Source organism: Pseudomonas sp. RIT-PI-q, assembly GCF_001297125.1.
Classification (GTDB): Bacteria; Pseudomonadota; Gammaproteobacteria; order Pseudomonadales; family Pseudomonadaceae; genus Aquipseudomonas.
On sequence record NZ_LHPC01000077.1, the window covers coordinates 57,116 to 114,624 of the forward strand.

Below are 57,509 nucleotides of genomic sequence, written 5' to 3' on the forward strand. Positions count from 1 at the left end.
TGCCACCGCGCAATCGGGCACGGGCGAATACACCCGTTCGATCTTCCAGGTGGTGACCATCGCGTTGCTGGCGTCGTGGGTGGCGGCGGTGGTGTTTGTGCCGTATCTGGGGGAAAAACTCCTGCCGGACCTGGCGAAAATTCATGCAGCCAAACACGGTACTGATCAGCCAGACCCTTACGCCACGCCTTTCTATCAGCGGGTTCGGCGTCTGGTGGAGTGGTGCGTGCGTCGGCGTAAGACGGTGATCACGGCCACGGTGATTTTGTTCATCGCCTCGGTAGTCCTGTTCCGTTTTGTGCCGCAGCAATTTTTCCCGGCATCGGGCCGACTGGAATTGATGGTCGCCCTGAGGCTGGCCGAGGGTGCGTCCCTGAGCAACACCGCCGATGAGGTCAAGCGCCTCGAAGCGCTGCTCAAGGATCACGCCGGCATCGACAATTACGTGGCCTACGTCGGCACCGGTTCGCCGCGCTTCTTCCTGCCGCTGGATCAGCAACTGCCTGCGGCGAGCTTCGCGCAGTTTGTCGTCCTGGCGAAAACCATTGAGGACCGCGAACCCCTGCGGACCTGGCTGATTGAAACCCTCAACGAACAATTCCCGGCCCTGCGCTCGCGGGTTACCCGTCTGGAAAACGGCCCGCCAGTGGGTTATCCGGTGCAGTTCCGGGTGACCGGTGAGCACATCGAGGAGGTCCGTGCGCTGGCGCGTAAAGTTGCGGCCAAGGTTCGTGAGAATCCGCATGTGGTCAACGTTCACCTGGACTGGGAAGAGCCGAGCAAAGTCGTCTACTTGAATGTCGATCAGGACCGCGCACGGGCGCTTGGCGTGAGCACGGCGAACCTGTCGAAGTTCCTGCAAAGCTCACTGACCGGTTCCAGTGTCAGCCAGTACCGCGAAGACAATGAGTTGATCGAGATTCTGTTGCGCGGCACGTTGCATGAGCGCACGGAGTTGTCGTTGCTGCCGAGTCTGGCGGTGCCGACTGACAACGGTCGCAGTGTGGCGCTGTCGCAGATTGCGACCCTCGAATATGGCTTTGAAGAGGGCATTATCTGGCACCGCAATCGCCTGCCGAACGTGACGGTTCGGGCCGACATCTACGGCAAGGAGCAGCCGGCGACGTTGGTGCAGCAGATCATGCCGACCCTCGATCCGATTCGCGCCGAGCTGCCGGATGGGTATTTGCTGGATGTCGGCGGTACGGTGGAGGACTCGGCTCGCGGGCAGAATTCGGTGAAGGCCGGTGTGCCGTTATTTATCGTGGTGGTGTTGACGTTGCTGATGCTGCAGTTGCGCAGTTTCTCGCGCACGGTGATGGTGTTTCTGACGGCACCGTTGGGGTTGATTGGGGTAACGCTGTTTTTGATGGTGTTTCGTCAGCCGTTCGGGTTTGTGGCCATGCTCGGGACGATCGCGTTGTCGGGGATGATTATGCGTAACTCGGTGATTCTGGTGGATCAGATCGAGCAGGATATTGCGGCTGGGCTTAAGCCTTGGCAGGCGATTATCGAGGCGACGGTGCGGCGCTTTCGGCCGATTGTGTTGACGGCGCTGGCGGCTGTTTTGGCGATGATTCCGTTGTCGCGCAGTGTGTTTTTCGGGCCGATGGCGGTGGCGATCATGGGCGGGCTGATTGTGGCTACGGCGTTGACGCTGCTGTTTTTGCCGGCGTTGTATGCGGCTTGGTTTCGTGTTCGCAAAGATACGGTTTGATGGTTGGTCTTGGCGGCCTTCGGGCCGGCCAGATTTTGCTTGGTTGTGTACATAGGCCTTCCATGCCGGGTTGCCCGTTGCGCAGAACCTGCGCTCGGCCTCACGAAGGGCGGTGCATCAACATCAAAAGCAGGCGAGCTAACGCTCGACCTGTAGGAGCTGGCTTGCCAGCGAAGGTCGTTAACGATGACGCGTTTTAACAGGATAAACGTTGCGCATTCGAGTCCTTCGCTGGCAAGCCAGCTCCTACAGGGGATTGGTGGGCGAGACAAACACGTGGTCACACATACGCTCAAGGTAGGAGCTGGCTTGCCAGCGAAGGCGTCTTCCGAGCCGACCCATCTTTGTCATATGTACACCACTCGACATTTTGATTTCGCTGGCCCAGTTATCCGTGCATCGCGAGCAAGCTTTGCTCCTACACCTATTTCAGACTCGTCTGATATTGAGACATGGAGGTCACAGTGTTGTACTCAAAACTCAATGTTATGAGTTTTTGAGGCAGTACCGATGAGAAAGCCGCCCATGCTGAAGGGGAGATCCGACCCGGTGTTCGATCGGCTTGGGCAGTCGCCGCACAAGGAACGCCTCTCGGATTACCTGGCATTGCTCAAGCCTCTGGACGATCAGGGGCGCTATCTCCCTTTCGATGAATTGCGTTTTCGCTGGGCGCCGGGTCTGGATGCGAATGTGTGCTGGGCATTGGTCAAGAAAGCCCGGAACGCCCAATATTCCAGTCTTCTACCCTTGGGTGAGCCCGTTCAGTGGGGGCGTTTCGTGTTGACGCCGCTGGCGCAAAAAACCATTTCCGCCGTGGACCGGCAAACGACGACGGCTGCGCTGGAATACATGACCGGTCAGATCGGTGAGCGTGCGCATTTCAGCTATTGGCTCAACGATCTGATCGAAGACGAAGCCATCAGCAGCAGTCAGCTGGAAGGTGCCGCCACGACCACTCGGGTGGCCAAGGACATGCTCAAGCGCAACCGCCTGCCACGTACGCCGGATGAACGGATGGTTATTGGCAATTACAAGATGATGAATTTTGCCTGGGAAAAGCGTTACGCCCCCTTGAGCACCGAGTTGATTGCGGCGATGCATCGCGTCGGCGTTGAGGGCATCAATGATCCGCAGTATTCGCCAGGGGCATTCAGGGTCAATGATGATGTGGTGGTGCAAGACGGCGAAGGTAATACGGTACACACACCGCCTTCCGCCGACGGACTCGTGTCACGTTTGCGGATGCTGTCAAAGTGGATCAACCAGTCCCACGACGACCCCGATCACTCGGGTTATCTTCATCCGCTGATCAAAGGCATCGCCCTGCACTTTGTGCTGGGTTATGAGCACCCGTTTCGCGATGGCAACGGTCGGGTCGCGAGGGCGTTGTTTTACTGGTTTATGTTCAAGCACGATTTTTCGGCATTTCGCTACATCGCGATCAGCATTTTGCTGCGCAACGCGCCGGTGAAGTACGGGCGCTCCTATCTGCACACAGAAGCCGACGATCTGGATTTGACTTATTTCATCGATTTCCAGTGCTCGGTCATCCTGCGCGCTGTCGGCCGTTTTACCGAGGCTTATCGGAAAAGTCTGGCAGTTGCCGAGAACTTTGATCGATGGCTGTTGGCGTCCGGTTTTTTCGACCGGCTCACCGAGAAGCAGCGCGCCGTCTACCACGTGGCCAAGAGCGGCATGGCCAAGGAATTTACGGCGGTCAATGTGAAAGAGAATCTGGAGTGTTCCTACAACACCGCAGCGGCCACGCTGAACGGGTTGGTCGAGTTGGAGGTATTCGAGAAAAGGAAGATGGGCCGCGAGTGGGTGTTTTTTCTGCGTCCAGCCTCCGCCACCTGAACCACTGTAGGAGCGAGCCTGCTCGCGATGGCGACGTATCAGCCGAAACTCATGTTGACTGACACGACCTCATCGCGAGCAGGCTCACTCCCACAGGTTTTTGCGCCAGGGCTTAGAGGGTGCCGAATACTTTCTTGGCCAGGCTGGTCGCCGCCGCAGCCGGGTTTTGGCGAATGGTTTCTTCCTGTTTACCAATCATCTCGAACAAACCGTTCAACGCTTGCTCGGTCACGTAGCTCTCGATGTTGGCATTTTTCGTGTCGATCACGCCCAGGGTCGCGGCTTGCCCGGCGAACGAGTTGTACTGCTTGGCCAGGCCGACCTGGTCGGTGGCTTGCTTGACGATGGGCAGGAACTTGACGCGGATCTGTTCGCGACTGGTTTTGCTCAGGTATTGGGTGGCGGAGTCTTTGCCGCCGCTGAGAATCCCTTTGGCGTCCTCCACGCTCATCTTTTTCACCGCATCCACGAGGATCGGCTGAGCCTGGGTCACGGCAGTTTCGGCTGCTTTGTTCATGCTGACTTCCAGCTGTTCAACCTGGTCGCCCATGCCGAACTGTTTCATTTTGCTGGCGGCTTTGCCCAGTTTGCCTGGCAGTTCGATTTTCACATCCGGGTTGTTGCTGAATCCGCCCGGCGTGCCGAGTTGCTTCACGGCGAGTTGTGCGCCTTGTGTCAGTGCGTCCTTGAGGCCACCGGTGGCGTCTTTTTGCGACAGGTCACTGAGCGACAACGCCAGGGCGCTGGCGGAGATCATCAAGCCTGCGCACAGGCCGGCGAAGCGAAGGGTAGGGCGGAGCATGGAAGTTTCCTTGTTTGAATGAGGAAATTAGCGGACGGCGTCGACGCGGATTTTCAGCGGCTGTGGATCCTTGCCGTCAAGTTGCACGGCGTGATGCTCGGTGTTGATGAACATCAGTTTACCGTCGACTTCGATGCGCGCGCTGATCGAATAACGATGGCCAGGTTTGACCTGCGCCGGATCGTAACTCAGATGAAACGGCAGCGGCACCTGGCCTTTGACCTGGCCTTTCTGTTCATCGAGCACCACAGCTGGCGCATCAGCCAGGGACACATCCTGCAGGCTGACGCTCAAGATGGCGGTTGGCGGCAGGGCAATTCGTTGCAGGTAGAAGACTTCGCCATCGAGGCTGGTTTTGGCGGCGGGTGGTATGGACTGGCAGGCTCCGAGCAACGCAATAAGCCCCAGAAGCGAAAGTTTTTTCATGAATTAAATCCTTGTTGACGCTGGATGAGGTGGGCAAGCATATCGCTTGGGTGGCGAACCCCATGTAGGGAAAGTCCTGCGTTGGGTAGCGAATTAATAACCAGCTGGATAAGAAGCTTCCTTGCTTCTATAAGACCCTGCATCGATGTCTCAGACCGGCGTGACCCACTCCGCCGCATCTTCACTGCGATGCAACGCCACCTGACGGATCGACAAGCGAATCTCCGCCGGCAATACCCGTTTCGCCGCGCCTTCGGCGAGTTCGCCCAGCAGTTCGTGGTAGCTCAGCTTGCCGGCTTCATCGCGCTTGAGTACGTCGAGGTCGAGCATCGTCTGGATGAAGTGACGGAACAGGCTCTTGTCGAAGAACTCCGGGGCGTTCAGGCCATGCAGGATCGACAGGCGCTGGGCCATGACGGTGCAGAGGTCTTCCAGTTCTTCGGCGCTGATGCTGTTCTGGCCGCTGTTGAGTAGCAGGGACACGGTCATGTAGAAGCGTTGCAGGGTCTGAGCGATGCTTTTCGACAGCAGCGTCAGCAGCACGAAATGCCGCGAGCTTGGCGCTGGACGCAGGTAGACGTCGTTCTCGAAACGCAGCAGGCCTTGTTCGACGAACGCCTCCAGCCATTGATCGATCACCGCATCCAGCTCGTCCAGCGACCAGCGAATGAACAGCTCCGCTTGCAGGTACGGGTACAGCGCGCGGGTGTAGCGCAGGATCTGTTCGCGGCTCATGCGCGACGCGCTCTGGAAGAAGCTCGCCAGCAATGCAGGCAGCGCGAAGATGTGCAGCACGTTGTTGCGGTAGTAGGTCATCAGGACGGCGTTCTGCTCGTCCAGGTACAGAATCTTGCCCAGCGCATCGCTCTGCTCGGACAGCAGGTCCATGTCCTTCACATGCTCGATCAGCGCCCGGCCATCACCTTCAGGCAGCGTGGTGTGCGGCGAATACGGGACCTTGCGCAGCAGCGCCAGGTACAGATCGAGCACCCGCGCCATGGCGCGATCATCGAGGGCCAGGCGACTGGTAGACAGCAACGCCAAAGCCACCAGGTTGACCGGGTTGATCGCCGCCGCTTCGTTCAAATGCTGTGCGACTTTTTCGCCGAGACGGTGGGTGGTTTCGTGGAGCCAGGCCGGTTTGTACTGCGGGCCGAGTTCCTGTTGACGCCAGTCTGGCTGTTCGCTGTCGAGGAACTCCGCCAGTTTGATCGGCTCGCCGAAGTTCACCGCGACCTGCCCGAAGCGCTGCTTGAGCGCGCCGATGACTTTGAAGATGTCGAAGATCGACTCTTTCTTCTTGGTCGCGCCGCGCAGTTCGCCGAGGTAGGTCCGGCCTTCCAGCACACGTTCGTAACCGATGTAGACCGGGATGAAGACGATCGGCATCCGCGAGGAACGCAGGAAGCTGCGCAAGGTAATCGCGAGCATCCCGGTTTTTGGTTGCAGCATGCGCCCGGTGCGCGAGCGGCCGCCTTCGACGAAATACTCCACCGGGAAACCTTTGGTGAACAAGGTGTGCAGGTATTCGTTGAACACCGAGGTGTAGAGCGGGTTGCCCTTGAACGTGCGGCGCATGAAGAACGCGCCGCCACGGCGCAGCAGGCTGCCGATGACCGGCATGTTGAGGTTGATCCCGGCGGCGATGTGCGGCGGGGTCAGGCCGTTGCGAAACAGCAGGTACGAAAGCAACAGGTAGTCGATGTGGCTGCGATGGCACGGCACATAGATCACTTCGTGACCCTGGGCGACGTTCTGCACGCCTTCGATGTGATTGACCTTGATGCCGTCGTAGATCTTGTTCCAGAACCAGCTCAGCACCACTTCCAAGAAACGGATCGCGGTGTAGGTGTAGTCCGAGGCGATCTCGTTGCCATAACGCAGGGCTTGGGCCTTGGCTTTCTCCGGGGAAATGTTCTCGCGCTCGGCTTCGTCGAGGATCGCTTGCTTGACCAGTGGCTGATTGAGCAGGCCTTTGACCAGGTTGCGGCGGTGGGAAATGTCCGGGCCGATGACGGCGGCTTTCAGGTTGCGAAAGTGCACCCGCAGAATCCGCTGGGCCATGCGTACAGTGCGTTCGTGGCCCTTGTTGTGGTCGATCAGCTCGCGCAGGTGGATCGGCGCGGAGAACTGCACGCGGGTCTTGCGGCCCAGCACAATGATGCTGAGCAAACGGCGCAGGCGCCCGGTGACCGCCCAACTGTCGGCGAAGAGCAATTTCCACGGGCTCGATTCGCTGTCCGGCGACTGACCCCAGAACACGCTGACCGGAATGATCTGTGCGTCTTCAACGGCGTTCTGGCTCAAGGCGCTGACCAGTCGGGTCAAGGTCGGCGGCGCGCCACGCTTGTCCTGGCGGCCGAGCCAATCGGGCTCTGGCGTCAGGTAAAAGAACGCGGCGGGTTCCTCCAGTGTTCCCACCGATACCGGCAACACCGGGCGGGGCAGGCCAGCCTTGCTGCATTCGGTGTCGACCACGGCGAGGTCAGTCAGCGAAGGGTTTTGCAGGACGTAGAACACCGGACGACTGCGGTCGAGGTTGAGGGTGAACGACGACTGGTTGATCGTCTCCGAGCGAACCCAGAGGTACAACAGTCGGCGCAGGGTGCCAAACACCAGACGGCGGAACGGGGAGCGGGTCATACGGCTTCTGCTTGAGTGAGTAAAACCGAGCGTTTGCTCGGGCGGTCGATAGTGTGCCGGATTCGTCGAAAATCGGCAAAAAAGCGCGTAAGTAAAGTGAGTTGAGAGTTTTGGCGCCTGTCATATACTCGACCGCTCAAAATAAAAACAAGGGGGTAACGAGACATGGCTACGCGCGAAACCGGCAATGTGAAGTGGTTCAACGATGCCAAGGGTTATGGCTTCATTCAGCGCGAGGATGGGGTGGACGTGTTCGTGCACTACCGCGCGATCCGTGGCGAAGGGCACCGTTCGCTGGCTGAAGGCCAGCAGGTTGAATACGCCGTGGTGACCGGCGAGAAAGGATTGCAGGCTGAGGATGTTGTAGGTCTGTAAGTCGCTCTTCGAATCACACATGACCTGTAGGAGCGAGGCTTGCCCGCGAAGCTTTTAGCGCCAGTGATGGCCCCTTCGCGGGCAAGCCTCGCTCCTACGGGTTTGTGCAGTGGCTGATTACGCGGTTTTCCAGGTGATTTCTTCTTCGCCATCAGCGCTGATGCGCATCCAGCGATCGGCCGTTTCTTCACCTTCTTCCTCGACCCAGCTACCCGGTGCGCAACGCACTTCGACGTTCAGCGCGGCGAACGCGGCGCGGGCGCAGGCGATGTCGTCTTCCCACGGCGTCTGGTCGCTTTCCAGGTACAGGCTGTTCCATTTTCCTACGGCTTTCGGCAGCCAGGTGACGGGCACGTTGCCGGCCTTGCACTTGTAGGTCTGGCCTTTCTGAACCCAGTCGGTGCACGGGCCCAATGCGGCGCCCAGCCAGGCGGCGACGGCTTTGTAATCGACGTCGGCGTCTTTCAGGTAAATCTCGATATCGGGTTGGCGCATGGATGTCCTCACTGCGGGTCTGAAAAATCCATTCGCGGATTTAGCCGGCCTCAAGCCATTGCTCGAGGCCAAAAAATAAAAATTTATTGAAGAACGAAATAATCGTAGCGCATCGAGACGGTGACCTCGAACGGCTCGACCTGCTCAATGACCGCCGCCCGACGTTCAGCGCTGGCGCGCCAGCCGTGAGGCGTCATGGCCAGCAGGTTCGCACGGTCCTGACCCTTTTCCAGCGTCAGTTTGAATTCCAGCGTTTCGCTGTGCTCCAGCGCCATGCCTTCCGGCACCAACGCCAAGTGCTTGTCGTCAGTGTATTCACGGACTTCGTCGTACAGCCGCTCACGCAATTCCATCAGATGGCCGCTGGTCGGCCCGACTTTCATCAAGCCGCCACCAGGGCTGAGCAGGCGTTTGGCTTCCTCCCAGTCCAGCGGGCTGAAGACACTGGCGAGGAACTGGCAGCTGCCAGAGGCCAACGGCACCCGCGCCATACTGGCGATCAACCAGGTCAGCTGCGGGTTGCGTTTGCAGGCGCGTTTGACCGCTTCCCGGGAGATGTCCAGCGCGTAACCGTCGGCATGGGGCAAGGCTTCGGCGATTTGCGCGGTGTAGTAACCCTCGCCACAGCCAATGTCGAGCCAGCGCTGCGGTGCGTACTGCGTCGCCAGTTCAGCCAGGCGCTTGGCCACCGGCGCGTAATGGCCGGCGTTCAAAAAGTCGCGTCGGGCCTCGACCATCGCCAGGTTATCCCCAGGGTCGCGGCTGTTCTTGTGCTGTACCGGCAACAGGTTCAGGTAACCCTGGCGCGCGCGGTCGAAACGATGCCCGGCGGGGCAGGCCACGCCGTTGTCGACCGCATTCAGCGGGTCGCTGCAGATTGGGCAGGCGAGCATCAGGCGAGCAACTTGATCAGGGTCTGGTAGTAGATTTCGGTCAGCACGTCGAGGTCGGCGGCCAATACCCGCTCGTTGACCTGATGGATCGTTGCGTTGACCGGGCCCAGTTCAACCACCTGAGTGCCCATGGTCGCGATGAAGCGCCCGTCGGAGGTGCCACCACTGGTGGAAGCTTTGGTGTCGCGACCGGTGATGTCCTTGATGCTTGATGCCACGGCATCCAGCAGTGCGCCCGGCTCGGTCAGGAATGGCAGGCCGGACAGCGCCCAGTCGATGTGCCAGTCCAGGCCGTGTTTGTCGAGGATGTCGGCGACGCGCTTTTGCAGGCCTTCAACGGTGGATTCGGTGGAGAAGCGGAAGTTGAACACCGCCACCAGGTCGCCCGGGATCACGTTGGTCGCGCCAGTGCCGGAATTCACATTGGAGATCTGGAAGCTGGTCGGCGGGAAGAAATCGTTGCCGTGGTCCCAATGCTCGGCGGCCAGTTCAGCCAGGGCCGGGGCGGCGAGGTGGATCGGGTTCTTCGCCAGGTGCGGATACGCCACGTGACCCTGCACGCCGCGCACGGTCAGCTTGGCGCCGAGCGAGCCGCGACGGCCGTTCTTGACCACGTCACCGACCAGCGTGGTGCTCGACGGTTCGCCGACGATGCACCAGTCCAGGCGTTCCTTGCGCGCGGCGAGGCGTTCGACCACAGCCTTGGTGCCGTGGTGCGCCGGGCCTTCTTCGTCGCTGGTGATCAGGAAGGCGACCTTGCCTTTGTGATCCGGGTAGTCGGCGACGAAACGCTCGGCGGCCACGGTCATCGAGGCGAGGCTGCCTTTCATGTCGGCCGCGCCACGGCCGCAGAGCATGCCGTGTTCGTCGATCAACGCGTTGAACGGCTCGATCTGCCACGCCGTCACCGGACCGGTCGGGACCACGTCGGTGTGACCGGCGAAGCACAGCACCGGACCGTCGTGTTTGCCGTGGGTGGCCCAGAAGTTATCCACATCTTCGATGCGCATCGGTTCCAGTGTGAAACCGGCATCGCCCAGGCGCTGCATCATCTGCTTCTGGCAATCGGCGTCGACCGGCGTCACGGACGGACGGCGGATCAGGTCGATGGCGAGTTGAAGGGTCGGCGAAAGGTCGGCGTGGGCCGTCATGGAAAACTCCAGAAGCTGTAAATATGTAGGAGCGAGGCTTGCCCGCGAAGAACGATGATGAGGTGTATCTGTTACACCGAGTCGCTTCATTCGCGGGCAAGCCTCGCTCCTACAGGATTGGTGCTGGGCGCGCAAAATGGCGGTTATCTTAAAGCAAAACGGCGGCCTTGGCCGCCGTTTAGGGCATCGGTGCTGAGTTAGACGGGGGGTGGAGGGTCGGCCTCGGCGGCCGGTTTCGGCAGCGAAGACAGGAACGCCATGACCAACGCCGCCAGGTACGGCAGCGACTGCACCAACAACATCGTCACCCAGAAGCGGATGTCGTTGCTCGGCAGGCCCTGCACCAGGAAGATCCCCAGCGCCGCGCCCCACAACAGCAGCATGATGAACACCTCTTCCCGCGCCTCCGAAATCGCCACCCAGAAGCCGTGGTTATCGGCGTTTTTCGGTGTACGGAAGAACGGAATGCTGCTGGTGAAGAAGCCGTACAGCACCGCTTTGGCGATGGTGTGCGACAACGCCAACCCGGCCAGTGCCGCGCAGAACGCATCCTTGAGGTTGACCCCGACCGCACGGCGGTAGAGGAAGATGATCTTGCCGACCTTGAACACGAACAGCGCCAACGGCGGGATCGCGAAAATCAGCAACGGTGGATCAACCCGCTGCGGCACGATGATCATCGCCGCCGACCACAACAGGGCGCCGACGGTGAAGAAGATGTTCATGCCGTCCGCCACCCACGGCAACCAGCCCGCGAGGAAGTGGTAACGCTGGCCACGGGTCAGCTCGGTGTCCTTGCCGCGCAACAGGCTGGCGGTGTGACGCTTGATGATCTGAATCGCGCCATAAGCCCAGCGGAAACGCTGTTTCTTGAAGTCGATAAAGGTATCCGGCATCAAGCCTTTGCCGTAGCTGGTGTGGTAATACGCCGCCGACAGGCCTTTTTCGAATACCCGCAAGCCCAACTCGGCGTCTTCACAGATGCACCAGTCGGCCCAGCCCAGTTCCTCGAGCACCGAACGTCGGGTCATGGTCATGGTGCCGTGCTGGATGATCGCGTCACGGTCGTTACGGGTGACCATACCGATGTGGAAGAAGCCTTTGTATTCCGCGTAGCAGAGCTTCTTGAAGGTGCTTTCGTTCTGGTCGCGATAATCCTGTGGCGACTGCACCACGGCGATTTTCGGATCGGCGAAGTGCGGCACCATGTGCTTGAGCCAGTTCGGATCGACGCAGTAATCCGAGTCGATGACGGCAATGACTTCGGCGTCCTTGGCGGTGTGCGGAATCAGGTAGTTCAGTGCACCACCCTTGAAACCGGCCAGCGGCGCGACGTGGAAGAACTTGAAGCGCGGGCCGAGGGTGGCGCAGTAGTCGCGCACCGGTTCCCAGACCGCCGGGTCCTTGGTGTTGTTGTCGATGAGCAGGACTTCGAAGTCCGGATAGTCGAGGTTGGCCAGGGCGTTGAGGGTCTGTTTGACCATCTCCGGCGGCTCGTTGTAGCAAGGAACGTGAATTGAGACTTTCGGCCGGTAGTCCGAATCGCCCACCACCGGCAGGAATTCACGCCGGCGCTTGTGGGTCCAGACCGCTTCGGCCAGTTCGTGGGCCTCGGTCAGCAGCACGATAAACACCCCGAGCGCACCGAGGGCGAGCAAGAAGCCCACCGTCAGGCTGAACCAGGTGCTGTATTGCTGGCTGTAGTCATAACCGATCCACACCAGAACCGAACCGCAGAGGAACGCGATAAACGTCAGGAAGGTGCGGCCACGTTGGCGCAGGGCCGAGCCGTCGATCATCAGCAAGGTTAGGGACAGCAAGGCCAGCACGGCCGAGCCGATGGCGAGCACGCGCCATTGCGGAATGGCGACGACCGGGCCTTCGAAGTTGAATTTCTGCTGGCGTGCGGCGTTGAACACGCCCCAATACGCACCCACCGAACCTTCGTCAGTGGCCTTCCACGGCTGGTCGAAGGCTTCGATCACGAAGTAGTTGAAGCCTTGGCGATTGAGCTTATTGACCAAGGTGCGCAGGTAGATCGCCTGGTCCGCCGGGCTCGAATCGGTGCCGCCACGCATGCGGCCGTTGCTCGGCCAGCCAACCTCCGAGAGCAGCAGCGGTTTTTTCGGGAACAGCTTTTTCAGGTCCCGGGCGCGATCGAGGACGAATTGACCGGCCTTGTCCACCGGGATGAATTCCCAGTAAGGCAGAACGTGCGCGGCGATCAGGTCGACGTGCTTGGCCAGCTCCGGATGTTCTTCCCAGACGTGCCACTGCTCGGACGTGGTCACCGGCACTTTGACGGCGGCGCGGACGCGATCGAGGATCACGCTCAGTTCCGCTGCGGTAATTTCCTTACGGAAAATCGCCTCGTTGCCTACAACTACGCGAACCACGCTGCGCGAGGTGTTGGCCAGTTCGATGGCGCGCAGGATCTCGCGTTCGTTGCGTTCCTGGTCCGGGCTGATCCAGATCCCCAGGGTCACCCGCAGGCCGAACTCTTCCGCCAGTTTGGGAATGTCCTCCAGCGTGCCGTCGACCGAGTAGGTACGGATGTTGTCCGTCAGCTTGCTCATGATCTCCAGGTCGCGACGCATTTCATCGTCGGTCGGGTACTGGTCTTTCTGTGGGTACTGGCCTTGTTGAAACGGCGAGTACGAAAAACCGGAGATCTGTTCAGGCCAGTTGGGGGCGGTGACCGGGCGATTGATCAGCGCCCAGAAGCCGGTAAACAAGGCAGCGATGGCAAGCACCACCACCAGGTTGAGTCCAAATTTACGCGATGACATAGCTTTTTCGGGTTCCAGAGGCTGTGGAACGAAGGAACGGTCGGCATACTGCCAAGGGGCGCGCATCCTACACCGGGCGTTCACTGACCGTACAGCGGACAGGGAAAAGCCGGACGTTGGGCAATCCAACTCGGTTTAAGTTCTTTGGACCTCGCAGGTTAAATCTTGGTTCTGTGAACCTGATTAAAACGGCCAGGACGCCCCATGACGCCCCTTGTAGCAGCTGCCGAAGGCTGCGTTCGGCGGCGAAGCCGTCGTAAACCCTGACTGCGCGGTACATCTGAGACACCTCAGGGCCTGGTTTTACGACTGCTGCGCAGCCGAACGCAGGCTTCGCCAGCTGCTACAAAGTAGGCGTTGTTGCACAGTGACAGGGATTAGCCAGCACGCCCGTTCATAGCGCAAAGATGCTCTTCGTCGCCGACGGCCCTATAATGCGCGCCGGTTTTTGGGGTAATGGTCATGAGCACAGAAGATCCGCGGTTTGCAGGCATCGCCCGTTTGTATGGCATTGAAGGCCTGGAGCGCTTGCGCGCGGCCCATGTGGCGATAGTCGGCGTCGGTGGCGTCGGTTCCTGGGCGGCGGAAGCCGTGGCCCGGTGTGGCGTGGGCGAGATTTCGCTGTTCGACCTCGACGACGTCTGCGTCAGCAACGCCAACCGTCAGTTGCATGCGCTGGACAGCACCGTCGGCAAACCCAAGGTCGAGGTGATGGCCGAGCGCCTGCGCGGGATCAACCCGGATTGCACGGTGCACGCGGTGGCGGATTTCGTCACCCGCGAGACCATGGCCGAGTACATCACGCCGAACATCGACTGCGTGATCGACTGCATCGACAGCGTCAACGCCAAGGCTGCGCTGATCGCCTGGTGCAAGCGCCGCAAGATCCAGATCATCACCACCGGTGGCGCGGGCGGGCAGATCGACCCGACGCTGATCCAGGTCTGCGACTTGAACCGTACCTTCAATGACCCGTTGGCCTCGAAAGTGCGCTCGACGTTGCGCCGCGACTACAACTTCTCCCGCACTGTGACCCGCCATTACAGCGTGCCGTGCGTGTTCTCCACCGAGCAGCTGCGTTATCCGAAACCGGATGGCAGCATTTGTTTGCAGAAGAGTTTTGTCGGTGATGGCGTGAAGCTCGACTGTGCCGGAGGTTTTGGCGCGGTAATGATGGTGACGGCGACGTTCGGCATGGTTGCGGCGACCAAGGCTGTGGATAAGATCGTGGCCGGGGTGCGACGGCCGGCGGACCGCATCAAGCCCGAGGCTTGACACCACCCCCTGTAGGAGCTGGCTTGCCAGCGAAGGCGATATACCTGACGCACCGCGGTGTCTGGATCGCCAGCAAGCCGGCTCCTACAGGGCTAACTCTCGCATTCGCTGGAGCACGGCATTCAAGCCATTACTGCGCGATGGCGATAATTGTCGCGACAACCCCAACTGATTGAACCAATCCGGCAAATCCACTTGCTGCAACTCAACCGCCGACAACCCATTGACCCGCGCCAGCAACAACGCCACCAACCCGCGAATCAACCGCGCATCGCTGCTCGCGGCGAACTGCCAGTGACCGTCCTGCAACGCGCCCACCAACCACACCTGGCTTTCACAGCCATGCACGCGGTTGGCTTCAACGCGATCCAAATCGCTCAACGCCGGCAGGCGATCGCCCCATTGCATCAGCAATCGCGCCCGTTGTTCCCAACTCCCGGCTTGTTCAAAGGCGTTCAGCGCCAGAGCCGCATCCGCAGGCAAACTCATCGCAACATCTCCAGCGCCTGATCCAGCGCTTCAAAGAAGCGTTCCAGATCCTCGGAGTCGTTGTACAGCGCCAACGAAACCCGAATCGCCCCAGCCAGTTCGAAGCTTTTAAGCAACGGCATGGCGCAGTGATGACCGGCGCGCACGGCGATCCCCTGTTCGGTCAGCAGGTGTGCCAGATCGGAGTTATGCACACCCTCGACGACAAAACTGGCCAGCGCCAGTTGCGGCTTGCCCAGCAACCGAATGCCGTTGCGCGCCTCAAGGCCTTTGAGCAGGTAGTCATGTAGCGCCGCTTCATGGGCAGACACGGCGTCCTGATCGAGCCCGGCGAGGTAATCCAGGGTCGCCCCCAGTCCAATCACCCCGGCAATCGGCGGCGTACCCGCCTCGAAACCCAGCGGTGCTGGGCGAAAACGAGCGCTTTGGTAATCAGCATCCAGCACCATTTCACCGCCGAACTGCCAGTGGCGCAGTTGTTTAAGCGCTTCGTTGCGCCCGAACAGCACGCCGAGGCCGTCGGGACCGTAGAGCTTATGGCTGGAAAACACATAAAAGTCGCAACCCAGCGCCTGCACGTCATGCCGGCCGTGGACCACGCCTTGGGCGCCATCGACCACGGTCAAGGCGTTGTGCGACTTGGCCAGCGTCAAAAGCTGCGGCAATGGCTGCCAGGCGCCGAGCACATTCGATAGCTGGCTGACCGCCAACAGACGAGTTCGCGGGCCGATCAACGACGCGGCGATGTCCAGATCAATCAAACCGTCCACATCCAGCGGCAGGATCACCAGTTTCAGATCGCGACGCTGGGCCAGTTGCTGCCACGGCAGCAGGTTGGCGTGATGTTCCAGGGCGCTGATGACAATTTCATCGCCCGGATTGAATAAGTGCTCCAGGCCATAAGCCAGGAGGTTCAGCGCGCTGGTGGCGCCGTGAGTAAAGATGATTTGCCCGCAATCGCCGGCATTGAGCCAGTGTGCGACTTTGCTGCGGCTGCTCTCGAACGCTTGGGTGGCGTGGGCGCCGGGCAAGTGTTGCGCCCGATGCACGTTGGCCGCGCCGTTGGCGTAGTAATGCGTCAGGGCATCCAGCAGGGCTTGAGGTTTTTGCGTAGTGGCGGCGTTGTCCAGATAGGTCTGGTCTTGCCGTTGCAGAGCGGCGATGGCCGGAAAATCGGCGCGCCAGGGAGAGGCAATCATCATGTCATTCGGCCCTAATGAACATGAGCGAGTGTACGCCTGACCTCCCTGACCCTGTAGGAGCGAGGCTTGCCCGCGAAGGCGTCATCACTGACGCCAAAAGCTTCGCGGGCAAGCCTCGCTCCTACAAGGGCAGGGTGCAGGTGATCGTTTGACGCTGTGCTTAGTTGTGTGCGTGCAGCGCTTCGTTCAGTTCGATCGCCGATTTATGGGTTTTGCATTCCACGGCACCGGTTTCCGAATTGCGGCGGAACAGCAGGTCAGGTTGACCGGCCAGTTCACGCGCCTTGACGACTTTGACCAGCTTGTTGTGCTCGTCCAGCAGCGCCACTTTGGTGCCGGCGGTGACGTACAGGCCCGATTCAACGGTGTTGCGGTCGCCCAACGGGATGCCGATACCGGCGTTCGCGCCGATCAGGCAGCCTTCACCGACCTTGATCACGATGTTGCCGCCGCCCGACAGGGTGCCCATGGTCGAGCAACCGCCGCCCAGGTCCGAGCCCTTGCCGACGAAGACGCCAGCCGACACGCGGCCTTCGATCATGCCCGGGCCTTCGGTGCCGGCATTGAAGTTGACGAAACCTTCGTGCATCACGGTGGTGCCTTCGCCCACGTAGGCGCCCAGGCGGATACGCGCGGCGTCAGCGATACGCACGCCGGCCGGCACCACGTAGTCGGTCATTTTCGGGAACTTGTCCACCGAGAACACTTCCAGCAGCTCGCCACGCAGACGGGCTTCCAGTTGATGCTCGGCCAGTTCGCTCAGGTCGATCGCGCCCTGGCTGGTCCAGGCCACGTTCGGCAGCAGCGGGAACACGCCGGCCAGGTTCAGGCCGTGCGGCTTGACCAGGCGATGGGACAGCAGGTGCAGCTTGAGGTAAGCCTCAGGCGTGGAGGTCAGTTGAGCGTCTTCGGCCAGAATGGTCGCGACCAGCGGCTTGTGGCTCTCGGCCAGACGGGTCAGCAATGCAGCCTGGGCAGCGTCGACGCTTTTCAGCGCTTCGGCCAGTTGCGAGGCCTGGGCGGTGCTGAACGCGATGGCCTGATTGCCTTCGGTGTAGCCCAGGACCGGCGCGATGGCAGCGACCAGTTCGGCCGATGGATTGAGCAGTGGCTGCGCGTAAAACACTTCCAGCCATGCGCCTTGACGGTTTTGAGTGCCGACACCAAAGGCCAGGCTGAACAGGGTAGTGGACATGTTGATACCTCTAACAAAAAGGAACGGGCTGCCTTACTTGAGCGCTGCCGCGTAGATATCTGGCTTGAAGCCAATCAGGGTTCGGTCTCCGAGATCGAGCACCGGGCGCTTGATCATCGAGGGTTGCGCGAGCATCAGTTCGATGGCTTTCGGCTGGTCGAGATCGGCTTTGCGTTCGTCGTCGAGCTTGCGAAAGGTCGTGCCTGCACGGTTCAACACCACTTGCCAGCCGTGCTCGTCGCACCATTGGGTCAGGTGTTCACGGTCGATGCCGACCGCCTTGTAATCATGAAAGTCATAGCTGACAGCGTGTTCATCGAGCCAGGTGCGCGCCTTTTTCATGGTGTCGCAGGCTTTGATGCCGAAAAGGTGCAACGTTTTACTTGAAACGGTCAAGGAATTGCCCCCTTTACAGGTGCTGGAAAAAAAAGGTGAAGGATTATGCCATGACCGAACGGTTTCGCGTCGGTCGAGGTCGATTTCCCGCCGCAAAACCTGTGGGAGCCAGCCTGCTGGCGATCGCGTCGGATCAGCCGCATCAGTGTCGAATGTGCAGCCGCCATCGCCAGCAGGCTGGCTCGCACAGGGATAGCTGCGACATTGGTACAACGGTCAGCCCGCAGTCTAAGCGGCTAATATGGCACTTCAATGCTATCGATTGCCTGGGAACCGCGCTTTTATGCAAACCGCCTACACCGTCCTGATCCTGTTGATGCTGGTTGGCGTTTCACGCCTGCTCGGACGGGTGATTCCGTTGCCGTTGCCACTGGTGCAAATCAGCGCCGGCGCGTTGCTGGCCTGGCCGACGCTTGGGCTGCATGTGGCGCTGGATCCCGAGCTGTTCCTCTTCCTATTCCTGCCGCCGCTGCTGTTTTCCGATGGCTGGCGCATGCCCAAGCGTGAGTTGTGGCGTCTGCGCGGGCCGATCCTGACGTTGGCGGTGGGGCTTGTGCTGTTCACCGTGGTCGGCGCCGGATACTTCATTCATTGGCTGATTCCGAGTATTCCGCTGCCGGTCGCCTTTGCCCTGGCGGCGGTGTTGTCGCCGACGGATGCCGTGGCGGTCTCGGCGATTTCCCAGAATCGTTTGCCGACGCCCTTGATGCACATGCTCCAGGGTGAGGCGTTGATGAACGACGCCTCGGGCCTGGTGACGTTCAAGTTTGCCTTGGTCGCGGCGGTCACCGGCGCGTTCTCGCTGGCCAACGCCAGCGTGACGTTCGTGTTGGTGGCGGTCGGCGGCCTGGCCGTCGGTGTGGCGCTGAGCTGGCTGGTCGGGCGCCTGCGGTCGTGGATGATTGCGCGTGGCTGGGATGACCCGGCCACTCACGTCGTCTTCATGTTGTTGCTGCCGTTTGCCGCCTATGTGCTGGCCGAGCGAGTGGGCGCGTCGGGCATTCTGTCGGCGGTGGCGGCGGGGATGATGCAGAGCTGGCTCGACCTGCTGCCGCGTCAGACCAACACCCGCTTGCTCAATCGCAGTGTCTGGTCGTTGCTGGAATTCGCCTTCAACGGCTTGATCTTCCTGCTGCTGGGCCTGCAGTTGCCGGACATCATCAAAGCCGTGGCCAGCCACGAAACCTCTTTGTGGCCGACGCTGCTCTATCGTTGCCTGGATGTGATCGCGATTTTCCTGGTGCTGCTGGTGTTGCGGTTTGTCTGGGTGCAGAGCACCTGGCGCCTTTCGATTCTGCTGCGGCGCTGGCGCGGCAAAGGCGAGATGACCCAAGTGCCCACAGCGCGTTCATGCTGGCTGCTGACCGTCGGTGGCGTGCGCGGCGCGGTGACGCTGGCGGGCGTACTGTCGGTGCCGCTGTTGATGGGTGGCGATGCATTTCCCGAGCGGGACTTGCTGATCTTCATCGCTGCCGGAGTCATCCTGCTGTCACTGATTGCGGCGTGCATTGCGTTGCCGATGTTGCTGCGGGGCATCGAGAAAAGCCCTGACGACAAACGTCGCAATGAAGTGCGCGACGCTTGGCGCAAGACGGCCGAGGCCGCCATTCATGCGCTCGAAACCGAGGAGGTCAACCCGCAGGACGCCGCCCAGGCTGCGCTGGCGGTAGAACTCAAGGCACGGATCATGTCCGAGTATCGGCATCAACTGGAAGTGTTCAACGATTCGGCGGAGGCCCAGGCGCTGGCGTTTCAGATGGACTTGCTGGAGCGGCGTCTGCGCTTGAAGGCGCTGCGGGCGCAGCGCCTGGAGTTGTACAGCCTCAGCCGTCATCACCAGATTGGCGATGACGTGTTGCGGGAAGTATTGGGTGAGCTGGATTTGAGTGAAGCTAACTTGGGGGCGGTTAAGTAAGCGAGCAGCGCAAACTTACCTGGCTATTAGTTGTTCATGAATAAAATATCCATGTGTGTTGTGTTCAAGGGGGCGGAGTTATGGATAAGCTTTTTTAATAAGCGCGATGTCACCTTCGCTGATGCTCCTGCTTGCAGTATGTTGCCAGTCGCCAATGGTGATTTCATCAGGCACGTCATAGTGCATGACTGAGTGTCTGTCGTAGGGTGTATAGGTTCGACTTGGAATACGTTCTAAGGGTAAGACGTTGGCGTCAACTTGCTGCCTGGAAAAACCTGCAGCCCTTGCATAATAGTCGTATGTTTTTTCTCGATCCCAGGGGATCTTGGCATCGGGATGTTGGTGCTCGTGTTGCAGGCCTAGCGCGTGGCCAAACTCATGGATGACCATCCCCTCGTAGTGCGGCGAGGAAAAGTAGGTGCCCAGATCCATTGAAGCGTCGTGAGGGTGGCCTGTGAGTGCATCTGTGCCGATTCTTGAGCTTCCGCCTTTGTTGAGCGATGGCTGAAAATTAACCCGGATATCGCCCAGGAATTCCTCTGAGTTATAAATATCCTCTTCGTCCATTTCCAGGAACTCGAAGTTTAGACTGATGTAAGGTAACCATTTTATCGCGCCATTTTTTACAGCCTCGAATGAATCCTCGTCGTATTTGAAGACCAGGATTTTCAGAGTTCTTCCAGGGGTCCAGAATTTGGTGTGATCACCGACGCCACGTTTTTTCCTGCCTCCGCTGGCAGGCGTGCCATTGCTGGGGCGCTCGCTGATTGCGGCGTTATAGGAGTCGAGAAGATTGGTGGGTGCAATGCTTTTGCAATAGGTAAGTGGGCTCACGTTTTATAAGTGTCCGGTGATTAAATGGACTTTGAAAGTATTTACAGGTCGTGAGGTTGTCCAGTTGTGTGGTTATTCAAGTTGTTGCGGTAGTTAGGTGTGATGGAGGTTTTAAGTTGGGTATCAAGTGCCCTGCACCGCGTTGCACGGTGCAGGTGCAATAACGACTATTTACTGCGAGTGACTATAAAATCGTGAATCCGCTTGGCGGCTTCAACACATTCCGCCAGCGGAGCCACAAGAGCCATACGCACGCGTCCGGCGCCCGGATTGAAACCGTCGACTTCACGTGACAGATAAGAACCCGGCACCACGGTCACATGTTCTTCAACGAACAGATCGCGACAGAACGCCTCGTCATCACCTTCAACATTCGGCCACAAGTAGAAACCACCGTCCGGGCGCTGCACATCCATGACCGGGCTGAGAATCTCCAGCACTGCGTCATACTTCTCGCGATACAGCGCACGGTTGGCGCGCACATGCACTTCGTCATTCCACGCGGCAACGCTGGCCAGTTGGGTTTGAACCGGCATCGCGCAGCCGTGGTAGGTGCGATAGAGCAGGAAGCCTTTGAGAATGTCCGCGTCACCGGCCACAAAACCCGAACGCAGGCCCGGCAAGTTGGAGCGCTTGGACAGGCTGTGGAACACCACGCAACGCTTGAAGTCCTTGCGGCCCAGTTCCACGCAGGCGCTGAGCAGGCCGGCTGGCGGGGTTTGTTCGTCGAAGTACAGTTCGCTGTAGCACTCGTCCGCGGCGATCACGAAGTCGTATTCGTCGGCCAGGGCGATCAGCTTTTTCAGGGTGTCGACCGGGATCAACGCACCGGTCGGGTTGCCTGGCGAGCACAGGAACAGGATCTGGCAGCGCTTCCAGATGTCTGGCGACACGGCATCGAAATCCGGGTTGAAGCCGTTTTCATCGAGGCACGGCAGGTAGTGCGGCTTGGCCCCGGCGAGGAACGCCGCGCCTTCGTAGATCTGATAGAACGGGTTCGGGCTGACCACCAGTGCATCGTCGCCACGGTTAACCACGGTCTGGGTAAACGCGAACAGTGCCTCGCGGGTGCCGTTGACCGGCAGCACATTGCGCGCCGGGTCGAGCCAGCCGTTCGGAACGTTGAAACGACGTTCGCACCACGCAGCGATGGCTTCACGCAGGGCCGGGATGCCGAGGGTGGTCGGGTACACGGCCATCTGATCCAGGTTGCTGGCCAGGGCTTCGGCGACGAAGCATGGCGAGCGGTGCTTGGGCTCGCCGATGGACAGCGCGATGGCGCGTTTGTCCGGGTTTGGCGTGACGCTGCCGAGCAGGGCGCGGAGCTTCTCGAACGGGTAGGGCTGCAACTGGTTCAGAGCGTTGTTCATCGATGGATCTCGTTCGGTGTGTGAGCGGCTCTAACCCCTGTGTAGGAGCGAGCTCGCTCGCGATGGACGTTAACGATAACGCGTGTTTGCTGGATAAACGCGTTGTGCTCAGGTCCATCGCGAGCAAGCTCGCTCCTACAGAAGGGCGGGCCGTTGTTAGTTCATATACTCAGTCGCGACAGCGCGATCCCGGGTTCCTGGCTGACGCTCAGCTGTTCGACGATCGCATCCTGCAAGCGGCTGCACAGCAGCGGGTCGGACAACGGCTGGTTGTTCGCGTCGGTGATGAAGAACACGTCTTCGACGCGCTCGCCGAGGGTCGCAATCTTGGCGTTCTGCAGCGACAGATCGAACTCGAGGAAGATCGTGCCGATGCGTGCCAGCAGGCCTGGGCGGTCGGGGGCGCTGAGTTCCAGCACCGTCACTGGCCGTTGCGCGTCGTTGTGAATCGTCACTTGCGGCGCAAACGCGAAATGCTTGAGCTGGCGCGGCACCCGCCGCTGAATGATTGTCGGGTAATCGTCCGGGTTGCGCAGCGCTTCAGTCAGGCCTTCGCGGATCTGTTTGACCCGTGCCGGGTTGTCGCCAATCGAGTCGCCATCCGTGTCGAGCACGATGTAGGTGTCGAGGGTGAACTGGCTGCTGGACGTGATGACCCGGGCGTCGTGAATGTTCAGGTTGAGCTGGTCCATCGCGGCCACGGTCACGGCGAAGAAGTCGTGCTGGTCTGGCGCATAGATGAAGATCTGCGTGCCGCCCTCGAATTCGCGCTGGGTGGTTTCCTTGATCAACACCAGCGGCCCGCCGTCGGCCGGCTGCTGGAGGATCGCGTCGCTGTGCCAGGCCACATCGCCGGCGGTGTGGCGCAGGAAATAGTCATCGCCCAATTGCGCCCACAACTGCTCGACGTCGTCTGGATCGGTGCCGCCGCGCACCAGAATGTCCAAGGCAGCGCTCTGGGTCTGGCGGATCTGCTCTTCGCGGTCCACCGGGTTCTCCAGGCCGCGCCGCAAGGCACGCTTGGTCTCGGTGTAGAGCTGGCGCAACAGGCTGGCGCGCCAGGAATTCCACAGGGTCGGGTTGGTGGCGTTGATGTCGGCGACGGTCAGCACGTACAGATAATCGAGGTGGGTGTCATCGCCGACGATCTGCGCGAAATCGTGGATCACCTGCGGATCGGACAAGTCCTTGCGCTGGGCGGTGGTCGACATCAGCAAATGGTTCTGCACCAGCCAGACGATCAGGCGGCTGTCCCACACCGGCAACTGATGGCGCTGGCAAAAGGCTTCGGCATCCACCGCGCCGATTTCCGAGTGATCGCCATGCCGGCCCTTGCCGATGTCGTGGTACAGCCCGGCGAGGTAGATCAGCTCGGGTTTGGGCAATTTGGCCATGAGCTTGCTGGCCAACGGGAATTTTTCCGACACTTGCGTGTACTGCAACTTACGCAGGTGTTTGATCAGGTTCAGGGTGTGGGCGTCGACCGTATAGATGTGAAACAGGTCGTGTTGCATCTGCCCGACAATGAAGCCGAACTCCGGCAGATAGCGCCCGAGAATGCCGTAGCGGTTCATTCGGCGCAGGTTGCGATGGATGCCGATCTTGCACTTGAACAGCTCGATGAACAGGCTGGTGTTGCGAATATCGTTGCGGAAGTCGTCGTCGATCAGGTGCCGGTGCTCACGCAGCAGACGAATGGTGTCGGCGCGCACGCCTTTGATTTCCGGCTGCTGGGCCATCAGCACGAAGATTTCGAGCATGGCGAACGGCGTGCGGCGGAACACGTTGTCGTTACGCGCCTCGATATAGCCGTCGTGCAGCTGGAACCGCGAGTTGATCGGCTGCGGCGGTACTTCGTCTGCCGGCGCGAGGATCAGCTCCTCAAAGTGCTGGATGATCAGGTCGCTGAGCTGGGCAATGCTCATGACCACCCGGTAATACTGCTGCATGAAGTTTTCGATGGCCTGCTTGGCATCGTCGCCCTTGAAGCCCAGCAGCCCGGCGATGGTGCGTTGGTGATCGAACAGCAGGCGGTCTTCGGAGCGGCCGGCGAGCATGTGCAGGGCGTAACGCACCTTCCACAGGAATTCCTGGGACGAGGCCAGCAGGGCGTTTTCGCTCTCGACCAAAAAGCCTTCGCCGGCCAGGGCCCGCAGGTTCAGGGTGCCGTACTCGCGACGGGCCACCCAGAGAATCGTCTGGATATCGCGCAGGCCGCCGGGCGAACCTTTGACGTTGGGTTCCAGGTTGTATTCGGTGTCGTTGTACTTGTGGTGACGGGCTTTTTGCTCGGCGCGCTTGGCCAGGAAGAAGTCCTTGCTCGGCCACATGTGCGCGGTGCTGGTGACGTCCAGCATGCGCTGGCGCAGGCGCTCGGGGCCGCAGATGGTGCGGCTTTCCATCAGGTTGGTGACAACCGTCAGGTCGGCGCGGGCCTCAACGGCGCATTCGTCCACCGAGCGAACGCTCTGGCCGACTTCCAGGCCGATGTCCCACAACAGCGTCAGGAAACGCTCGATGGAATCGCGGAAAATTTCGTGATCGGCGCTGTCCAGCAGGATCAGCAGATCGATATCGGAATAGGGGTGCAGCTCACCGCGACCGTAGCCGCCGACCGCGACCAGCGCGATGTCGGCGTCTTCACTCCAGTCGAACTGCTCCCAGGCCTTTTGCAGGATGTTATCGACGAACCAGGCCCGGTCCTCGATCAACCGGCGAATCTCGCGGCCACTGCGAAAGCGCCCGTCGAGCACCTCGCGGGCCTGGCGAATCGCCTTCTTGAAGGCCGCGATCGGGCTTGCCTTCAGGGCCAGTTCAGCCTGGAACTGGCCTCGATCGAAGAGTTCTGGATCCACCTGCGGCATCGATTGGCTTTCCTGTCTATAAAGGCTGGGTCGCGGCGCGGGTCGGATCAGGCCGAAACGCGTGGGATGGTGTCATCGGCGCGCAGGGTGAAGATCTCGTAACCGGTGTCGGTCACCAGCAGGGTGTGTTCCCACTGGGCAGAGAGCTTGCGGTCCTTGGTGATCGCGGTCCAGCCGTCGCCCAATACCTTGGTGTCGGCCTTGCCCTGGTTGATCATCGGCTCGATGGTGAAGGTCATGCCGGCTTTCAGTTCCATGCCGGTGCCTGCGCGGCCGTAGTGCAGGATTTGCGGCTCTTCGTGGAACACCTTGCCGATGCCGTGGCCGCAGAACTCGCGAACCACCGAAAAGCCGTTCTTTTCAGCGTGCTTCTGGATCACCTCGCCGATATCGCCCAGGCGGCAGCCGGGTTTGACGATCTCGATGGCCTTGTACATGCATTCCTGGGTCACTTGCGACAGGCGCTCGGCCCAGACCGGCACGGTGCCGACGTGGAACATGCGGCTGGTGTCGCCGTGGTAACCGTCCTTGATCACGGTGACGTCGATGTTCAGCGTGTCGCCATCCTTCAGCGCTTTCTCGTTCGGGATGCCGTGGCAGACCACGTGGTTGATCGAGGTGCAGATGGACTTCGGGAAACCTTTGTAGTTGAGCGGGGCAGGGATGGCTTTCTGCTCGTTGACGATATAGTCGTGGCAGATGCGGTCCAGCTCTTCGGTGGTGATGCCCGGCTTGACGTGTTCGGCAATCATTTCCAGCACATCGGCGGCCAGTTTGCCGGCGATCCGCATTTTTGCGATGTCCTCTGGGGTTTTGAGGGTGACGGTCATACAGGCTCTCTCTGCGCTCGATGGCGCTTTCTAAAACGAAATGGGCGTTGCGCGATCGATCTTCGCGGCCCTTAAAAACGCGATTCTACCAGACGATCAGGGCAAATCTGAGTCCCTGTGCGTCGCTTCTCTCTATAGAATGGTGCATTCTGGGCCGATTCCAAGGGCTGGCGCAAAAGCGCTCGCCAGGATTTCAGAATCCGGGTTCCGTTTTTTCCTGCCCTGTGATATAAAATGCGCCGCTTTCCGGGGATCCCCTGAAAAGCCTAAATCCACACACGTGTCGACACGATGACCTGGGTGCCTTCAGCTGATGCTGCTGGTTGGTCATTGGGATACGTGGAGGCCAAACCCGACTTATTAAGGAACTATCATGTCCCAAGTCAACATGCGCGATATGCTGAAGGCCGGTGTGCACTTCGGTCACCAAACCCGTTACTGGAACCCGAAAATGGGTAAATACATTTTCGGCGCGCGTAACAAGATCCACATCATCAACCTTGAAAAAACCCTGCCAATGTTCAACGAAGCTCTGACTTTCGTAGAGCGCCTGGCCCAGGGCAAAAACAAGATTCTGTTCGTCGGCACCAAGCGTTCCGCTGGCAAGATCGTTGCTGAAGAAGCAGCACGTTGCGGTTCGCCGTACGTCGATCACCGCTGGTTGGGCGGCATGCTGACCAACTTCAAAACCATCCGTGCTTCCATCAAGCGTCTGCGTGACCTTGAAGTGCAAGCCGAAGACGGTACTTTCGCCAAGCTGACCAAGAAAGAAGCGCTGATGCGCACTCGCGATCTTGAGAAGCTCGATCGTTCCCTGGGTGGTATCAAGGACATGGGCGGTCTGCCAGACGCTCTGTTCGTTATCGACGTTGATCACGAGCGCATCGCGATCACCGAAGCCAACAAGCTGGGCATCCCGGTTATCGGCGTAGTCGATACCAACAGCAGCCCGGAAGGCGTTGACTACATCATCCCAGGCAACGATGACGCAATCCGCGCTATCCAGCTGTACATGGGTTCGATGGCTGACGCAGTCATCCGCGGTCGCAACCACGTTGCTGGCGGCACCGAGCAGTTCGTTGAAGAAGCTCCGGTAGCAGCAGCTGAGTAATTGACGCCTTGGCGTTGACTCAGTAAGCAAAAAGGGGGCTTGGCCCCCTTTTTGCCACCTCGAAAACCATTAGTTGGCAGCGCAGCTACAGCCTTTGTAACGTGCAGCGGCTAACAAGGGTGGTTCGGGAAGAATTGAACGCCCGTTCGATCGGGTGGAATGGTTGATAACCTATCCAAGAGGATTTTTGAAATGGCAGAGATTACTGCAGCGTTGGTCAAAGAACTGCGCGAGCGTACCGGCGAAGGCATGATGGACTGCAAGAAAGCCTTGACCAAGGCTGGCGGCGACATCGAAAAAGCCATTGATGACATGCGTGCTTCGGGCGCCATCAAGGCTGCCAAGAAAGCAGGCAACGTTGCCGCTGAAGGCGCTATCGCTCTGAAAGAAGACGGCAAATCCGCCGTTTTGCTGGAAGTGAACTCGCAAACCGACTTCCTGGCTCTGCAGGACGACTTCAAGGCATTTGTTGCTGCAAGCGTTGAAAAAGCGTTCGCTGACAAGCTGACTGAAGTGGCTCCGCTGATCGAAGCTCAAGAAGCTGATCGCCTGGTACTGGTCGGCAAGGTTGGCGAAAACGTCAACATCCGTCGTCTGGCACGCGTTGAAGGTGACGTTGTTGGTGGTTACCTGCACGGCAACAAGATCGGTGTTGCAGTTGTCCTGAAAGGCGGCACTGTTGAATTGGCCAAGGACATCGCTATGCACGTAGCGGCGACCAACCCTGAATTCCTGCTGCCATCGGAAGTTTCCGCTGAAGCGGTTGAGCGTGAGAAGGGCGTATTCCTGACTCTCAACGCTGACAAGATCGCCGGCAAGCCGGAAAACATCGTTGAAAACATGGTCAAAGGCCGTATCAGCAAGTTCCTGGCCGAAGCCAGCCTGGTTGAGCAGGCGTTCGTCAAGAACCCTGAAATCAAGGTCGGCGAGCTGGCCAAGAAAGCCGGTGCTGAAATCGTTTCCTTCACCTACTTCAAAGTAGGCGAAGGCATCGAGAAGCCGGTCGACAACTTCGCTGAAGAAGTTGCTGCCCAGCTGGCTGCCGCCAAGCAATAAGACGGTTTTATAACTGTCGCCCTGAAGAGGCTGCCCGCTTACGCGCGCAGCCTCTTTTCAGATGGGATACCAACTTTTAATTGGTTTCCGTTTGGAACTGGCTTACAAAGCCATGTTCCGATGGCGCTGAAGCAGCGCCAAGCTAGAGTGAACGCCAGCTGTAAACAGCTCGCAAAGAATTTTTAAATACGCCGCAGGAGAGATTCGCAATGGCTCAGCAGGGCAGTGGTTATCAGGCTCGCTATAAACGCATTCTACTCAAGCTTAGCGGCGAGGCCCTGATGGGGTCTGAAGAGTTCGGGATCGATCCGAAGGTGCTGGATCGCATGGCGCTCGAAGTTGGCCAGCTGGTCGGCATTGGCGTCCAGGTCGGTCTGGTGATCGGCGGCGGCAACCTGTTCCGCGGTGCGGCGCTGAGTGCGGCCGGTATGGATCGGGTTACTGGCGACCACATGGGCATGCTGGCCACTGTGATGAACGCCTTGGCCATGCGCGACGCATTGGAACGTGCCAATATCTCGGCCATCGTGATGTCGGCCATTTCCATGGTTGGCGTGACCGATCACTATGATCGCCGCAAAGCCATGCGCCACCTGAACGCCAAGGAAGTCGTGATTTTCGCGGCCGGCACCGGCAATCCGTTCTTCACCACGGATTCGGCAGCCTGCCTGCGTGCAATCGAAATCGATGCCGATGTCGTGCTCAAGGCGACCAAGGTCGATGGCGTCTACACCGCTGACCCATTCAAAGACCCGCATGCCGAGAAGTTCGATCATCTGACTTACGATGAAGTGCTGGATCGCAAGCTGGGCGTGATGGATCTGACGGCCATTTGTCTGTGCCGCGACCACAAGATGCCGTTGCGCGTCTTTAACATGAACAAGCCCGGCGCCCTGCTGAATATCGTACATGGCGGCGCTGAAGGAACCCTGATCGAGGAAGGCCAACAATGATCAACGAAATCAAGAAAGACGCTCAAGAGCGCATGAAGAAATCCGTGGAATCGCTGGCGCACAACTTCGGCCGTATTCGTACCGGCCAGGCGCACCCAAGCATTCTCGAAGGCGTAATGGTGCCGTATTACGGTTCCGACACTCCGATCAAGCAGGTGGCGAACATCACCGTCAAAGACGCCCGTACCCTGCAAGTCGTTGCCTTTGAGCGCAACATGCTCGGTGCTGTCGACAAAGCCATCGGTAGCGCGGGTCTGAACCTCAACCCGACCAACCTGGGTGAGTTGCTGCTGATCTCCATGCCGGCCCTGACCGAAGAGACCCGCAAGGGCTTCACCAAGCAGGCTCGCGATGTCGCGGAAGATGCCCGTGTTGCGGTGCGCAACATCCGTCGTGATGCGAACAGCCAGCTCAAGGATCTGGTCAAGGAAAAAGAAATCAGCGAAGACGAAGAGCGTCGCGCGACTGGCGAAATTGACGATCTGACCAAAAAGTACGTGGCTGAAATCGACGCGAATTTGGCACAGAAAGAAAAAGACCTGATGGCCGTATAAGGGTCACGTTTTAATGGATAAGACTAAGCAGACTGCACCGTCCGCGGTGCCGCGCCATGTCGCGATCATCATGGATGGTAATAATCGCTGGGCGAAAAAACGCTTTATGCCGGGTGTCGCCGGGCATAAAGCGGGTGTGGATGCAGTTCGTGCGGTGATCGAGGTGTGTGCGGAGGCCAAGGTCGAAGTATTGACCCTGTTCGCCTTCTCCAGCGAGAACTGGCAGCGCCCGGCCGATGAGGTCAGTGCCTTGATGGATCTATTCTTCAAGGCATTGCGTCGCGAGGCCAAGCGCCTCAACGACAACAACATCAGTTTGCGTATCATTGGCGACCGTTCGCGCTTTCATCCAGAGCTTCAGGCCGCCATGCGCGAAGCCGAGGCAATGACCGTGGGCGCCAATCGCTTCATCCTGCAGATCGCCGCCAACTACGGCGGTCAGTGGGACATCGCGCAAGCCGCGCAGCGTCTGGCGCGGGAAGTTCAGGCCGGGCATTTGCGTCCGGAAGACATCACCCCGGAGCTGCTGCAAACCTGTCTGGCCACCGGCGATCTGCCGTTGCCGGACTTGTGCATCCGTACGGGTGGCGAACATCGCATCAGTAACTTCCTGCTGTGGCAACTGGCTTACGCCGAGTTGTACTTCTCCGACCTGTTCTGGCCGGACTTCAAACACGATGCCATGCGTAACGCGCTGGCCGATTTCGCTTCTCGCCAGCGCCGCTTCGGTAAAACGAGCGAGCAGGTCGAGGCTGGAGCCCGGGTTTAATGCTTAAACAACGAATCATCACCGCGCTGATCCTGCTGCCGATTGCCCTGTGCGGGTTTTTCCTGCTCGAAGGCTCCGGTTTTGCGCTGTTCATCGGGCTGGTCGTAACCCTCGGTGCCTGGGAATGGGCTCGTCTGGCGGGCTTCACCGAACAGCCGATCCGAGTTGCCTATGCGGCTGTGGTCGCGTTGATGCTGTTTGTCATGCATATCCTGCCGGGGCTTGCGCCTTGGGTGTTGGGGGCGTCGGTGCTCTGGTGGGGTGTTGCGACGTATCTGGTGCTGACCTACCCGCGCTCCAGCGAACATTGGGCCAGCGCCGCCTGCAAGCTGGTTATCGGTCTGCTGATTCTGTTGCCGGCCTGGCAAGGTCTGATCCAGATCAAGCAGGAGCCCTTGGGCAACTGGCTGATCATGGCGGTAATGGTGCTGGTCTGGGGCGCCGATATCGGCGCGTACTTTTCCGGACGGGCCTTTGGCAAGCGCAAGCTGGCGCCGCACGTCAGCCCGGGGAAGAGCTGGGAAGGCGTTTATGGCGGGGTGCTGCTGAGCCTGGTGATCACGGCGATCGTCGGTCTGGTGCGCGACTGGAGCTTTACCCAGGTGCTGATGGGCCTGGTTGGCGCAGCGGTCATCGTGTTCATCTCGGTCGTGGGTGATCTCACCGAAAGCATGTTCAAGCGTCAGTCCGGGATCAAGGACAGCAGTAATCTGCTGCCGGGTCACGGTGGCGTACTGGACCGTATCGACAGCCTGACCGCGGCGATTCCGGTGTTTGCCGTGCTGCTGTGGATGGCTGCACCGTGAGCCGCCCACAGCAGATTACCGTGCTGGGGGCGACGGGCTCGATCGGCCTGAGCACCCTGGATGTCATCGCTCGCCATCCCGATCGCTATCAGGTTTATGCCTTGAGCGGTTTCACTCGTCTGCGTGAGTTGTTGGCGCTGTGCGTGCGCCATACGCCGCAGTTTGCGGTCGTGCCTGAGGCCAGCGCGGCTCGGGGCTTGCAGGATGACTTGCGTGCCGCAGGTCTGTCGACGCGTGTGCTGGTGGGGGAGGAGGGCCTGTGTCAGGTAGCTTCCGACCCTGAGGTTGACGCGGTCATGGCGGCTATCGTCGGCGCGGCGGGCCTGCGTCCGACCCTGGCGGCGGTCGAAACCGGCAAGAAAATCCTCTTGGCCAATAAAGAAGCGCTGGTGATGTCCGGTGCGTTGTTCATGCAGGCCGTGCGTAAAAGCGGGTCGGTGTTGCTGCCGATCGACAGCGAACACAATGCGATCTTCCAGTGCATGCCGCAGGATTTCGCCCGGGGTCTGGGTGCGGTGGGTGTGCGTCGGATTTTACTCACAGCCTCTGGCGGTCCGTTCCGACAGACGCCGATGGCTGAGCTGGCGCATGTTACCCCTGACCAGGCGTGTGCTCATCCGAACTGGTCGATGGGTCGCAAGATTTCGGTCGATTCGGCCAGCATGATGAACAAAGGGCTGGAGTTGATCGAAGCCTGCTGGCTGTTCGATGCCAAGCCGTCCCAGGTTGAAGGGGTCATTCATCCGCAAAGCGTGATTCATTCGCTGGTCGACTATATCGATGGTTCGGTGCTGGCCCAGTTGGGTAACCCGGACATGCGCACACCGATCGCCAATGCCCTGGCCTGGCCAGAGCGCATCGATTCGGGCGTCCCGCCGCTGGACCTGTTTGCCATCGCGCGCCTGGATTTCCAGGCGCCCGATGAAGAGCGATTCCCTTGCCTGCGCCTCGCGCGTCAGGCCGCCGAGGCCGGCAATAGCGCGCCGGCCATGCTCAATGCGGCGAATGAAGTGGCGGTTGCTGCGTTTCTCGACGGGCGGGTTCGCTACCCCCAAATCGCGAGTATCATCGAAGAAGTGTTGAATCTCGAGCCTGTGGTTGCGGTGGATGATCTCGAGGCAGTGTTTACGGCCGACGCGAAAGCGCGAGAACTGGCCGGGCAATGGTTGAGTCGTCACGGTCGGTAAGTGCTGCAATACGTTGGCCCATGCAGCACCGGATAGGATTGCGGAGAAAGTAGATGAGCGCGCTCTATATGATTGTCGGCACCCTGGTGGCTTTGGGTGTGCTGGTTACCTTCCACGAATTCGGCCATTTCTGGGTCGCACGTCGCTGTGGGGTCAAAGTGCTGCGTTTCTCCGTGGGCTTCGGTATGCCGTTGCTGCGCTGGCACGACAAGCAAGGCACTGAATTCGTCGTCGCCGCCATCCCGTTGGGCGGCTACGTGAAAATGCTCGACGAGCGCGAAGGCGAAGTGCCGGCTGATCAGCTCGATCAATCGTTCAATCGCAAATCCGTCCGTCAGCGTATCGCTATCGTTGCCGCTGGCCCGATTGCCAACTTCTTGTTGGCGATGATTTTTTTCTGGGTGCTCGCGATGCTTGGCAGCGAGCAGGTGCGCCCGGTTATCGGCGCCGTCGAGTCCGGCAGTATTGCCGCCAAGGCAGGTTTGAGCGCAGGTCAGGAAATCATTGCCATCGATGGCGAACCGACTTCCGGCTGGGCGGCGGTGAATCTGCAACTGGTCCGTCGTCTCGGGGAGAGCGGTTCGCTGCAGTTGCTGGTCCGCGAGCAAGGCTCCACTGCTGATTCGCCCCGTGAGCTGGCGCTGGACAAATGGCTCAAGGGTGCCGATGAACCGGATCCGATTCGCTCGCTGGGTATCCGTCCTTGGCGCCCGGCGCTGCCACCGGTTCTGGCCGAGCTTGATCCAAAAGGCCCGGCCCAGGCTGCTGGCCTGAAGACCGGTGACCGGTTGTTGGCGCTTGATGGCCAGTCTCTGGATGACTGGCAGCAGGTCGTCGACACGGTCCGTATGCACCCTGATACCAAAATCATGCTGCGCGTCGAGCGTGATGGTGCTCAAATCGACGTCCCTGTGACGCTGGCCGCTCGCGGCGAGAAGAAGGCACCCAGTGGTTATCTGGGGGCTGGGGTGAAAGCAGTCGATTGGCCACCAGAGATGATTCGCGAGATCAGTTACGGTCCGGTCGCAGCGATTGGGGAGGGTGCCCGACGCACCTGGACCATGAGCGTACTGACCCTCGATTCACTCAAGAAAATGTTGTTCGGTGAGCTCTCGGTAAAAAACTTGAGTGGACCGATAACCATTGCTAAAGTGGCGGGCGCTTCTGCCCAGTCGGGTGTCGCTGATTTCCTGAATTTCCTTGCTTATCTGAGTATTAGCCTGGGGGTTCTGAATTTGTTGCCCATTCCTGTACTGGATGGGGGGCATTTGTTGTTTTATCTGATTGAGTGGGCGCGTGGTCGTCCCTTGTCGGATCGGGTGCAGGGTTGGGGGATACAGATCGGTATCAGTTTGGTGGTCGGGGTGATGTTGCTTGCTCTGGTCAATGATTTGGGCCGTCTGTAACACTTCGCTGATATTGCGAATCTGCCGCATTTTGCGGCAGTTTGTTTATTGCCAGTTGGAATAAGAAAGGACTTCATGAAACGTCTGCTGCTAACTGCGGTTCTCACCGTATTGATGATCGCCGAAGTTCACGCCGAGTCCTTCACTATCTCTGATATTCGCGTCAATGGCCTCCAGCGGGTCTCCGCGGGTAGCGTCTTTGGTGCTTTGCCGTTGAACGTCGGTGAACAGGCGGATGATCGTCGCCTGGTGGAATCCACTCGTGCGTTGTTCAAAACCGGTTTCTTTCAAGATATCCAGCTGGGCCGCGATGGCAACGTCCTGGTCATTACTGTAGTCGAGCGCCCGTCGGTCGCCAGTATCGAGATCGAGGGCAACAAGGCCATCTCCACTGAAGACCTGATGAAGGGTCTCAAACAATCCGGCCTGGCCGAAGGCGAGATCTTCCAGCGTGCCACCCTCGAAGGTGTGCGTAACGAGCTGCAGCGCCAATACGTCGCTCAGGGTCGCTACTCGGCCACCGTCGACACCGAAGTGGTGCCGCAGCCGCGTAACCGCGTAGGGCTGAAGGTCAACATCAACGAAGGCACCGTCGCGGCTATCCAGCACATCAACGTGGTGGGTAACACGGTCTTCCCTGACGAAGACCTGATCGACCTGTTCGAACTCAAGACCACCAACTGGTTGTCGTTCTTCAAGAACGATGACAAGTACGCCCGTGAAAAACTCTCCGGTGACCTGGAGCGTCTGCGTTCCTATTACCTGGACCGCGGCTATATCAACATGGATATCGCTTCGACCCAGGTGTCTATCACCCCGGACAAGAAGCACGTCTATATCACCGTCAACGTCAACGAAGGCGAGAAATACACCGTTCGTGACGTCAAGCTCAGTGGCGACCTGAAAGTCCCTGAAGACCAGGTCAAGTCCCTGCTGCTGGTTCAGAAAGGCCAGGTGTTCTCGCGCAAGCTGATGACCACCACGTCCGAACTGATCACCCGCCGCCTGGGTAACGAGGGCTACACCTTCGCCAACGTCAACGGCGTGCCTCAGCCACACGATGAAGACCACACGGTAGACATCACTTTCGCCGTCGATCCGGGCAAGCGTGCCTACGTCAACCGCATCAACTTCCGTGGCAACACCAAGTCCGAAGACGAAGTGCTGCGTCGTGAAATGCGTCAGATGGAAGGCGGCTGGGCTTCGACCTACCTGATCGACCAATCCAAGACGCGTCTTGAACGCCTGGGCTTCTTCAAGGAAGTCAACGTCGAAACGCCGGCCGTGCCGGGCGTCGATGACCAGGTTGACGTGAACTACGCCGTTGAAGAACAGGCTTCCGGTTCGATTACCGCCAGCGTCGGTTTCGCCCAGAGCGCCGGTTTGATCCTCGGTGGTTCGATCACCCAGAACAACTTCCTGGGTACAGGTAACAAGGTCAGCATCGGCTTGACCCGCAGTGAATACCAGAGCCGCTATAACTTCGGTTATGTCGACCCGTACTGGACTGCTGATGGCGTGAGCCTGGGCTACAACGCGTTCTACCGCACCACTGACTACAAAGACCTCGACGTCGACGTGGCCAGCTATGCCGTAGACAGCCTGGGTGCAGGCGTGAGCGTCGGCTACCCGATCAGCGAGACTTCGCGTCTGACCTTCGGCCTGACTGCGCAACAAGACACCATCAAGACGGGCGTCTACACCGTTGACGAAATTTTCGACTTCGTTAACAAGGAAGGCGACAAGTACCTGAACTTCAAGGCCTCGGCCGGTTGGTCCGAGTCCACCCTGAACAAGGGCGTACTGGCGACTCGTGGCCATTCGCAGAGCCTGGTGCTGGAAACCACGACACCTGGCAGTGACCTGTCGTTCTTCAAACTCGACTACCGTGGCCAGTTGTTCCAGCCGTTGAGCGAGAACTACACCATGCGCCTGCATACCGAATTGGGTTATGGCGACGGTTATGGTTCGACCGATGGCTTGCCGTTCTATGAAAACTACTATGCTGGTGGTTTCAACTCGGTTCGTGGCTTCAAGGACAGTACCTTGGGGCCGCGCAGTACCCCGAGTCGTGGTCAGGCTGTAACGGGTAACGCCGGTACTCAGGCCGACCCGGACCAGGATCCGCTGCCGTTCGGTGGTAACGTCCTGATCCAGGGCGGTGTTGAAGTCCTGTTCCCGCTGCCATTTGTCAAAGATCAGCGCTCCCTGCGTACCTCGGTATTCTGGGATGTGGGTAACGTATTCGACTCCAAGTGCGACAAAACGACCAACGCCAATGTCGGTTCGACTTCCGAAACGAAGTGCAACGACATTAGCCTGAGCAACATGGCAAGTTCCGTCGGTGTGGGTGTGACCTGGGTCACCGCACTGGGTCCTCTGAGTTTCGCCTTGGCCATGCCGGTCAAGAAACCGGATGACGCTGAGACTCAAGTGTTCCAATTCTCCCTCGGCCAGACGTTCTAAGCGTCTGACCCAAGATAACGACAATGAATTTGTAGGAGTGCATCGTGCGTAAGTTGACTCAATTGGTTCTCCTGGCGACCGTACTGGTAGCAGGTCCGGCTTTTGCCGACATGAAAATCGCCGTCCTGAACTATCAGATGGCCCTGCTGGAGTCCGACGCGGCCAAGAAATACGCCGTGGATGCCGAGAAGAAGTTCGGTCCTCAGCTGAGCAAGCTCAAGACTCTGGAAAGCAGCGCCAAGGGTATCCAGGATCGTCTGATGGCCGGTGGCGACAAGATGCAGCAAGGCGAGCGTGAACGCCTCGAACTTGAATTCAAGCAAAAGGCCCGCGACTTCCAGTTCCAGTCCAAGGAGCTGAACGAAGCCAAAGCCGTTGCTGACCGTGAAATGCTGAAGCAGCTCAAGCCGAAACTGGACAGCGCTGTGGAAGAAGTCATCAAGAAAGGTGCTTTTGACCTGGTCTTCGAGCGTGGCGCAGTGATTGATGTCAAGCCTCAATACGACATCACTCGCCAGGTTATCGAGCGCATGAATCAGCTGAAGTAATATGACAGCGACTATAAAGCTCGGCCAATTGGCCGAGTTCCTCGGCGCCACCCTGCGTGGCGACCCGGAGAAAGAAATTACTGGGCTAGCCACTTTGCAAGAGGCTGGCCCAGCTCAGTTGAGCTTTCTGGCAAACCCTCAATACCGTAAATACCTGGCTGACAGCCATGCCGCAGCCCTGTTGCTGAAGGCGGCTGACGCCGAAGGTTTTACCGGTAATGCGCTGGTGGTGCCTGATCCGTATCTGGCCTATGCACGGGTTTCCCATCTGTTCGATCCCAAACCCAAGGCGGCTGCCGGTATTCATCCGACAGCGGTGGTGGCAGAGGACGCAGTGGTTGATCCGGCGGCAAGCATTGGCGCCTTTGCGGTCATCGAAAGCGCTGCGCGAATTGCTGCGGGTGTGACCGTTGGCGCGCACTGTTACATCGGTGCCCGCTGCGAGATTGGCGAGGGCGGCTGGCTGGCCCCTCGCGTAACGCTCTACCACGACGTTCGCATCGGCAAACGGGTGGTGATTCAGTCGGGTGCCGTACTGGGTGGCGAAGGTTTCGGTTTCGCCAACGAGAAGGGTATCTGGCAGAAAATCGCCCAGATCGGTGGTGTCCTGGTCGGTGACGACGTAGAGATTGGCGTGAATACCGCCATCGACCGCGGAGCACTGGCCGACACGATCCTGGGGAATGGCGTTAAGCTCGACAATCAGATTCAGATTGCCCACAACGTCCAGGTCGGTGATCACACCGCCATGGCAGCGTGCGTGGGGATTTCCGGCAGCACCAAAATCGGCAAGCATTGCATGCTTGCCGGTGGCGTAGGGCTGGTGGGGCACATCGAAATTTGCGACAAGGTTTTCATCACCGGGATGACCATGGTGACTCACTCGATTACCGAGCCGGGTTCCTATTCTTCCGGTACAGCCATGCAACCGGCTGCCGAGTGGCGCAAAAGCGCGGCACGCATCCGTCAGCTCGATGACATCGCGCGACGTCTGCGACAGCTGGAAAAGCGTGTAGGGGAAGTGACCCCTGACGGTAATGCTTCATCAGATGGCTGATACCATTTCCATATCAAGTGCGCACAGCCGTTAGACTGCTCCCTTGATTTGCTAGAGGGGTGCGCGTCAGTCGCGCCTCCCAATCTTTACATAGGCTTCCCCCCGAAATGATGGACATCAACGAGATTCGCGAATACCTGCCCCACCGTTACCCGTTCCTGCTGGTGGACCGAGTCGTGGAACTGGATGTGGAAGGCAAGCGCATTCGCGCCTACAAGAATGTCAGCATCAACGAACCGTTCTTCAATGGTCACTTCCCAGCGCATCCAATCATGCCGGGCGTGTTGATCATCGAGGCGATGGCTCAGGCTGCCGGTATCCTTGGCTTCAAAATGCTCGACGTGAAGCCGGCCGACGGCACGCTTTACTACTTCGTCGGTTCCGACAAGCTGCGCTTTCGCCAGCCGGTCACCCCTGGCGATCAGTTGATCCTCGAAGCCCGTTTCATCAGCTGCAAGCGCCAGATCTGGAAGTTCGAGTGCCAGGCCTCGGTCGATGGCAAACCAGTCTGCTCCGCTGAGATCATCTGCGCGGAACGCAAACTATGAGTTTGATTGACCCTCGCGCAATCATCGATCCGACGGCCATTTTGGCCGACGACGTCGAGGTCGGCCCTTGGTCGATCATCGGCGCAGGTGTGGAAATCGGCGAGGGAACAGTGATCGGGCCGCACGTGATTCTCAAAGGCCCGACCCGTATCGGTAAGCACAACCGCATCTACCAGTTTTCTTCGGTAGGCGAGGACACGCCCGATCTGAAATACAAGGGTGAAGAAACCCGTCTGGTCATTGGTGACCACAACGTCATCCGTGAAGGCGTGACGATTCACCGTGGGACCGTTCAGGACCGTTCGGAAACGACCCTGGGCGATCACAACCTGATCATGGCCTATGCCCACATCGGCCACGACAGCGTCATCGGCAACCACTGCATCCTGGTGAACAACACTGCGTTGGCGGGCCATGTGCACGTTGAAGACTGGGCGATCCTGTCCGGTTTCACCCTGGTCCACCAGTATTGCCATATTGGCGCCCACAGCTTTTCCGGTATGGGTACTGCCATTGGCAAGGACGTTCCAGCGTACGTCACAGTGTTTGGCAACCCGGCCGAAGCTCGCAGCATGAACTTCGAAGGTATGCGCCGTCGCGGTTTCAGCGAAGACGCGATCCACGCCCTGCGTCGTGCCTACAAGGTGGTTTATCGCCAGGGCCTGACGGTCGAACAGGCACTCGCTGAACTGGCCGAACCGTCGGCTGAGTTTCCGGAAGTCGCGGTGTTCCGTGATTCCATCCAGTCTTCGACCCGCGGCATCACTCGTTAATCATGGCTAATTTGCGTATTGCGCTGGTGGCGGGAGAGGCTTCCGGTGACATTCTGGGCGCGGGTCTCATGCGCGCGCTCAAGGCTCGCCATCCTGAGGTCGAGTTCATCGGTGTCGGCGGTCCGCTGATGCAGGCTCAGGGCCTGACCTCCATGTTCCCCATGGAACGTCTGTCTGTCATGGGCCTGGTCGAAGTGCTGGGCCGCTTGCGCGAGTTACTGAAACGGCGCAAGCAGCTGATAGCCGACCTGATCGCTGCGAAGCCGGACGTGTTCATCGGTATCGATGCCCCGGACTTCAACCTCACTATCGAACTCAAGCTGCGTCAGGCCGGGATCAAGACCGTGCATTACGTCAGCCCGTCGGTCTGGGCCTGGCGGCAGAAGCGGGTGCTGAAGATTCGCGAAGGCTGCGACCTGATGCTGACGCTGTTCCCGTTCGAAGCCAAATTCTATGAAGAAAAGGGCGTGCCGGTGCGGTTTGTCGGGCACTCCCTGGCCGATGCGATCCCGCTTGAAGCCGATCGCGCCGCCGCTCGGGCCGAACTCGGCTTGCCTGACGGGCCGCTGGTGGCGCTGATGCCGGGCAGCCGTGGCGGCGAAGTCGGCCGTCTCGGTGCGTTGTTCCTCGATACCGCCCAGCGCCTGCGGGCCTTGCGCCCCGGCGTGCGGTTCGTCCTGCCTTGTGCCAGCCCCGAGCGCCGCAAGCAGCTTGAGGAGATGCTGGCCGGTCGCGATCTGCCGCTGACCTTGCTCGATGGCAACTCCCATCTGGCCCTGGCGGCCTGCGACGCGGTGCTGATTGCCTCCGGAACGGCGACCCTTGAGGCGCTGCTGTACAAGCGGCCGATGGTGGTCGCTTATCGCCTGGCGCCGCTGACGTTCTGGATCCTCAAGCGCATGGTGAAAAGCCCCTACGTGTCCTTGCCGAACCTGCTGGCCCAGCGCTTGCTGGTGCCGGAATTGCTGCAGGACGACGCAACCGTCGAGGCCCTGGCCCAGACCTTGTCGCCGCTGATCGAGGATGGCCAGGAACAGACCCGCGGCTTTGACGAAATTCACCGGACCTTGCGTCTGGATGCCTCCAACCAGGCTGCGGATGCAGTGCTGAATCTGATCGGGCAAGTACAATGAGTAAAACAAGCATGCAGATGGGGCTGGATTTCACCTTGGTCGCTGAAGTCGAAGAATTGGTTGCCGGTGTTGACGAAGTCGGACGCGGCCCGCTCTGTGGCGCGGTCGTGACGGCGGCTGTGATTCTCGATCCGAGCCGTCCGATCCTCGGTCTGAACGACTCGAAGAAGCTCACCGAAGCCCGTCGCGAAAAGCTCTACGACGAAATCTGCGAAAAAGCCCTGAGCTGGTGCATCGCCCGCGCCGAAGTCGAAGAAATCGACGAGCTGAACATCCTTCACGCCACCATGCTGGCCATGCAGCGCGCCATCGAAGGCCTGCACATTCAGCCGAAACTGGCGATGATCGATGGTAACCGCTGCCCGAAATTGTCCATGCGCGCCGAAGCCGTGGTGCAGGGCGACGGCAAGGTTCCGGCCATCGCCGCGGCATCGATTCTGGCCAAGGTCAGCCGCGACCGCGAGATGGCGGCGTTCGAACTGATTTACCCGGGTTACGGCATCGGCGGCCACAAAGGCTACCCGACGCCCGTTCATCTGGAAGCGCTGGCCCGCCTGGGTCCAACGCCGATTCACCGCCGCTCGTTCGCCCCGGTACGCCTGGCGTACGAGGCGCGGGAGAACCTGATCGAGAGTTAGGCGCAAGGCTGATGTTTTTGCCAAGGCCCGGTACAATCCGGGCCTTGTTGTCTTCACGTTTCTAGTTTCTAGACAGGATCACTATGCCGGCTTCATTCGTTCACCTACGCCTGCACACTGAATACTCCCTGGTCGACGGTCTGGTGCGGATCAAACCGCTGGTCAAGACCCTGGTCGGCATGAACATGCCTGCCGTAGCGGTCACTGACCAGAACAACATGTGTTCCCTGGTCAAATTCTATAAAGCCGCCATGGGGGCCGGGATCAAGCCGATCTGCGGCGCCGACCTGTGGCTGTCGAACAAGGACCCGGACAACGCCCTGAGCCGGATCAGCCTGCTGGCGATGAACGCCGTGGGCTATCGCAACCTGACTGAACTGATCTCCCGCGGGTTCATCGACGGCCAGCGCAATGGCTCGATCATCATCGAGCGCGAGTGGGTGGCCGAGGCCAGCGAAGGCTTGATCATGCTGTCGGCAGCCAAAGAAGGCGAGATCGGCCTGGCCATGCTCAGCGGCAATCCGGCTGAAGCGGAAAACCTCGCTCGCGAATGGATGACGGTATTTCCGGACCGTTTCTACCTGGAAATCCAGCGCACCAACCGCCCCAACGATGAAGAACAGCTGCACGGGGCCGTGGCCCTGGCCGCGAAAATCGGCGCGCCGCTGGTGGCCACCAACGACGTGCGCTTCATCAAGCAGGAAGACTTCGCCGCCCACGAAACCCGCGTCTGCATCGGTGAGGGCCGCGCCCTCGACGATCCGCGGCGTTCGAAGAATTACAGCGATCAGCAATACCTCAAAAGCGCCGAGGAAATGGCCGAGCTGTTCAGCGATATCCCCGAGGCACTGGCGAACACCGTCGAGATCGCCAAGCGCTGCAACATTGAAGTGAAACTGGGCAAACACTTCCTGCCCAACTTCCCGATCCCCGATGGCATGACCATCGACGAGTATTTCCGCAAGGTCTCCTTCGATGGTCTGGAAGATCGCCTGAGCGTTCTGCTGCCCAAGGACACCACCGAAGACTACGAAGCCAAGCGTCAGGTCTACGTCGACCGGCTGAATTTCGAACTGGATATCATCATCCAGATGGGCTTCCCCGGTTACTTCCTGATCGTTATGGACTTTATCCAGTGGGCCAAGAGCAACGGCGTACCGGTAGGTCCGGGCCGGGGGTCGGGTGCCGGGTCGCTGGTGGCCTATGTGCAGAAAATTACCGACCTTGATCCGCTGGAATATGACCTGCTGTTCGAACGTTTTCTTAACCCGGAACGGGTATCGATGCCCGACTTCGACGTCGACTTCTGCATGGATGGCCGTGACCGCGTTATCGAATACGTGGCCGAGAAATACGGCCGCAACGCGGTAAGCCAGATCATCACCTTCGGTTCTATGGCGGCAAAAGCGGTGGTCCGCGACGTGGCGCGGGTGCAGGGTAAGTCCTACGGGCTGGCGGATCGTCTGTCGAAGATGATCCCGTTCGAAGTCGGCATGACCCTTGAAAAAGCTTACGAGCAGGAAGAAATTCTGCGTGACTTCATCAAGGTCGATGAAGAGGCCGCGGAAATCTGGGAGATGGCGCGCAAGCTCGAAGGCGTTGTGCGTAACGTCGGTAAGCACGCCGGTGGTGTGGTTATCGCACCGACCAAACTGACTGACTTCTCGCCGATCTATTGCGACGAAGCCGGCGATGGCCTGGTAACCCAGTTCGACAAGGACGACGTTGAAGCGGCCGGTCTGGTGAAGTTCGACTTCCTCGGTCTGCGGACCCTGACCGTTATCGATTGGGCGCTGAAAACCATCAACCGCGACCGCGCCAAGGTCGATCAGCCGCCGCTGGACATCGCGTTCATCCCGCTGGATGACAAGCCGACTTACCAGTTGCTGCAAAAAGCCGAAACCACGGCGGTGTTCCAGCTCGAGTCGCGCGGTATGAAGGAGCTGATCAAAAAGCTCAAGCCCGACTGCCTGGAAGACTTGATCGCACTGGTGGCCCTATTCCGTCCGGGCCCGCTGCAATCGGGCATGGTTGACGACTTTATCAACCGTAAGCACGGTCGCGCCGAACTCGCGTACCCGCACTCGGACTACCAGTACGAAGGCCTCAAGCCGGTATTGGCGCCGACTTACGGCATCATCCTGTATCAGGAACAGGTGATGCAGATTGCCCAGGTCATGGCCGGTTACACCCTCGGCGGTGCGGACATGCTCCGTCGGGCCATGGGTAAGAAAAAACCCGAAGAAATGGCCAAGCAGCGCGGCGGTTTCATTGAAGGTTGCGCCACCAACAATATCGACGCGGACCTGGCCGGTAACATCTTCGACCTGGTAGAAAAATTCGCCGGCTACGGCTTCAACAAATCCCACTCCGCCGCCTACGGCCTGGTGTCGTACCAGACGGCATGGCTGAAAACCCACTACCCGGCGCCGTTCATGGCCGCGGTACTGTCAGCGGACATGCACAACACCGACAAGGTCGTGACCTTGATCGAAGAAATTCGCACCATGAAGCTGCGTCTCGACGCGCCGGATGTGAATACGTCGGAGTTCAAGTTCACGGTGAATGACGAAGGCCGGATCATCTATGGCCTCGGCGCGATCAAGGGTGTGGGTGAAGGGCCGGTCGAGGCGATTACCGAAGCGCGTCAGAACGGTCCGTTCAAGGACCTGTTCGATTTCTGTGCCCGGGTCGACCTCAAACGTATCAACAAACGCACCCTGGACGGTTTGATCCGCAGCGGCGCGCTGGATCGTCTGGGGCCGTATTTCCACGATGAGCCGAAAGCTTATCAGGCGAACATCGACCAGAACCGCGCCGTCTTGCTGGCGGCAATGGAAGGGGCGATCAAGGCCGCCGAACAAACCGCACGGACCCACGACAGCGGCCATGCCGACTTGTTTGGCGGTCTGTTCGTCGAGCCGGATGCCGATGTCTACGCCAATCAGCGCAAGGCCAAGGAGCTGACCCTCAAGGAACGCCTGAAAGGGGAAAAAGACACCCTGGGCCTGTACCTGACCGGTCACCCGATCGACGAATACGAAGGTGAAATCCGCCGCTTCGCCCGTCAGCGCATCATCGACTTAAAGCCGGCTCGCGACACCCAGACGGTCGCGGGCATGATCATCGCCCTGCGCGTGATGAAGAACAAAAAGGGCGACAAGATGGGTTTCATCACCCTCGACGACCGCTCGGGCCGGATCGAGGCGTCGCTGTTCGCCGAGGCATTCCATTCCGCGCAGTCGCTGTTGCAGACCGACGCGATGGTGGTGGTCGAAGGCGAAGTCAGCAACGACGACTTCTCCGGCGGCTTGCGGCTGCGGGTCAAGCGGGTGATGAGCATGGAAGATGCGCGCACCAACCTGGCCGAGAGCCTGCGCCTGAAGCTGCAGACCAAGGATTTGAAGGGCGATCAGCTACGCTGGCTGGGTGAGTTGTTCAAGCGTCACCGCGGTGCGTGCCCGATCACCATGGAGTACACCAGCCCCGATGCCAAGGCCTTGCTGCAGTTCGGCGAGACCTGGCGGATCGACCCGGCGGATGCGTTGATTCAAGCCTTGCGTGACCAGTTCGGGCGAGACAACGTCTTCCTCCAATACCGTTGACGGTCAGGTGCCATTCTTGTGCTTAAGAGCAGCGCCTGATCTCGACCCAATTTTTAATCTCGACCTGAACGCGCCTCTCCCTTAAGGTAGGGCGCGAATAGACAACCGGCCGGCCCAAGCTCCCTTGGATGTCGACCCAAGACGGACGCCTATGAACCCGAATTTTCTAGATTTCGAACAGCCGATCGCCGACCTGCAAGCCAAGATCGAAGAGTTGCGCTTGGTCGGTAATGACAATTCGCTGAATATCGGCGATGAGATCTCCCGCCTGCAGGACAAAAGCAGCACGCTGACCGAAGACATCTTCGGCAAGCTGACCAGCTGGCAGATCGCGCGTCTGGCGCGTCACCCGAAACGTCCATACACCCTGGACTACATCGAACACATCTTCACCGAGTTCGACGAACTGCACGGCGACCGTCACTTCTCCGACGACGCGGCCATCGTTGGCGGTATCGCGCGCCTGGACGACCAACCGGTGATGATCATCGGCCACCAGAAAGGTCGTGAAGTGCGCGAGAAGGTTCGCCGCAACTTCGGCATGCCGCGTCCGGAGGGCTACCGCAAGGCCTGCCGCCTGATGGAAATGGCCGAACGCTTCAAGATGCCGATCCTGACCTTCATCGACACCCCGGGTGCGTACCCTGGTATCGATGCCGAAGAACGCAACCAGAGCGAAGCGATTGCCTGGAACCTGCGCGTCATGGCCCGCCTGAAAACCCCAATCATCGCCACCGTGATCGGTGAGGGTGGTTCCGGCGGTGCGTTGGCGATCGGCGTTTGCGATCAGCTGAACATGCTGCAGTATTCGACCTATGCGGTCATTTCGCCGGAAGGTTGCGCTTCGATTCTGTGGAAAACCGCCGAGAAAGCCCCGGATGCCGCCGAAGCCATGGGCATCACTGCCGAGCGTCTGAAAGGCCTGGGCATCGTCGACAAAGTGATCAGTGAGCCGTTGGGCGGTGCACACCGCAATCCAGCTGCAGCCGCCGCATCGATCCGTGCCGAGCTGAGTTCGCAACTGGCGATGCTGAAGAAGTTCGATAACGAAGCGCTGCTGGCCCGTCGTTACGAGCGTCTGATGAGCTACGGTCTGTAACTGTGCTCGCGATACCCCTGTAGGAGCTGCCGGAGGCTGCGATCTTTTGATCTTGCATTTCCAGATCAAAAGATCGCAGCCTCCGGCAGCTCCTACAGGGGACTTATGTGAAGTGATCGATCTCTATGAATCCTTCCAACATCGATCTGCCTGCCAGACTCCTGCTGAACCTGAGCCCTTGGCGCAATGCCAAGACCTGGCGCATCGCCTTCTCCGGTGGTCTCGACTCCACTGTCCTGCTGCACCTTCTGGCACACCTCGCAAAAACCCAAGCCCTGCCGGCGCTAAGCGCTATCCATGTCCATCACGGCCTTCAAGCTGCGGCCGATGCGTGGCCGGATCATTGTCAGTCGGTGTGTGAGGCGTTGGGAGTGCCGCTGCAGGTGGTTCGCGTGCAAGTTCGTCCTGGCGCCAGTGTTGAGCGTGCAGCCCGGGAGGCACGATATGGCGCGTTCATCGAGGCCACTCAGGCTGATGAAGTGCTACTGACTGCCCAGCATCGCGACGATCAAGCGGAAACGCTGCTATTTCGGCTGATGCGTGGGGCCGGAGTGCGAGGTTTGGCCGGGATGCCACGGCAACGTCCTTTGGGTAATGGGCACTTGCTGCGGCCATTGCTGGATGTCACGCGGGCGGAGCTTGAAACCTATGCCGCCGAGCATCAGCTGAGCTGGATCGAAGACCCGTCAAACCAGGATCGGCAGTTCTCGCGCAATTACCTGAGGCATCAGGTGTTCCCCGCATTGACCGAGCGCTGGCCGCAAGCGGTGGCGACCATCGCCCGCAGCGCCGCGCATCTGGGCGAAGCGCAGGGATTGCTCGATGAGTTGGCGCATATCGATCTGGCCCACGCCCGTACGGTCGGTGAGTTCGATTGGTTGGGATTGCCGTCGCTGGAACTGACGTATTTGGTAACGCTGTCCGCCGCCCGCCAGCGCAATGCACTGAGTCACTGGCTCGAACCGCTGACACGACTGCCAGACAGTGACCATTGGTCGGGTTGGGAGGATTTGCGCGATGCCACCGGCGATGCCCGTCCGATCTGGCGGCTGGCTGATGGTGAATTGCATCGGGCCGGGGGGCGTGTCTGGTGGTTGTCAGGCGGCTGGCTGAGCACACCACCCGCTGCCGGAATCTGGGCTGACCCCTCTCGATCGTTGATGTTGCCGGATAATGGCGTGCTCACACTCACCGGCCAAGTCCCCGCTGGGCCGCTGCGGATCCGCTATCGTGAGGGCGGTGAAATCATGGCGTTGCCTGATCGCGGCCATCGAGATCTGAAGCGTTTGCTCAACGAACGAGGCGTGCCGGGATTCGCCCGTGGCAGATTGCCGCTGCTCTACCAAGGCGAGCAATTGCTGGCGGTGGCCAACCTGCGGGGCTTGAACGGCAGCGCACTGGGCGGCTGGAATTTGCATTGGCAACCATCGAACGAAGATCAAGGTTTGAGCTGAAAGGGGCTTTCCGGTAGACTACGCTCCCTTCTTGATACAACTTCTGTGGATTCGCCTGAATTGCAGGAGTTGCCGATTACCAAGCAGTCTTTGCTGGGCGATTCCAAAAAATGTGTAGCGAGCAACGTACCGGTGTTTCATCTCCCGGTCTGTCCCAACGCGGCGGTTTTTTTGAAAGGTGCACTGTGATTAATGCAGGTGATCGGGGGCTTCGGCCTTCCTTCGCTTTCCCCGGCGGCTCGGACCGCTTTAACGCAGACTTCTAGGGTTTTTCATGACGCGCTACATATTCGTCACGGGCGGTGTTGTTTCTTCATTGGGGAAAGGCATTGCATCGGCTTCATTGGCGGCGATCCTGGAGGCGCGGGGACTTAAGGTCACCATGCTGAAGCTGGACCCGTACATCAACGTCGACCCGGGCACCATGAGCCCGTTCCAGCACGGTGAAGTGTTCGTCACCCACGACGGCGCCGAGACCGACCTGGACCTGGGCCACTACGAGCGGTTCATCCGCACGACCATGACCCAGAACAACAACTTCACCACTGGCCGTGTCTACGAACACGTCCTGCGCAAAGAGCGCCGTGGTGATTACCTGGGTGCCACCATTCAGGTGATCCCGCACATCACCGACGAAATCAAGCGCCGGATCATCAAGGGCGCCGGCGATGCCGACGTGGCCATGGTCGAGATCGGTGGCACCGTGGGTGACATCGAATCGCAACCGTTCCTCGAAGCGATTCGTCAATTGCGTTTCGAAGTCGGCGCCAAGCGCGCGATGCTGATGCACCTGACACTGGTGCCGTACATTGCCACTGCCGGCGAAACCAAAACCAAGCCAACCCAGCACTCGGTCAAGGAACTGCGTTCCATCGGCCTGCAACCTGACGTGCTGGTCTGCCGCTCCGATCACCCGATCGACATCTCTTCGCGTCGCAAGATCGCCCAGTTCACCAACGTTGAAGAACGTGCGGTGATCGCGCTGGAAGATGCCGACACCATCTACAAGATCCCGGGCATTCTGCACTCCCAGGGCCTGGATGATTTCGTCGTCGAGCGTTTCGGCCTGCAATGCGGCGGTGCCGATCTGTCCGAGTGGGAAGCCGTGGTCGACGCCAAGCTCAACCCAGAGCATGAAGTCACCATCGCCATGGTCGGCAAGTACATGGAACTGCTGGACGCCTACAAGTCGCTGATCGAAGCGATGAGTCACGCCGGCATCAGCAACCGCACCAAGGTCAACCTGCGCTACATCGATTCCGAAGACATCGAAAACCAGGGCACCGCGCTGCTCGAAGGTGTCGACGCGATCCTCGTACCGGGCGGCTTCGGTCTGCGCGGCGTGGAAGGCAAGATCACCGCCGTTCAATACGCTCGCGAAAACAAGGTTCCGTACCTCGGCATCTGCCTGGGCATGCAAGTGGCCGTGATCGAGTTCGCTCGTAACGTGCTGGGCTGGAAAGACGCCAACTCCACCGAGTTCGATCGTGCAAGCGGTCACCCGGTCGTGGGTCTGATCACCGAGTGGGAAGATGCCACCGGCGCCGTCGAAACCCGTACCGAATCGTCCGATCTGGGCGGCACCATGCGCCTCGGCGCTCAGGATTGCCTGCTTGAGCCAGGTTCCCTGGTGCACGATTGCTACGCCAAGGACGTGATCGTCGAGCGTCACCGTCACCGCTACGAAGTGAACAACAACCTGCTGCCGCAAATCATCGAAGCCGGTCTGAAAATCTCCGGTCGTTCCGGTGATGGCGCGCTGGTCGAAGTGGTTGAAGCGCCGGATCATCCATGGTTCGTCGCTTGCCAGTTCCACCCTGAGTTCACGTCGACACCACGCGACGGTCACCCGTTGTTCAGCGGTTTCGTTAAAGCAGCTTTGGTTCAACACCAGAAGAAGGCGTAATTCCAATGGCGCAGAAGATCATCCGTGTAGGCAATATCGAGATTGCCAACGACAAGCCAATGGTGCTTTTCGGTGGCATGAACGTGCTGGAAAGCCGTGACATGGCGATGCAGGTCTGCGAAGAATACGTCAAGGTGACCGAGAAACTCGGTATCCCTTATGTGTTCAAGGCCAGCTTCGACAAAGCCAACCGGTCCTCCGTGACCTCTTACCGTGGCCCCGGCCTGGAAGAGGGCATGCGGATTTTCCAGGACATCAAGCAAGCCTTCGGCGTGCCGATCATCACCGACGTCCACGAGCCTGATCAGGCCGCGGTCGTCGCTGAAGTCTGCGACATCATCCAGTTGCCGGCCTTCCTGTCGCGCCAGACCGACCTTGTGGTCGCGATGGCCAAGACTGGCGCGGTGATCAACATCAAGAAAGCCCAGTTCCTCGCACCGCATGAGATGAAACACATCCTGAGCAAATGCGTGGAAGCGGGTAACGATCAGTTGATCCTCTGCGAGCGTGGTTCGAGCTTCGGCTACAACAACCTGGTCGTCGACATGCTCGGCTTCGGCATCATGAAGCAGTTCGAATACCCGGTGTTCTTCGACGTGACCCACGCGCTGCAAATGCCCGGTGGTCGCTCCGATTCCGCCGGTGGTCGTCGCGCCCAGGTGACCGACCTGGCCAAGGCCGGCATGAGCCAGTCCCTTGCCGGTCTGTTCCTCGAAGCCCACCCGGACCCGGACAACGCCAAATGCGACGGCCCATGCGCCTTGCGTCTGGATAAACTGGAGCCATTCCTGGCCCAGCTCAAAGCGCTGGACGAACTGGTGAAGAGTTTTCCGACGGTAGAAACCGCGTAGACCGGGTTTCTCCATGTAGGCGCTGGCTTGCCAGCGAAGGGTTCCTCAAGCCTTGCAGAGATTTCGAGGCCCCCTTCGCCGGCAAGCCGGCTCCTACAAAAAGCAATGTGACCCACAAGTTATAAATCGATCGGTACAGCGTTTTCGTCAACTTTGGAGTGTTTACAACAATGGCAAAAATCGTCGACATCAAAGGTCGTGAAGTTCTCGACTCCCGTGGCAACCCCACCGTGGAAGCGGACGTGCTTCTCGATAACGGCATCATCGGCAGTGCTTGCGCGCCGTCCGGTGCTTCCACTGGCTCGCGTGAAGCGCTCGAGCTGCGTGATGGCGACAAGAGCCGTTACCTGGGCAAGGGCGTTCTGAAGGCTGTCGCTAACATCAACGGTCCGATCCGCGACCTGTTGAAAGGCACCGACCCAAGCGACCAGAAAGCGCTGGATCACGCGATGATCAAGCTCGACGGCACTGAAAACAAAGGTTCCTTGGGCGCCAACGCGATCCTCGCCGTTTCCCTGGCCGCGGCCAAGGCAGCAGCACAGGACCAGGACCTTCCGCTGTACGCTCACATCGCCAACCTGAACGGCACCCCGGGTGTTTACTCGATGCCGGTTCCGATGATGAACATCATCAACGGTGGCGAGCACGCCGATAACAACGTCGACATCCAGGAATTCATGGTTCAGCCAGTTGGCGCCAAGTCTTTCTCGGAAGGTCTGCGCATGGGCACCGAGATTTTCCATCACCTCAAAGCTGTGCTGAAGGCCCGTGGCCTGAGCACTGCCGTGGGTGACGAAGGTGGTTTCGCGCCGAACCTGGCTTCCAACGAAGACGCGTTGAAAGTGATCTCCGAAGCCGTGGCCAACGCCGGTTACACCCTGGGCACCGACGTGACCCTGGCGCTGGACTGCGCAGCCAGCGAGTTCTACGAAGACGGCAAGTACAACCTGTCCGGCGAAGGCCAGGTGTTCACCGCTGAAGGTTTCGCCGACTACCTGAAAGGCCTGACCGAGCGTTACCCGATCATCTCGATCGAAGACGGTCTGGACGAGTCCGACTGGGCTGGCTGGAAAATCCTCACCGACAAGATCGGCGAGAAAGTCCAACTGGTCGGCGACGACCTGTTCGTGACCAACACCAAGATCCTGAAAGAAGGCATCGATAAAAAGATCGCCAACTCGATCCTGATCAAGTTCAACCAGATCGGCACCCTGACCGAAACCCTGGAAGCCATCCAGATGGCCAAGGCCGCGGGTTACACTGCCGTGATCTCGCACCGCTCCGGCGAAACCGAAGATTCGACCATTGCCGACCTGGCCGTGGGCACCTCGGCTGGCCAGATCAAGACCGGCTCCCTGTGCCGTTCCGATCGCGTTTCCAAGTACAACCAACTGCTGCGTATCGAAGAGCAGTTGAATGGCAAGGCCAAGTACAACGGTCGCAGCGAATTCCGCGGCTGATTGAGTACAGCGAAAAAAAGACAAAGGATTGTGTCGGAAAAATCGCAACAGCGACGGTTTTGCCACTAATCTGATGCCTTAAGAGTACAAGCCTGGTTCTTCCAGGCTTCGTGCTATCAGAAGCTTCACGTTTTTGCATGGCTGTTTTTTTCACTGGATACCCGATATTCGATGCGCAGTCCCAATTGGTTGTTCCTCGTTTTGCTCCTGCTGCTGGCTGGCCTGCAGTACCGCCTGTGGGTGGGTAATGGCAGTCTGGCGCAAGTGGCCGAGCTGACTCAGCAGATCGCGGATCAACACGCCGAGAATGAAGGGTTGCTGGAACGCAATCGGGTCATGGACGCCGAAGTCAGTGAGTTGAAAAAAGGCATGGAGACCGTTGAAGAGCGGGCTCGTCATGAGTTGGGCATGGTCAAGGACGGTGAAACCCTTTACCAGTTGGCTCAATGATCCAGTCGTTACCGGCCTTCTGGGCCGTGATTCCTGCCGCGGGCGTCGGTGCCCGTATGGCCGCGGACCGTCCCAAGCAATACTTGCAACTGGGCGGGCGCACTATTCTCGAACACAGCCTCGGCTGTTTCCTTGATCATCCTGCCCTGAAGGGGTTGGTGGTCAGTCTGGCTGTCGATGATCCTTATTGGCCGAACCTGGCGTGTGCTGGCGATTCGCGTATTCAGCGCGTTGACGGCGGCGACGAGCGTTCCGGGTCGGTGCTCAATGCGTTGCTGCATTTGCATGCGCAAGGCGCCGATGATGAGGATTGGGTGTTGGTCCACGATGCCGCGCGGCCGAACCTGGCGCGTGATGATCTCGATAAGTTGCTGAGCGAACTGTCTGATGATCCTGTCGGCGGCTTGTTGGCGGTGCCTGCCCGGGACACCCTCAAGCGGGTCGACAAGCATGGCCGTGTCGTCGAAACCGTGGACCGCAGTGTGATCTGGCAAGCCTATACGCCACAGATGTTTCGCCTCGGCGCGTTGCATCGGGCGTTGGCGGACAGCTTGGTGGCGGATGTTGTCATCACCGATGAGGCCTCGGCGATGGAGTGGGCAGGTTTAGCACCACGGCTGATCGAAGGGCGATCCGATAATATCAAGGTCACGCGCCCTGAAGACCTCGAATGGTTGCGACAGCGTTGGGCTAACCGCCGCTAAAAGATCGCAGCCTCGTTGCACTCGACAGCTCCTACAAGGGCGTACGCCATCCCATGTAGGAGCTGTCGAGTGCAACGAGGCTGCGATCTTTTGATCTTCATCCCATCAATCACGATATTCCGGCCTTTGCGCCAACCCTTCCTTCAAGTAATCCACCAGTTTTCGCACCTTCGGCGACAAATGCCGCTGCTGTGGATAAAGCGCCCAAACAGCAGTGTTCGGCGGCTGATGCGCTTCCAACAGCGAAATCAACGCACCGCTGTTCAAATGCTCCAGCACGTAATAATCCGGCAACTGACACAGCCCAACCCCTTGCAGCGCCGCATCCAACACCGCTTGCCCACTGTTGCAGCGCCAGTTTCCCTGTACCCGCTGGGAAAACTCTCGCCCGTTCTGTTCCAGTTGCCACATGTCCGAGCTGCCGATGAGGCAATTGTGGCGGCTCAGTTCCGACAAACTGTGTGGGCGACCGTAACGCTCCACGTAGGACGGCGACGCGCACAGATACATGCGCCGTGGCGCCAGACGTGTCGCCACCAGTCGTGAGTCTTGCAGGCGACCGAGGCGGATCGCTAGGTCCAGGCCCTCATGCACCAGGTCGAGTGGGCGGTTGCTCAGTTCTATGTCGATTCGCAGTTGCGGGTAGAGCCCCATGAACCGGGTCACCAGCGGCACGATAAAGCGCTCGCCATAGGCCACGGCGCAAGTCATGCGCAGCATGCCTTTCGGTTCGCTGGTCAGGTCGCTGACCGCTCGCAGCGCTTCTTCGCGCCCGTCCTGCAACCGTTGGCAATGCTGCAGAAACGTTTGCCCGGCCTCGGTCAGCGTGACCCGACGGGTACTGCGATAAAGCAGACGGGTTTGCAGGCGTTCTTCCAGGCGTACAATTTGTCGACTGACATGGGAGGACGAAACCCCGAGACGTTCTGCCGCAGCGGTGAATTGACTGCACTCGGCCACGGCGACGAACTCGTCGATGCCTTCCCAGCGGTTATCGGACATGAAGGATTATCCCTGTGCAGCAATAATATTTTGCATTTGTCCCGATTATTCATCGTAAGGCGGTGTATTACACTCCTTGTCTCGTTTTTATTCACTGGAGAGTCAGCATGATCAAGTCGCGCGCCGCCGTTGCCTTCGAGGCCAAGAAACCCCTCGAGATCGTTGAAGTCGATGTGGCTATGCCCAAGGCCGGTGAAGTTTTGTTGCGAGTGGTGGCCTCCGGTGTTTGCCATACCGACGCCTACACCCTGTCCGGTGCTGACCCGGAAGGGATCTTCCCGTCGATCCTCGGTCACGAAGGCGGCGCGGTGGTTGAAGCCATCGGCGAGGGCGTGACGTCCGTTGCAGTCGGTGACCATGTGATCCCGCTGTACACCCCGGAATGCGGCAAGTGCAAGTTCTGCCTTTCGGGCAAAACCAATCTGTGTCAGGCCATTCGTGCGACTCAGGGTAAGGGCCTGATGCCAGACGGCACTTCGCGCTTTTCCTACAAGGGCCAACCGATTTTCCACTACATGGGCACCTCGACGTTTTCCGAGTACACCGTGTTGCCGGAAATCTCCGTTGCCAAGATCCCGAAAGAAGCGCCGCTGGAAAAAGTCTGCCTGTTGGGCTGCGGTGTCACCACCGGCATCGGTGCGGTCATCAACACCGCCAAGGTAAAACCCGGTGATACCGTGGCCATTTTCGGCCTCGGCGGCATTGGTCTGTCAGCCGTCATCGGCGCGGTGAAAGCCAAGGCCGGTCGCATCATCGCCATCGACATCAACCCGGCGAAATTCGAGATCGCCAAGCAACTGGGTGCAACCGACTGTGTGAACCCTAAAGACTTCGATCGTCCAATCCAGGAAGTCATCGTCGACATGACTGACGGCGGCGTCGACTTTTCCTTCGAGTGCATCGGCAATGTTCAATTGATGCGCGCTGCACTTGAGTGCTGCCACAAGGGTTGGGGCGAGTCGGTGATCATCGGTGTAGCAGGCGCGGGCCAGGAAATTTCCACCCGTCCGTTCCAGTTGGTGACGGGGCGCGTCTGGCGCGGTTCGGCGTTCGGCGGTGTGCGCGGCCGTACCGAGTTGCCGAGCTACGTCGAAATGGCCCAGACCGGCGAAATCCCGCTGGATACGTTCATCACCCACACCATGGGCCTGGAAGATATCAACAAGGCGTTCGACCTGATGCATGAAGGAAAAAGCATCCGTTCCGTCATCCATTTCTGAGGTCGGTCATGAGCCTGGAAAATATCTCCTGCCAGAAAAGCTTCGGCGGCTGGCACAAACGCTACCGCCATCGCTCCGAAGTGCTCGGCTGCGACATGGTGTTTGCCGTGTACCTGCCGCCGCAAGCGGAGCAGGGCGGCAAACTGCCGGTGTTGTACTGGCTGTCAGGCCTGACCTGCACCGACGAAAACTTCATGCAAAAGGCCGGCGCGATGCGCATGGCCGCCGAGCTGGGGTTGATCATCGTTGCGCCGGACACCAGCCCTCGCGGTCCCGATGTGCCGGGTGATCCGGACGGCGCCTGGGACTTCGGCCTCGGTGCCGGGTTTTACCTGAATGCCACGCAGGAACCGTGGTCCCGGCACTATCGGATGCATGACTATGTCGTGCAGGAATTGCCGGCATTGGTTGAAGCGCATTTCCCGGCGTCGGACAAGCGCGGCATCAGCGGCCACTCCATGGGCGGCCACGGTGCGTTGGTCTGCGCGCTGCGTAATCCGGGGCGTTATCTGTCGGTGTCGGCGTTTTCGCCGATCAACAATCCGATGGATTGCCCTTGGGGCCAGAAAGCCTTTTCCCGCTACCTGGGTGAGGACCGTTCGAAGTGGCGCGAATGGGATGCTTGCGCTTTGATTGCCGAGGCTGACGAGAAGCTGCCGTTGCTGGTCGATCAAGGTGATCGTGACGATTTCCTCGCCACTCAGCTCAAGCCTGAAGCCTTGCAGCAGGCCGCCAAACTGGCCGGTCATCCGCTGACGTTGCGCCTGCAACCTGGCTACGATCACAGCTATTTTTTCATCGCCAGCTTCATCGGCGACCACTTGCAACATCACGGACGCGCCCTAGGCGTCTAATGCAGGTAGAATCACGCCCTGACAAAAATCGGGGCGTTTTTTTATGCGTATTGGCCACGGCTATGATGTGCACCGTTTCGCTGAAGGCGATTTCATTACTCTGGGCGGCGTGCGGATTGCACACAGCTTCGGGCTGCTCGCTCACTCCGACGGTGACGTCCTGCTGCACGCCTTGAGCGATGCCTTGCTCGGCGCTGCCGCGTTGGGTGATATCGGCAAGCACTTCCCGGACACTGACCCAACCTTCAAGGGCGCCGACAGCCGTGTGCTGTTGCGTCATGTCGTTGCACTGATCCACGCCAAAGGCTGGAAGGTCGGCAACGTCGATAACACCATCGTCGCCCAGGCGCCGAAAATGGCCCCGCATATCGAATCGATGCGCGCGCTGATTGCCGCGGATCTTCAAGTTGAGTTGGATCAAGTGAACGTGAAAGCTACCACCACCGAAAAGCTCGGCTTTGTCGGTCGCGAAGAAGGCATTGCCGTGCATTCCGTTGCCTTGTTGCTGCGCGCATGAACGAACTGCAATTGCTCGGCCCTCGGGCCTACGGTGAAGCCCTCGGTACTGCGGTACTCAAAGCGGTGGCGGAAGATTTCCAGGTCGATGAAGTCCTCAATATCCCCCTCAGCGGCGATGGCGAGCACCTGTGGATCTGGGTGGAAAAGCGCGGTCTGAATACCGAGGAAGCGGCGCGGCGAATCGCCAAGGCGGCGGGCGTTCCGTTGCGCACGGTCAGTTACGCGGGCCTCAAGGATCGTCAGGCACTGACGCGCCAGTGGTTCAGCGTGCAACTGCCGGGCAAGGCTGACCCTGATCTGTCGGCGGCAGAAAACGAAACGCTGAAAATCCTCAAGACTGGCCGGCACAAACGCAAGCTGCAACGCGGTGCCCACTCGGCCAACGGCTTCACGTTGCGTCTGACCCAATTCGCGGGCGACACAGCGGCGATCGAAGAGCGTTTGCACTTGATCGCCAAGCAAGGCATTCCCAATTATTTTGGCGCCCAGCGCTTCGGTTTTGACGGCGGCAACGTGGTCGATGCCCGAGCATGGGCGGCGCGCAAGGCGCTGCCGGAGCAGCGCAACGTGCGTTCGCGGCTGCTCTCCACCGCCCGCAGTTTCCTGTTTAACCAGGTGTTGGCGGCGCGTGTGGCGGATGGCAGCTGGCAGCGCGCCCAGGTCGGTGATTTGCTGGCCTTCACTGACAGCCGCAGTTTTTTTCCGGCCGGTGAAGCCGAGTGCAGCGACCCGCGCCTGGCAATTCTCGACCTGCATCCGACCGGCCCGCAGTGGGGCGAAGGTGACTCGCCGGCCACGGGCGCTGTCCATGAATTGGAGCAGGCAATCGCCGCTCGCGAAGCAGACCTTCGCGATTGGTTGGTTAACGCCGGTATGAGCCACGAACGTCGCATCCTGCGGCTGCCCATTGGTGGGTTGACGTGGCATTATCCCGAGCCTGACATTCTGCAACTGGAATTCGTCCTCCCGGCCGGATGCTTTGCCACCGTATTGGTGCGCGAACTTGTCGATCTGGTGCCGGTGGGGCAGACGGACAGCCCATGCGTATTCTGATTTCTAACGACGATGGGGTAACCGCACCCGGTCTCGCCGCGCTTTATGCTGCGCTGGCGGATTACACCGAGTGCGTGGTTATTGCCCCCGACCAGGACAAAAGCGGCGCCAGCAGCTCGCTGACGCTCGACCGTCCGTTGCACCCGCAAACGTTGGCCAACGGCTTTATCAGCCTCAATGGCACACCGACCGATTGCGTGCACCTGGGCCTCAACGGTTTGCTGGAACGCGAGCCGGACATGGTGGTTTCGGGTATCAATCTGGGCGCCAACCTGGGGGACGATGTGCTGTATTCCGGCACCGTGGCAGCCGCCCTTGAAGGGCGTTTCCTGGAGCGTCCTTCGTTCGCCTTTTCGTTGGTCTCACGACAAGTAGAGAACCTTCCCACGGCCGCCTACTTTGCGCGCAAACTGGTCGAGGCCCATGCTGACCTTGAGCTACCACCGCGCACGGTATTGAACGTGAACATTCCCAATTTGCCGCTGGACCATATCCGCGGCATCCAGCTGACCCGCCTCGGGCATCGCGCCCGTGCCGCCGCACCGATGAAAGTCGTCGATCCGCGCGGCAAATCCGGTTACTGGATTGCGGCAGCGGGGGACGCCGAAGACGGTGGCCCGGGCACCGATTTCCATGCGGTGATGCAGGGCTATGTTTCAATCACTCCACTACAACTGGATCGCACTTTCAATGATGCCTTCAGAAGTCTCGATGGCTGGCTGGAGGGGTTGCGCTAATGGCTCGTGAACAAGACGATATGCTGCGTCGCGGCATCGGGATGACCTCTCAGCGGACCCGCGAGCGCCTCA

Annotated in this window: 50 protein-coding genes (2 of these 50 running past the window's edge); 34 read left to right on the forward strand and 16 right to left on the reverse strand. The window is 59.5% G+C overall.

The window, feature by feature from the left end:
• Window positions 1–1,717, forward strand: partial view of an efflux RND transporter permease subunit gene (locus AEQ67_RS32055; protein ID WP_059407762.1) — the 3' portion only. It extends 1,349 nt beyond the left edge of the window; only the last 1,717 of its 3,066 coding nucleotides appear in the window; its start codon lies off the left edge, out of view; it ends in the stop codon at window positions 1,715–1,717.
• 510 nt (window positions 1,718–2,227) lie between these two features.
• Window positions 2,228–3,574: a Fic family protein gene (locus tag AEQ67_RS32060; protein ID WP_059407764.1), complete on the forward strand. Its 1,347-nt coding sequence runs from the start codon at window positions 2,228–2,230 to the stop codon at window positions 3,572–3,574.
• A gap of 112 nt (window positions 3,575–3,686) precedes the next feature.
• Here AEQ67_RS32060 and AEQ67_RS32065 read toward each other — a convergent pair whose 3' ends face one another.
• The 3 genes from AEQ67_RS32065 to plsB all read right to left on the reverse strand — a co-directional run bounded on the left by AEQ67_RS32065 (window position 3,687) and on the right by plsB (window position 7,445).
• Window positions 3,687–4,376, reverse strand: a complete 690-nt coding sequence (locus tag AEQ67_RS32065; protein ID WP_059407766.1) for a DUF4197 domain-containing protein — start codon at window positions 4,374–4,376, stop codon at window positions 3,687–3,689.
• 27 nt (window positions 4,377–4,403) lie between these two features.
• Complete coding sequence (locus AEQ67_RS32070) at window positions 4,404–4,802, reverse strand: YbaY family lipoprotein (RefSeq protein WP_059407768.1); 399 nt, start codon at window positions 4,800–4,802, stop codon at window positions 4,404–4,406.
• A 150-nt stretch (window positions 4,803–4,952) separates the two neighbouring features.
• The gene (plsB, locus tag AEQ67_RS32075) at window positions 4,953–7,445 is read right to left on the reverse strand and encodes a glycerol-3-phosphate 1-O-acyltransferase PlsB (protein ID WP_059407771.1); all 2,493 of its coding nucleotides are present in this window, start codon (window positions 7,443–7,445) and stop codon (window positions 4,953–4,955) included.
• Between the two features lie 165 nt (window positions 7,446–7,610).
• Here plsB and AEQ67_RS32080 point away from each other — a divergent pair, with 165 nt between their 5' ends.
• Complete coding sequence (locus tag AEQ67_RS32080; RefSeq protein WP_010462862.1) at window positions 7,611–7,820, forward strand: cold-shock protein; 210 nt, start codon at window positions 7,611–7,613, stop codon at window positions 7,818–7,820.
• A gap of 117 nt (window positions 7,821–7,937) precedes the next feature.
• Here the strand turns inward: AEQ67_RS32080 and AEQ67_RS32085 are convergent, their stop codons facing one another.
• The 4 genes from AEQ67_RS32085 to AEQ67_RS32100 form a co-directional block, all read right to left on the reverse strand.
• A complete protein-coding gene (locus tag AEQ67_RS32085; protein WP_059407773.1) occupies window positions 7,938–8,315 on the reverse strand; it encodes a hypothetical protein in 378 nt (125 codons plus the stop codon).
• An 83-nt stretch (window positions 8,316–8,398) separates the two neighbouring features.
• Window positions 8,399–9,208, reverse strand: coding sequence for a putative RNA methyltransferase (locus AEQ67_RS32090; RefSeq protein WP_059407775.1), 810 nt, complete (start codon window positions 9,206–9,208; stop codon window positions 8,399–8,401).
• Window positions 9,208–10,359 (reverse strand): succinyl-diaminopimelate desuccinylase, encoded by a 1,152-nt coding sequence (dapE, locus tag AEQ67_RS32095; RefSeq protein ID WP_059407777.1) that lies wholly within the window; start codon window positions 10,357–10,359, stop codon window positions 9,208–9,210. Before dapE ends, AEQ67_RS32090 begins: the two co-directional genes overlap by 1 nt.
• Window positions 10,360–10,556: 197 nt before the next feature.
• A complete protein-coding gene (locus AEQ67_RS32100; RefSeq protein ID WP_059407780.1) occupies window positions 10,557–13,148 on the reverse strand; it encodes a glycosyltransferase in 2,592 nt (863 codons plus the stop codon).
• 462 nt (window positions 13,149–13,610) lie between these two features.
• Between AEQ67_RS32100 and tcdA the strand changes: the two genes are divergently transcribed.
• Window positions 13,611–14,423, forward strand: a complete 813-nt coding sequence (gene tcdA / locus AEQ67_RS32105) for a tRNA cyclic N6-threonylcarbamoyladenosine(37) synthase TcdA (protein ID WP_161807497.1) — start codon at window positions 13,611–13,613, stop codon at window positions 14,421–14,423.
• A gap of 84 nt (window positions 14,424–14,507) precedes the next feature.
• On the opposite strand, the gene AEQ67_RS32110 is transcribed toward tcdA, so the two are convergent.
• From AEQ67_RS32110 to AEQ67_RS32125, 4 genes are all read right to left on the reverse strand, one after another.
• Window positions 14,508–14,912 (reverse strand): SufE family protein, encoded by a 405-nt coding sequence (locus tag AEQ67_RS32110; RefSeq protein ID WP_059407783.1) that lies wholly within the window; start codon window positions 14,910–14,912, stop codon window positions 14,508–14,510.
• Window positions 14,909–16,114: an aminotransferase class V-fold PLP-dependent enzyme gene (locus AEQ67_RS32115; RefSeq protein WP_059407785.1), complete on the reverse strand. Its 1,206-nt coding sequence runs from the start codon at window positions 16,112–16,114 to the stop codon at window positions 14,909–14,911. Before AEQ67_RS32115 ends, AEQ67_RS32110 begins: the two co-directional genes overlap by 4 nt.
• 160 nt (window positions 16,115–16,274) lie before the next feature.
• A complete protein-coding gene (gene dapD / locus AEQ67_RS32120) occupies window positions 16,275–17,309 on the reverse strand; it encodes a 2,3,4,5-tetrahydropyridine-2,6-dicarboxylate N-succinyltransferase (protein WP_059407787.1) in 1,035 nt (344 codons plus the stop codon).
• Between the two features lie 33 nt (window positions 17,310–17,342).
• The gene (locus AEQ67_RS32125; RefSeq protein ID WP_059407789.1) at window positions 17,343–17,705 is read right to left on the reverse strand and encodes an ArsC family reductase; all 363 of its coding nucleotides are present in this window, start codon (window positions 17,703–17,705) and stop codon (window positions 17,343–17,345) included.
• A 283-nt stretch (window positions 17,706–17,988) separates the two neighbouring features.
• Here AEQ67_RS32125 and AEQ67_RS32130 point away from each other — a divergent pair, with 283 nt between their 5' ends.
• Window positions 17,989–19,620: a Na+/H+ antiporter gene (locus AEQ67_RS32130; protein ID WP_059407791.1), complete on the forward strand. Its 1,632-nt coding sequence runs from the start codon at window positions 17,989–17,991 to the stop codon at window positions 19,618–19,620.
• Between the two features lie 78 nt (window positions 19,621–19,698).
• Here the strand turns inward: AEQ67_RS32130 and AEQ67_RS32135 are convergent, their stop codons facing one another.
• From AEQ67_RS32135 to map, 4 genes are all read right to left on the reverse strand, one after another.
• Complete coding sequence (locus AEQ67_RS32135) at window positions 19,699–20,454, reverse strand: M12 family metallopeptidase (RefSeq protein ID WP_059407794.1); 756 nt, start codon at window positions 20,452–20,454, stop codon at window positions 19,699–19,701.
• A 167-nt stretch (window positions 20,455–20,621) separates the two neighbouring features.
• Complete coding sequence (gene dapC, locus AEQ67_RS32140; protein ID WP_059407796.1) at window positions 20,622–21,824, reverse strand: succinyldiaminopimelate transaminase; 1,203 nt, start codon at window positions 21,822–21,824, stop codon at window positions 20,622–20,624.
• Between the two features lie 161 nt (window positions 21,825–21,985).
• Window positions 21,986–24,688: a [protein-PII] uridylyltransferase gene (locus tag AEQ67_RS32145; protein WP_059407798.1), complete on the reverse strand. Its 2,703-nt coding sequence runs from the start codon at window positions 24,686–24,688 to the stop codon at window positions 21,986–21,988.
• Window positions 24,689–24,735: 47 nt separating this feature from the next.
• The gene (map, locus tag AEQ67_RS32150; RefSeq protein WP_059407800.1) at window positions 24,736–25,518 is read right to left on the reverse strand and encodes a type I methionyl aminopeptidase; all 783 of its coding nucleotides are present in this window, start codon (window positions 25,516–25,518) and stop codon (window positions 24,736–24,738) included.
• 373 nt (window positions 25,519–25,891) lie between these two features.
• Between map and rpsB the strand changes: the two genes are divergently transcribed.
• The 23 genes from rpsB (at window position 25,892) to ispD (ending at window position 52,052) form a co-directional block, all read left to right on the forward strand.
• A complete protein-coding gene (gene rpsB, locus AEQ67_RS32155; protein ID WP_003219330.1) occupies window positions 25,892–26,629 on the forward strand; it encodes a 30S ribosomal protein S2 in 738 nt (245 codons plus the stop codon).
• 192 nt (window positions 26,630–26,821) lie between these two features.
• Window positions 26,822–27,685 carry a translation elongation factor Ts gene (gene tsf / locus AEQ67_RS32160; RefSeq protein ID WP_059407802.1) on the forward strand — a complete coding sequence of 288 codons (864 nt, stop codon included), beginning with the start codon at window positions 26,822–26,824 and terminating at the stop codon, window positions 27,683–27,685.
• A gap of 209 nt (window positions 27,686–27,894) precedes the next feature.
• Entirely contained in the window at window positions 27,895–28,638 is a 744-nt protein-coding gene (gene pyrH / locus AEQ67_RS32165; RefSeq protein WP_003172271.1) for a UMP kinase, read from the forward strand.
• Window positions 28,635–29,192, forward strand: coding sequence for a ribosome recycling factor (gene frr / locus AEQ67_RS32170; RefSeq protein WP_007907979.1), 558 nt, complete (start codon window positions 28,635–28,637; stop codon window positions 29,190–29,192). Before pyrH ends, frr begins: the two co-directional genes overlap by 4 nt.
• A gap of 13 nt (window positions 29,193–29,205) precedes the next feature.
• Window positions 29,206–29,961: a polyprenyl diphosphate synthase gene (gene uppS / locus AEQ67_RS32175; RefSeq protein WP_059407804.1), complete on the forward strand. Its 756-nt coding sequence runs from the start codon at window positions 29,206–29,208 to the stop codon at window positions 29,959–29,961.
• A complete protein-coding gene (locus AEQ67_RS32180; RefSeq protein ID WP_059407806.1) occupies window positions 29,961–30,767 on the forward strand; it encodes a phosphatidate cytidylyltransferase in 807 nt (268 codons plus the stop codon). Before uppS ends, AEQ67_RS32180 begins: the two co-directional genes overlap by 1 nt.
• Entirely contained in the window at window positions 30,764–31,954 is a 1,191-nt protein-coding gene (gene ispC, locus AEQ67_RS32185) for a 1-deoxy-D-xylulose-5-phosphate reductoisomerase (protein ID WP_059407808.1), read from the forward strand. The genes AEQ67_RS32180 and ispC overlap by 4 nt, the downstream gene beginning before the upstream one ends.
• Window positions 31,955–32,007: 53 nt before the next feature.
• A complete protein-coding gene (rseP, locus tag AEQ67_RS32190) occupies window positions 32,008–33,360 on the forward strand; it encodes a sigma E protease regulator RseP (protein WP_059407810.1) in 1,353 nt (450 codons plus the stop codon).
• A gap of 75 nt (window positions 33,361–33,435) precedes the next feature.
• Window positions 33,436–35,826 (forward strand): outer membrane protein assembly factor BamA, encoded by a 2,391-nt coding sequence (gene bamA / locus AEQ67_RS32195; RefSeq protein WP_059407812.1) that lies wholly within the window; start codon window positions 33,436–33,438, stop codon window positions 35,824–35,826.
• Window positions 35,827–35,870: 44 nt separating this feature from the next.
• On the forward strand, window positions 35,871–36,374 hold the full coding sequence (locus AEQ67_RS32200) for an OmpH family outer membrane protein (protein WP_010462812.1): 504 nt from the start codon (window positions 35,871–35,873) through the stop codon (window positions 36,372–36,374).
• A gap of 1 nt (window position 36,375) precedes the next feature.
• The gene (gene lpxD, locus AEQ67_RS32205) at window positions 36,376–37,431 is read left to right on the forward strand and encodes a UDP-3-O-(3-hydroxymyristoyl)glucosamine N-acyltransferase (protein WP_059407814.1); all 1,056 of its coding nucleotides are present in this window, start codon (window positions 36,376–36,378) and stop codon (window positions 37,429–37,431) included.
• Between the two features lie 107 nt (window positions 37,432–37,538).
• Complete coding sequence (gene fabZ / locus AEQ67_RS32210) at window positions 37,539–37,979, forward strand: 3-hydroxyacyl-ACP dehydratase FabZ (RefSeq protein WP_017336708.1); 441 nt, start codon at window positions 37,539–37,541, stop codon at window positions 37,977–37,979.
• Complete coding sequence (gene lpxA / locus AEQ67_RS32215; RefSeq protein WP_059407816.1) at window positions 37,976–38,752, forward strand: acyl-ACP--UDP-N-acetylglucosamine O-acyltransferase; 777 nt, start codon at window positions 37,976–37,978, stop codon at window positions 38,750–38,752. The genes fabZ and lpxA overlap by 4 nt, the downstream gene beginning before the upstream one ends.
• Window positions 38,753–38,754: 2 nt before the next feature.
• A complete protein-coding gene (gene lpxB, locus AEQ67_RS32220) occupies window positions 38,755–39,885 on the forward strand; it encodes a lipid-A-disaccharide synthase (RefSeq protein WP_059407817.1) in 1,131 nt (376 codons plus the stop codon).
• Window positions 39,886–39,896: 11 nt separating this feature from the next.
• Complete coding sequence (gene rnhB, locus AEQ67_RS32225) at window positions 39,897–40,523, forward strand: ribonuclease HII (RefSeq protein WP_008154045.1); 627 nt, start codon at window positions 39,897–39,899, stop codon at window positions 40,521–40,523.
• Between the two features lie 83 nt (window positions 40,524–40,606).
• Entirely contained in the window at window positions 40,607–44,128 is a 3,522-nt protein-coding gene (gene dnaE / locus AEQ67_RS32230; RefSeq protein WP_059407819.1) for a DNA polymerase III subunit alpha, read from the forward strand.
• 151 nt (window positions 44,129–44,279) lie between these two features.
• Window positions 44,280–45,227, forward strand: a complete 948-nt coding sequence (locus AEQ67_RS32235) for an acetyl-CoA carboxylase carboxyltransferase subunit alpha (RefSeq protein WP_008154040.1) — start codon at window positions 44,280–44,282, stop codon at window positions 45,225–45,227.
• Window positions 45,228–45,352: 125 nt separating this feature from the next.
• Window positions 45,353–46,681 carry a tRNA lysidine(34) synthetase TilS gene (gene tilS / locus AEQ67_RS32240; protein ID WP_059407821.1) on the forward strand — a complete coding sequence of 443 codons (1,329 nt, stop codon included), beginning with the start codon at window positions 45,353–45,355 and terminating at the stop codon, window positions 46,679–46,681.
• A 274-nt stretch (window positions 46,682–46,955) separates the two neighbouring features.
• Window positions 46,956–48,587, forward strand: a complete 1,632-nt coding sequence (locus AEQ67_RS32245; protein WP_059407822.1) for a CTP synthase — start codon at window positions 46,956–46,958, stop codon at window positions 48,585–48,587.
• A gap of 5 nt (window positions 48,588–48,592) precedes the next feature.
• On the forward strand, window positions 48,593–49,438 hold the full coding sequence (gene kdsA, locus AEQ67_RS32250; protein WP_059407823.1) for a 3-deoxy-8-phosphooctulonate synthase: 846 nt from the start codon (window positions 48,593–48,595) through the stop codon (window positions 49,436–49,438).
• A gap of 170 nt (window positions 49,439–49,608) precedes the next feature.
• On the forward strand, window positions 49,609–50,898 hold the full coding sequence (eno, locus tag AEQ67_RS32255; protein ID WP_059407824.1) for a phosphopyruvate hydratase: 1,290 nt from the start codon (window positions 49,609–49,611) through the stop codon (window positions 50,896–50,898).
• Between the two features lie 171 nt (window positions 50,899–51,069).
• Window positions 51,070–51,348: a cell division protein FtsB gene (gene ftsB / locus AEQ67_RS32260; RefSeq protein ID WP_008028992.1), complete on the forward strand. Its 279-nt coding sequence runs from the start codon at window positions 51,070–51,072 to the stop codon at window positions 51,346–51,348.
• A complete protein-coding gene (ispD, locus tag AEQ67_RS32265) occupies window positions 51,345–52,052 on the forward strand; it encodes a 2-C-methyl-D-erythritol 4-phosphate cytidylyltransferase (protein ID WP_059407825.1) in 708 nt (235 codons plus the stop codon). Before ftsB ends, ispD begins: the two co-directional genes overlap by 4 nt.
• Window positions 52,053–52,157: 105 nt before the next feature.
• Here the strand turns inward: ispD and AEQ67_RS32270 are convergent, their stop codons facing one another.
• Window positions 52,158–53,054: a LysR substrate-binding domain-containing protein gene (locus tag AEQ67_RS32270; RefSeq protein ID WP_059407827.1), complete on the reverse strand. Its 897-nt coding sequence runs from the start codon at window positions 53,052–53,054 to the stop codon at window positions 52,158–52,160.
• A gap of 107 nt (window positions 53,055–53,161) precedes the next feature.
• Here AEQ67_RS32270 and AEQ67_RS32275 point away from each other — a divergent pair, with 107 nt between their 5' ends.
• The 6 genes in view from AEQ67_RS32275 to AEQ67_RS32300 are tightly spaced (at most 43 nt apart) and all read left to right on the forward strand, a layout consistent with a single transcriptional unit that may run on beyond the window.
• Window positions 53,162–54,274, forward strand: coding sequence for an S-(hydroxymethyl)glutathione dehydrogenase/class III alcohol dehydrogenase (locus tag AEQ67_RS32275; RefSeq protein WP_059407829.1), 1,113 nt, complete (start codon window positions 53,162–53,164; stop codon window positions 54,272–54,274).
• A gap of 8 nt (window positions 54,275–54,282) precedes the next feature.
• Window positions 54,283–55,128 carry an S-formylglutathione hydrolase gene (fghA, locus tag AEQ67_RS32280; RefSeq protein WP_059407831.1) on the forward strand — a complete coding sequence of 282 codons (846 nt, stop codon included), beginning with the start codon at window positions 54,283–54,285 and terminating at the stop codon, window positions 55,126–55,128.
• A gap of 43 nt (window positions 55,129–55,171) precedes the next feature.
• Window positions 55,172–55,645: a 2-C-methyl-D-erythritol 2,4-cyclodiphosphate synthase gene (gene ispF, locus AEQ67_RS32285; protein ID WP_059407834.1), complete on the forward strand. Its 474-nt coding sequence runs from the start codon at window positions 55,172–55,174 to the stop codon at window positions 55,643–55,645.
• Entirely contained in the window at window positions 55,642–56,700 is a 1,059-nt protein-coding gene (truD, locus tag AEQ67_RS32290; RefSeq protein ID WP_059407836.1) for a tRNA pseudouridine(13) synthase TruD, read from the forward strand. The genes ispF and truD overlap by 4 nt, the downstream gene beginning before the upstream one ends.
• Entirely contained in the window at window positions 56,688–57,437 is a 750-nt protein-coding gene (surE, locus tag AEQ67_RS32295; protein ID WP_059407838.1) for a 5'/3'-nucleotidase SurE, read from the forward strand. Before truD ends, surE begins: the two co-directional genes overlap by 13 nt.
• 41 nt (window positions 57,438–57,478) lie before the next feature.
• Window positions 57,479–57,509: the 5' end (the start) of a protein-L-isoaspartate(D-aspartate) O-methyltransferase gene (locus AEQ67_RS32300; protein WP_177333699.1), read on the forward strand. Its footprint extends 605 nt past the window's final position; only the first 31 of its 636 coding nucleotides appear in the window; the start codon lies at window positions 57,479–57,481; its stop codon lies beyond the right edge, outside the window.

Bases quoted from the DNA above. Each gene is read 5' to 3' on its own strand.
- AEQ67_RS32060 (WP_059407764.1), top strand. From the start codon at position 2,228: ATGAGAAAGCCGCCCATGCTGAAGGGGAGATCCGACCCGGTGTTCGAT.
- AEQ67_RS32065 (WP_059407766.1), bottom strand. From the start codon at position 4,376: ATGCTCCGCCCTACCCTTCGCTTCGCCGGCCTGTGCGCAGGCTTGATG.
- AEQ67_RS32070 (WP_059407768.1), bottom strand. From the start codon at position 4,802: ATGAAAAAACTTTCGCTTCTGGGGCTTATTGCGTTGCTCGGAGCCTGC.
- plsB (WP_059407771.1), bottom strand. From the start codon at position 7,445: ATGACCCGCTCCCCGTTCCGCCGTCTGGTGTTTGGCACCCTGCGCCGA.
- AEQ67_RS32080 (WP_010462862.1), top strand. From the start codon at position 7,611: ATGGCTACGCGCGAAACCGGCAATGTGAAGTGGTTCAACGATGCCAAG.
- AEQ67_RS32085 (WP_059407773.1), bottom strand. From the start codon at position 8,315: ATGCGCCAACCCGATATCGAGATTTACCTGAAAGACGCCGACGTCGAT.
- AEQ67_RS32090 (WP_059407775.1), bottom strand. From the start codon at position 9,208: ATGCTCGCCTGCCCAATCTGCAGCGACCCGCTGAATGCGGTCGACAAC.
- dapE (WP_059407777.1), bottom strand. From the start codon at position 10,359: ATGACGGCCCACGCCGACCTTTCGCCGACCCTTCAACTCGCCATCGAC.
- AEQ67_RS32100 (WP_059407780.1), bottom strand. From the start codon at position 13,148: ATGTCATCGCGTAAATTTGGACTCAACCTGGTGGTGGTGCTTGCCATC.
- tcdA (WP_161807497.1), top strand. From the start codon at position 13,611: ATGAGCACAGAAGATCCGCGGTTTGCAGGCATCGCCCGTTTGTATGGC.
- AEQ67_RS32110 (WP_059407783.1), bottom strand. From the start codon at position 14,912: ATGAGTTTGCCTGCGGATGCGGCTCTGGCGCTGAACGCCTTTGAACAA.
- AEQ67_RS32115 (WP_059407785.1), bottom strand. From the start codon at position 16,114: ATGATGATTGCCTCTCCCTGGCGCGCCGATTTTCCGGCCATCGCCGCT.
- dapD (WP_059407787.1), bottom strand. From the start codon at position 17,309: ATGTCCACTACCCTGTTCAGCCTGGCCTTTGGTGTCGGCACTCAAAAC.
- AEQ67_RS32130 (WP_059407791.1), top strand. From the start codon at position 17,989: ATGCAAACCGCCTACACCGTCCTGATCCTGTTGATGCTGGTTGGCGTT.
- dapC (WP_059407796.1), bottom strand. From the start codon at position 21,824: ATGAACAACGCTCTGAACCAGTTGCAGCCCTACCCGTTCGAGAAGCTC.
- AEQ67_RS32145 (WP_059407798.1), bottom strand. From the start codon at position 24,688: ATGCCGCAGGTGGATCCAGAACTCTTCGATCGAGGCCAGTTCCAGGCT.
- map (WP_059407800.1), bottom strand. From the start codon at position 25,518: ATGACCGTCACCCTCAAAACCCCAGAGGACATCGCAAAAATGCGGATC.
- rpsB (WP_003219330.1), top strand. From the start codon at position 25,892: ATGTCCCAAGTCAACATGCGCGATATGCTGAAGGCCGGTGTGCACTTC.
- tsf (WP_059407802.1), top strand. From the start codon at position 26,822: ATGGCAGAGATTACTGCAGCGTTGGTCAAAGAACTGCGCGAGCGTACC.
- pyrH (WP_003172271.1), top strand. From the start codon at position 27,895: ATGGCTCAGCAGGGCAGTGGTTATCAGGCTCGCTATAAACGCATTCTA.
- frr (WP_007907979.1), top strand. From the start codon at position 28,635: ATGATCAACGAAATCAAGAAAGACGCTCAAGAGCGCATGAAGAAATCC.
- uppS (WP_059407804.1), top strand. From the start codon at position 29,206: ATGGATAAGACTAAGCAGACTGCACCGTCCGCGGTGCCGCGCCATGTC.
- AEQ67_RS32180 (WP_059407806.1), top strand. From the start codon at position 29,961: ATGCTTAAACAACGAATCATCACCGCGCTGATCCTGCTGCCGATTGCC.
- rseP (WP_059407810.1), top strand. From the start codon at position 32,008: ATGAGCGCGCTCTATATGATTGTCGGCACCCTGGTGGCTTTGGGTGTG.
- bamA (WP_059407812.1), top strand. From the start codon at position 33,436: ATGAAACGTCTGCTGCTAACTGCGGTTCTCACCGTATTGATGATCGCC.
- lpxD (WP_059407814.1), top strand. From the start codon at position 36,376: ATGACAGCGACTATAAAGCTCGGCCAATTGGCCGAGTTCCTCGGCGCC.
- fabZ (WP_017336708.1), top strand. From the start codon at position 37,539: ATGATGGACATCAACGAGATTCGCGAATACCTGCCCCACCGTTACCCG.
- lpxA (WP_059407816.1), top strand. From the start codon at position 37,976: ATGAGTTTGATTGACCCTCGCGCAATCATCGATCCGACGGCCATTTTG.
- lpxB (WP_059407817.1), top strand. From the start codon at position 38,755: ATGGCTAATTTGCGTATTGCGCTGGTGGCGGGAGAGGCTTCCGGTGAC.
- rnhB (WP_008154045.1), top strand. From the start codon at position 39,897: ATGCAGATGGGGCTGGATTTCACCTTGGTCGCTGAAGTCGAAGAATTG.
- dnaE (WP_059407819.1), top strand. From the start codon at position 40,607: ATGCCGGCTTCATTCGTTCACCTACGCCTGCACACTGAATACTCCCTG.
- AEQ67_RS32235 (WP_008154040.1), top strand. From the start codon at position 44,280: ATGAACCCGAATTTTCTAGATTTCGAACAGCCGATCGCCGACCTGCAA.
- tilS (WP_059407821.1), top strand. From the start codon at position 45,353: ATGAATCCTTCCAACATCGATCTGCCTGCCAGACTCCTGCTGAACCTG.
- AEQ67_RS32245 (WP_059407822.1), top strand. From the start codon at position 46,956: ATGACGCGCTACATATTCGTCACGGGCGGTGTTGTTTCTTCATTGGGG.
- kdsA (WP_059407823.1), top strand. From the start codon at position 48,593: ATGGCGCAGAAGATCATCCGTGTAGGCAATATCGAGATTGCCAACGAC.
- eno (WP_059407824.1), top strand. From the start codon at position 49,609: ATGGCAAAAATCGTCGACATCAAAGGTCGTGAAGTTCTCGACTCCCGT.
- ftsB (WP_008028992.1), top strand. From the start codon at position 51,070: ATGCGCAGTCCCAATTGGTTGTTCCTCGTTTTGCTCCTGCTGCTGGCT.
- ispD (WP_059407825.1), top strand. From the start codon at position 51,345: ATGATCCAGTCGTTACCGGCCTTCTGGGCCGTGATTCCTGCCGCGGGC.
- AEQ67_RS32270 (WP_059407827.1), bottom strand. From the start codon at position 53,054: ATGTCCGATAACCGCTGGGAAGGCATCGACGAGTTCGTCGCCGTGGCC.
- AEQ67_RS32275 (WP_059407829.1), top strand. From the start codon at position 53,162: ATGATCAAGTCGCGCGCCGCCGTTGCCTTCGAGGCCAAGAAACCCCTC.
- fghA (WP_059407831.1), top strand. From the start codon at position 54,283: ATGAGCCTGGAAAATATCTCCTGCCAGAAAAGCTTCGGCGGCTGGCAC.
- ispF (WP_059407834.1), top strand. From the start codon at position 55,172: ATGCGTATTGGCCACGGCTATGATGTGCACCGTTTCGCTGAAGGCGAT.
- truD (WP_059407836.1), top strand. From the start codon at position 55,642: ATGAACGAACTGCAATTGCTCGGCCCTCGGGCCTACGGTGAAGCCCTC.
- surE (WP_059407838.1), top strand. From the start codon at position 56,688: ATGCGTATTCTGATTTCTAACGACGATGGGGTAACCGCACCCGGTCTC.